The following is a 57,671-nucleotide window of genomic DNA, read 5'->3' as shown; positions in this document are numbered from 1 at the left end:
CCGACTCAGATGCACGCGGCCCAGGCCATCCAATGCATGGACGCGGGAAAGCACGTGCAGGTGGAAATTCCCCTGGCCGACAGTTGGGCGGACGCCCAGGCGGTGGCAGAAAAGCAGCGGGAGACCGGCCTGGTGTGCATGGTGGGCCATACACGGCGCTTCAACCCCTCCCATCAGTGGATCAACAAGCGAATCCGCGCTGGGGAGCTGAACATTCAGCAGATGGACGTGCAAACCTACTTCTTCCGCCGCACCAATACCAATGCCCTCGGCGAGCCCCGCTCCTGGACCGACCATCTGCTGTGGCATCACGCAGCGCACACCGTGGATCTGTTCCAGTACCAGACCGGCGAGCGGGTAACGGTTGCCAACGCCATTCAGGGGCCCATGCACCCGGAGCTGGGGATTGCCATGGATATGTCCATTCAATTGAAAACAGAAACCGGAAAAATCTGCACACTGTCCCTGTCCTTCAACAACGACGGACCCCTCGGCACCTTCTTCCGCTACATCTGCGACAACGGAACCTACATCGCCCGCTATGACGACCTGGTGAATGGCCGGGAAGAATCCGTCGACGTAAGCAAGGTGGATGTGTCCATGAACGGCATCGAGTTGCAGGACAGGGAGTTTTTCGCAGCCATCCAGGAAGGGCGCGAACCGAACTCCAGTGTGGGGCAGGTTCTGGCCTGCTACGAGGTGCTCCACCGTCTGGAGCAAGGCATCCAGTAGCAGGCCAGGCGCAAGTGCCTTCCGACCGTTGCGCCGTGATCACGATAATCGATAAGAAAGAGGTGTTGCCTTATGTCCCGTGACCGAACCCAGGTAGCCATCATTGGTTCCGGCCCCTCGGGCCTCTTGCTCGGCCAGCTACTGCATAATCAGGGCGTCGACAACGTGGTGCTTGAACGGCAGACCCAGGATCACGTACTGGGTCGGATCCGGGCCGGGGTTCTGGAGCAGGGCATGGCGGACCTTCTTCGCCAGGCGCAGGTGGGTGAGCGGATGGACCGTGAGGGGCTGGTCCATACCGGCGTCGAACTGGCGTTTGCTGGTCGCCGGACGCGTATTGACCTGGCGGGCTACACGGGCGGAAAGAGCGTTATCGTTTACGGCCAGACCGAAGTCACAAGAGATCTGATGAATGCCCGGGCCGCTGCCGGGGCCCGGACCGTCTACAGCGCGGCCAACGTGGCCCTGCACGACCTGAACAGCGACAGCCCCCATGTTACCTATGAGCACGAAGGCCGCACCTACCGGCTCGAATGTGATTACGTGGCGGGCTGTGACGGCTTTCATGGTGTCTCCCGCAAGTCCATTCCCGATTCCGTCCTCAAGGAGTACGAACGGGTCTATCCATTCGGCTGGCTGGGGCTGCTGTCCGACACCCCGCCGGTTGCCGATGAGTTGATCTACGCGAACCATGCCCGCGGGTTTGCCCTGTGCAGCATGCGCTCCCACACCCGCAGTCGCTACTACGTACAGGTGGGCCTGGATGAAAAGGTCGAGGACTGGTCCGACGAACGCTTCTGGGATGAGCTCAGGTCCCGGCTGCCCGAGGAGACGGCTGCGGACCTGGTCACCGGGCCGTCGCTGGAAAAAAGCATCGCGCCCTTGCGCAGCTTTGTTGCGGAACCCATGCGCTACGGTCGCCTGTTTCTCGCGGGCGACGCGGCCCACATCGTGCCGCCCACGGGCGCCAAGGGGCTCAACTTGGCAGCCAGCGACATCCACACTCTGTTCACCGTGCTGTCAAAGGTTTACGGGGAGGGGCGTACCGACCTGATCGAACGTTACTCGGAAATCTGCCTGCGCCGGGTCTGGAAGGCCGAGCGCTTCTCCTGGTGGATGACCAGCCTTCTGCACAAGTTTGACGATGACCCGTTCAACCACCGCATGCAACTGGCGGAACTGGATTACTACACCAATTCCGAGGCAGGTCTGACTACCATCGCAGAGAACTACGTGGGGCTGCCCTATGAGTCTGTGCAATGAAGCAGTAAATCAGGGAACGAGGGAACCGGTCTGATCAAACCAAACAGGATCGGCAAACTTTTCACCGCTTTACCTTTCATCGCTTGACCTTCCGTTCAAATCCCATATGGTTTGTCATACAAACTATCTGCGCCCGGAAGGCGCTGATACAGAATAATTGCAACCTGGCCAAGGAGCTTCCTCGTGACTGATATCTCCCGGTGCGTCCCTCACGTACTCAAAGCTGCTCTCCGTACTTCTCTTACCGTGCTGTTCGGCGTCGGTCTCGCGGCCTGCGGATCACCGTCGGGCAGCCCGGAAGAGGGGGCGGTCTCGCCGCTGGCCGTCACCATGGGCGGTGAAAAAGTCTCCCGGCCCAGTGCCTACAGCGGCTATTCCCGGGAACAGTACGACGGCTATGAAATGACCTCCCGCTACATTCCCATGCGCGACGGAACCCGAATAGCCGTGGACATTTTCCGCCCCACTTCGGAGGGGGAGCAGGCTGCGGAGCAGCTCCCGGTGCTGTGGATGCACACCCCTTACAATCGCCGCAATTACGGTCCGGGCCTGACCGCCGAAAACTACCCCGGCAAGGCCCTCAAACTGGCGAAGTACGGCTACATTGTCGCGGTTGCGGATTTTCGCGGACTCTACGCGAGCTTCGGCCGGAACGCCGGCTTTAACAGGGGCGAGTGGCAGGACCACGCACGCTGGGACGCCTACGACATTACCGAATGGCTCGCGGCCCAACCCTGGAGTTCCGGCAAGGTGGGCATGTGGGGCTGCTCCGCCACCGGCGGCAGTCAGATGCAGGCCCTGAGTACAGCACCCCCGAGCCTGAAAGCCGTATTCCCCATGAGTTGCGAATGGGACGTCTATCCCTTCGCCAACTACGGTGGCATGGCACCACCGGAAGGAGTTCCGACCCGGGTCATGCGGGGCGGATCCCGTGAAGCACGGGACCGCCTAGCGGCCCCTGTGGATGGGGACGAGGACCGATCTCTGCTGAACGCGGCCATTGCCGAACACGAAAACAACATCGAAACCGCCGGTTACACTCCCTTCCGGGACAGCACGGCGGAAAACTTTGACAGCCAGTGGTGGCTGCAAAGCAGTCCCCATACCTACAAAGACACCATCGAAGAGTCCGGCATTGCGATCTACACAGCGGCCAACCTGGACGAGGAAGGCCCCGGCTACGGTCCGCCCCTGATCTTCAACAACCTGAGCAACCCATTGAAGTTCGTCCTGGGACCCGCGACTCACTGCGACTGGACCACCGTGGAAGACGAGACCGGTTTTGACATACTGGTTGAGGAGTTGCGCTTCTTTGACCACTGGCTGAAGGGAGTGGAAAACGGGATCATGGAGGAGGCCCCGGTGACCTATTACACCTACAACCTCGACAGCAGCTCGATCGGTATTCCCGGCTGGCACACAGCCGAGACCTGGCCGTTGCCGAATCAGCAGCTCACCGAGTTCAAACTGGGAAAGGCCTCTTTGGTGCGCGACGGAGAGCTTGAAGAAGGCGCAACCAGCGTTACCGTTGACTATGAAGTGGATCATGACAACTTCTGGGAAAACGGTTTGCAGTTCGTTACCGCCCCACTGGAGGAGGATGTACAGATTACCGGGCATCCGGTCCTGAAATTGTGGCTGTCCAGCACGGCGCAGGATGCGGACGTAGTGGCCCGTATCGACGATGTAGCTCCAGACGGAACAACCACGTATCGCACCGTCGAGGGCCGCTTGCGGGCCTCACTGCGGAAAACAACGGAGGCTCCCTACAACAATCTGGGGCTGCCGTACCATCCGTTTACTGAAGCGTCCCGGCAACCCCTGGTTCCGGGCGAAGCGGTGGAACTGGAGTTCGACTTCTACGTGATTTCCAATGTGTTCAAGGCGGGCCACCAGATTCGACTCACGCTCAACTTTGCCGACGCGCGGGCGACACCAAGGTTGGAGCCCGCGCCGGACGTGACCGTTCATTACGGCGGCGAAAAAGGTTCCACATTGATATTGCCGGTGATTCCGCGCGAGTCATAACTTGGGTGAGCGCTGCTTTATCCGTGCTGTGCCTAGCGTGAGCCGAACCCGTGTGAATCGAAGCTACCGATGGTTCCGCCACTCGGATGCAGTTTGCCGACGGGGTGGGGTGTTTTGAAACCCTCGCGGGAGGGACCCCGCGAGGGAGCTCCAGGGATGGATTCATGCGTTTTCAAAACACCCCACCCCAGCGGCAAACGGCCTAGTGGCACTATTCCAGATCAGCTCGAACAGAGCTTTATTTGTTCAGCGTACAAACAATTTCCGCTATCATGGCCGTTTTCGTGTTTCGAAACAGCAAGACGCTCGCGGGTAATTGATGAACAAGCCAGTTATTATCGCCGGGGCCGGGCCGGTGGGCCTCACTCTGGCGCTTCTGCTGCACCGGCAAGGCCGGGCAGTGCGGATCTTCGAGGCCGTAGAGGAACTGCGGCCACTCGGAGTCGGAATCAACCTTCTGCCCCATTCCACCCGGGTCCTGTACGACCTGGGGCTCGGCCCGCAACTGGACGCCATCGGCATCCGCACCAGCGCGCTGCACTACTACAACAAATTCGGCCAACAGATCTGGGCCGAGCCTCGCGGCCTCAACGCCGGCTACCGCTACCCCCAATATTCCGTTCACCGCGGCCGGCTCCAGATGATGCTGCTCGACGCAACGCGCGACCAACTCGGCGGCGACTGCATCGTCACCGGTCACGCGCTGACCGCCTGGGACGATACGGCCAACGGCGTACAGGCCCATTTCATTAACCAAGCCGGTGCCACGATCACCGTGGAGGGCGCTTGTCTCGTGGCCACCGACGGAATCAAATCCACCGCCCGTAAAATACTGTATCCCAACGAGGGCGCCCCCATTTACGGGGGGCGCATCCTCTGGCGGGGTGTCAGTGAGGGAGAAGCCTTCCTGGACGGCAGCACCATGTTCATGGCCGGCCATCAGGACTGCAAATTTGTGGCTTATCCGATCCGCCCCGCACTCGACGGCAAGCCGGCCCTGCTCAACTGGATCGCCGAACTGAGCGAACCGGAGTTCGAGCAGGACGAACAGGACTGGAACCGGGAAGTGTCCATCGACGTGTTCAAGGACCCGTTTCAGTCCTGGGATTTCGGGTGGGTCAATGTTCCTGAAATCATCGAGAGCTGCCAGCACGTGTACGAATTTCCACTGGCTGACCGGGACCCCTTGCCCCGGTGGAGTTTCGGTAACATGACCCTCGCCGGCGATGCGGCCCATCCCATGTACCCGATCGGGTCCAACGGAGCCTCCCAGGGCATTCTGGATGCAGAAAAACTGGCGGCGGAACTGAACACCGCACCAGACCTGCAAAGCGCCTTCGCGGCCTATGAAGACGAGCGTCGACCCGCCACCGGAAAGATTGTGCTCCTCAATCGGCAAAACGGCCCCGAGCAGGTCATGCAGATGGCCGAGGAGCGGGCCCCGGAGGGTTTCGCTCACATCGAGGATGTCATCCCGCGCGAGGAACTGGAGGCGGTTGCCGCCCGCTACAAGCAGACCGCGGGCTTTGACCTCGATGCCGTAAACCGCGAACGGACCGGCGTCAATCCAATTGAAGTGGAAGTGTCCAGTGAATTTTGATCCTGTCGTGCCTTTGTTGGAACCGCTGCTGCGGGTGCGTCTGAGGGTGGCGCCACCCCGGCAACTGGGGCAGACTCCTCTGGGCACAAGGCGCTTCGTGAGAATTCTTGGTGGGGAATTCCAAGGCGAAGGCCTGGAAGGCCAGGTGCTTGAAGGCGGCGGCGACTGGTTGTTGCAGCGCGGGGACGACAGCTTTCAACTGGACGCGCGCTATACCCTGCAAACTGCCGGTGGCGAGTTGATCTACGTGCAGGACAGTGGGCTGCGTCACGGTGCGGCCGAAACAATGCAACGACTTGCAAACGGCGAGGCGGTCGATCCGGCGCACTATTATTTTCGCACCTCAGCACGGCTGGAAACCGGCTCCGCTACTTACGACTGGTTAAACGGCCTGATCGTGGTTGGCTCCGGCGCGCGCGGAGCGGACGGCGTAGTGGTGGACTTTTTTGCGGTACGGTAAACCAAGCAGGGAGTATAAAGATGAGGAAGCTTAAAGCTTTCGTGTGGGTCTGGATGATGGGGGTCACCATGGCAGCGCAAGCCGAAGACTGGGCATCTGGTGTGGAGCCGCTCACCACAGAGTTGGTGATGGAGCTCAAGGTCGCCATCGGTAAGCCCGTGAATATCGGTGCGAGTGACTTGGGCGCGCGCCGTTTCATTCCAATCACCGGCGGGGAGTTCCGGGGCAGAAACGGGAAGGGCGGGGCGATGCGGGGCAAGGTCCTGTCCGGCGGTGCCGACTGGCAGCTCACTCGGCCCGATGGGGTAACCGAAATCAAGGCCATCTATGCCATCGAAACCGAAGACGGTCAGGTCATTGCGGTGAACAACGAGGGCCTGGTGGCTCCGGCGGAAAACAGCCGCCCTTACGTGCGAACCGCGCCTCGCTTCAGCGCCCCGGAGGGTGACTACCAGTGGCTGAACAAGCGCGTGTTTACCGGCACCATCACCCCATCCCCCAAAGGCGATTTTGTAACCATCCGAGTATTTCAGATCAACTAGCAGTTGCTGCAAAAACTCGTTCTCACAGCCATTGTGAGAGGGCAATCCCTGAATCCCTCTCGAATTTGCGGTAGCCTGTAGCGCCCCGCCGTTCCGGTCCACTGGCAGATTGTCCGCCAGTCGACCAGGCATTGTTTGCAGCAACAGTCAGAGAGTTCGTCTTGACGGAAGTCAGCACATCCAGCGAGGCCCCACCCGCCATTCCCCTGCGGACGTGGCAGATCGCCGCAGTCATCGGCATCGGTTCGTTCATGGTGATGCTCGACACCACTGTGGCAAACCTGGCCCTGGAATCCATTCGCGCCGATTTTCAATCCGACCTGGCCACCATCCAGTGGACCATCACCGCCTACCTTATTGCGCTCGCGGTTTCCCTGCCCACTTCCGGCTGGATGTGCAGGCGCTTTGGTTCCGGGCGGGTCTGGGCTGCGGCACTGTTGGTCTTTGTGGGATCGTCCGCCTTCTGTGCTCTGGCTCCCGGCCCTGTGGAGCTGGTGCTGGGGCGGCTGCTCAAGGGCTTGTCCGGGGGGCTGCTGGTCCCGGCTGGGCAGGCCATTATCGGGGCCACCGCCCACCCCCGTCAGTTGGGACGCGTGGTGGGAACCCTGGGATTTGCCATAGCCCTCGGTCCGGCATTAGGCCCGGCGGTGGGTGGCGCCGTGCTGGAGGTGGCTTCCTGGCGCTGGTTGTTCTGGTTCAATGTGCCAGTGGGCATGGTCGCTCTGGTCATTGCCCGCGGCCTGATCCCGCCGGGTCAGCAACAACCGGAGCGTCCGCTCGACTTTCGCGGGCTGTTCCTGCTCGGGCTCGGTCTGCCCCTGCTGCTGTTCGGGGCCGCCGAGACCGGTTCCGCCGGGCTGAGTAAAACCAGCGTTCTCGCCATGATTCTGGGAGCGGTGTTGGTGGCGGCCTTCGCCCTGAGTTCTTCCCGGGTGGCCCATCCGCTGCTGGATCTGGGTTTGCTGCGTCGCGGCGGCTTCCTGGCTGGCACCCTCACGGCCGGGCTTACCGGTGCCAGCATGTACGGCGGCCTGCTGCTCATCCCCCTCTGGTTTCAACTGGTGCTGGATCTTTCTACCACCGCTACCGGGACCATGCTGCTGTTGATGGGGCTGGGTACGGCCGTGGCGCTGCCCCTGGCGGGGGCGCTGACGGACCGCTATGGTCCGGGCAACATCAGCCTGCTGGGGGCTCTGGCGGTGCTGGCCTCCGTCGTTCCCTTCGTGCTTCCCATGGAGCTTTCCTGGGTACTGCTTGCGGGGCTGATGGTGCTGCGGGGCTTCGGGCTTGCCTGGGCGCAAATGCCGGCCATGACCGCGGCCTACAATGCTGTGAATGCCGAACAGATGGGCGACGCGGCCGCTATGGTCAATATCTCTCAGCGAATCGGCGGGGCCCTGGGAGCCGTGCTGGTGGTGATTGTCCTCAATGGCGGTGGAGCCGAGAGCTATGGGCAAGCGTTTCTGTTACTGGTAATTCTGGGTGTTCTGACCGTGGCTTCTTCCGCGTTTCTGCGGCACGTCAGGCGCCGGTAGCCGGAGATTCAGACGGTCGCAAGGTCGGGTTCGCCCGTGGGCTCGCAAACTGCGTCTCTGTGACCCCTGCCAGATTGGCAGTCACCGCGGTGGTAAAAATCCCACAATCTCCTTTAAGGTCCGGCGGCTCACAGGCTAGAATCTCCTGCGCGCCACACCGTTGAATCATTCACCTCAGGGCCCTCATGAGCACACCATTCGTCCACCTCCGACTGCACACGGATTACTCCCTCGTTGACGGTATTGCCCAGATCAAGCCATTGGTAAACCGGCTGGCCGAGCTGGAGATGCCGGCCTGCGCCATTACTGACGAATGCAACTTCTACGGCCTGATCAAGTTCTACAAGGCTGCCCAGAGCAAGGGCATCAAGCCCATTTGCGGCAGCGACTTCCTGCTCGCCGGCCCGGACCGGGAATCCCCGCCCACCCGATTCACCCTGCTGGCCATGGACCAGAAGGGCTATCGCAACATCACCCAGCTGATTTCCCGCGCCTACCAGCACGGCCAGCACATGGGGGTGGCCACCGTGGAACGCTCCTGGGTAACGGAACACTCGGAGGGCGTTATCGCCCTGTCCGGAGCGAAGTTCGGGGACATCGGCATGGCCCTGGTGGGGGGGCGCAAGGGGGAGGCGGCCAGCCTGCTCAAAGGCTGGATGGAGGACTTTCCCGGTCGCTTCTATCTGGAATTGCAGCGCACCGGGCGGCAGCACGACGAGGACTATCTGCATGCAGCCGTGGAGTTGGCCGGTGAAGCCCAGTGCCCGGTGGTGGCGACCAACGATGTGCGCTTCATCGCCTCTGAGGATTTCGAGGTGCACGAAACCCGTGTCTGCATCGCCGAGGGGCGCACCCTCGATGATCCGCGCCGGGAGCGCCGCTACAGTGAGCAGCAATACCTGCGCAGTGGCGAGGAGATGGCCGAGCTGTTCAGCGACATCCCCGAAGCCCTGGCCAACACGGTGGAAATCGCCCGGCGCTGCAACCTTGAAATCACCCTCGGTAAAAACTTCCTGCCGGCCTATCCGATTCCCGAGGGCATGAGCGAAGCCCAGTTCTTCGAAAAACTCTGCTACGAGGGCCTGGACAAGCGGCTCGAGAAGATTCTCGATAAAAGCGATCCCGAGTACGCGGCCAGGCGGAAGGTCTACGAGGAACGCCTGCGTTTCGAGCTGGACATCATCGTGCAGATGGAGTTTCCCGGCTACTTCCTCATCGTTATGGACTTCATCAAGTGGGCCATCGACAACGGCGTGCCGGTGGGGCCCGGGCGAGGTTCTGGTGCCGGGTCCCTGGTTGCCTACTCCCTGAATATCACGGATCTGGACCCGCTCCGGTACGACCTGCTGTTCGAGCGGTTTCTGAATCCGGAACGGGTGTCCATGCCCGATTTCGACATTGACTTCTGCATGGAAAAGCGCGATCAGGTGATCAGCTACGTGGCCGACAATTACGGCCGGGATGCGGTCTCCCAGATCATCACCTTCGGCACCATGGCCGCCAAGGCGGTGGTGCGAGATGTGGCCCGGGTGCTTGGCAAAAGCTACGGCCTCGCGGACAAGCTGTCCAAGATGATTCCGCCGGACGTGGGCATGACCCTGGAAAAAGCCTACGAGCAGGAAGAGATCCTGCGGGACTTTCTCCGCGACGACCCCGACGGCCAGGAAATCTGGGACATGGCCCTGAAGCTGGAGGGCATGACCCGGAACGTGGGCAAGCACGCCGGGGGCGTAGTGATTGCGCCCACCAAACTCACGGACTTCTCGCCCCTGTATTGCGACGAGGCCGGTGGTGGCCTGGTGACCCAGTTCGACAAGAACGATGTGGAGGATGCGGGCCTGGTGAAGTTCGACTTCCTCGGGCTGCGCACGCTGACCATCATCGATTGGGCCAAGGAGATGATCGACCGGGAGCGCAGTACCGCGGGCGAGCCGCCGCTGGATATAACCGCGATTCCCCTCGACGATCCGGATACGTTCAAGCTGCTCAAGGCCGCGGAAACCACTGCGGTCTTCCAACTGGAATCGCGCGGCATGCGCGACCTGATCAAGCGCCTGCAGCCGGACAACCTGGAAGACATGATCGCTCTGGTGGCTCTGTTCCGGCCGGGGCCGCTGCAGTCGGGCATGGTGGATGACTTCATCAACCGGAAGCACGGGCGGGCCAAAGTGGCCTATCCGGACGCGAAGTATCAGCACGAACGGCTCAAGCCCATTTTGGAACCGACTTACGGTGTAATCGTGTACCAGGAGCAGGTGATGCAGATCGCTCAGGCCCTGGCCGGCTACTCTCTCGGTGGGGCGGATTTGCTGCGCCGGGCTATGGGGAAGAAAAAACCCGAAGAGATGGCCAAGCAGCGGGAGAGCTTCCAGAAGGGCGCCCAGGAGCAGGGCATCGATCCCGAGCTGGCGATCAAGATCTTCGATCTGGTGGAAAAGTTTGCGGGCTACGGTTTCAACAAGAGCCACTCGGCCGCTTACGCGCTGGTGTCTTACCAGACTGCATGGTTGAAGGCTCATTATCCCGCGCACTTCATGGCGGCCACGCTTTCGTCGGACATGGACAAAACCGACAAGGTGGTGACCTTCATCGAAGAATGCCGCCACATGAAGCTCAACCTGCTGCCGCCGGACGTGAATCGCGGCGCGTGGCGATTCAGCGTCGACCAGGGGGACATCATCTACGGCCTGGGTGCCATCAAGGGCCTGGGTGAAGGTCCGGTGGAGAGCATCATCGCGGCGCGCAACGAGGGCGGCCCTTTCAAGGATCTTTTCGATTTCTGCTCCCGGGTGGACCCGCGCAAGGTGAACAAGCGCGCGCTGGAAGCTCTGATCCGCAGTGGGGCCCTGGACACCATCGGCCCCGGGGTCGCGCTGGACTTTGATCGGGCGGTGATGTTCGCGGCGATCGGTGACGCGGTCAAAACCGCTGAACAGAATACCGCCAACAGCGCTGCGGGAATCGAGGACATGTTCGGCACTCTGGTTCCGACGGAGGAAGCCGCAACTGATGTTTACGAGCCTTACACCCGGTGCCGCCGCTGGACCATGAAGGAGCGTCTGCAGGGCGAGCATGACACCCTGGGTCTTTACCTGACGAACCATCCCATCGATGAATACGAAGATGAAATAGGTCATCTGGTGTCCGCGCGAATCGCAAACCTGAAGGCGGAAAAGAACAGCCAGAAGGTGGCCGGTCTGCTGGTGGGTATGCGGGTGATGAAAACCAAGCGCGGCGACAATATGGCCATTCTCACTCTGGACGACCGCACCGGGCGGATCGAAGTGGCCATGTTTTCCGATGCGTACGGCGAGCACCGGGAAAAGCTGATCAAGAATACTCTTCTGATGGTGGAGGGGCAGATCAGCAATGACGATTACAGCGGCGGCCTGAAGATGCGCGCGGACGGCGTCCAGACTCTGAACGAGGCGCGAGAAAGTGCGGTGAAGGGCCTCTGCCTTTCCGTGGAGTCCTCCCGTGTGGGCCGCGACTTTGCCGCCCGGCTCTCGGAGATGCTGCGCCCTTACCGAAGCCAGGGTTGTCCCGTGCGGATCGATTACGCCCGCAAGGATGCCAGGGCGCAGTTGTACCTTGGCAGGGAGTGGTCCGTAACACCGAATGACGAGCTGATTCAAAAACTGCGGGATGTCTATGGGCGGGATATGGTGAAGCTGGTTTACTAGCGTTCGGTTTGGCTGGCTTTTGGTTTTAAAGCCGCCGGGCTCCATCGTAGTGGGGCGCACCATTGTAGTAGAGATTGTTTTATGGACCACGAAATCCAACAGCTCATCGAACAGATTGCCGACTACTGCAAGCGGGCGGAGATCAGTGAATCCACCTTTGGTCGGCAAGTGGTCAATGATGGGAAGTTTGTCAGTCGTCTTCGGAGTGGCCGCGGAGTGACGCTGAGGACCCTGGGAAGAATCCGCGAGTACATTCGTAATCACCCCCCGGGCCCGGACTCAATCTCGGAAAAAGACGCCGCACTCAAGCTGGTGGATAACCATTTCAGCCGACCGGTTGCCGCTGCCCCCGCGCAGGGTTCCGAGGCCGAAGCCGCTGGTCCTGGCGTCGAAGGGAGGAAAACCCGCCGGCCGTTTCGTTTTTACGAGAATCGCCAGAAGTACCTGCACTTTGTCCATACCTGCAACGAGAAGTGGGCCATTTCCCAGCGAGCGGGGAAGGAGTTGAAATTGCTGCAACCCAGCTTCCCCGCGCTCAAGATGTTTGATGCGGGGATGGGCGACGGAACCGTTTTGACCTATGTGATGCAAAATCTGCATCGTCGCTTTCCCACCGTTCCGTTCTTCGTCAACGCCAAGGAGATGAGTCTCGAGGATGTTCGTCTGGGGCTCAGCAAACTGCCGGACCGACTGGTAGAGCATCCTGCAACGGTCTTCGTGATCAGTAACATGGCCTATAACGAAGCCCCCTGGTTAAGCCCCCACTCATCGGATCAACCCCTGAACTGGCACGAGATCGCCCTGGAGGGTGGCTGTGCCCACGAGTATGGGGAACAGATCGAAGCCCTGCATGGGCTGCTGGATGAAGGCTGGCAAACCAGACCGAGTCCACGGACTGGAAACCCGCTGTACGCGCTGCCCTCGGTACTGGTGATTTACCGGGCGGACCAGCGCTTCATGCTGGAGAGTGTCATTCCGCCCAAAGGTGCAATCAGCGGCGATTACGACTTCATATTGGCTGCCCAGCCGTGGCAGGCGCGGGTGTCGGCGGAGTTCAAGGTCAAGCGAATTCTGGCTCCCCTGTCACGCAGCCTCGCTCCGGGGGGCCGGTTGCTGGGTGTTCAGTCTTATGGGGATGATCCGGGCTCGGAGATTGTGCAAAGCATCTGGCCGGACGAAAATCCGTTCACGGTTAACCGGCATGTTCTGTTGCGGGTGCTAAAGGATGAGCTGGGGCCGGAAAGCAGAGAATTCCATTTCAACGCCATGTCCGATGCGAAGTCGGTGTTTCGCTACGAAATGCATATTCTTCCTACGGAGATCGGGGACCATATCGGCAGTTCCACTCTTTTTGCGGCCTGGAACGCGGCCATTTACGTCAATCAGATACAGGACGACCAACTGGAAGAAGCAGTGGCTTCCGGGCAGTATCTTCAGGCGACTCGAGAGGTTTTGAAGCGACGTTCCGCGTTGTGGTTCAACGACGAAACCTTTGTCGTATCTCGCAAGCGCTAGCAGCTGTTAACAGCTATATCCTCGCCGGCCTTATCCATTTCTACAATAACGATAATAGAATCGTCGGTTCAGTGCGCGCGCTCACGCGCATCCGAGTTCATCTCCATACTGAAAACCACCGGATTTCCACGTCTTCAGGTGTGTTGCACTTTCATTTCTGGAACCTCAATCCCTTTGGCAAACAAGTTGCACCACCAAGTTGCACAAGTCATCTCGCCAGCGGTGGAAATCGCTGGCAGCGTGAGTCATCGAGCCGGAAGGAAGACGGGCCTGCCGGGTCGGGCGAAGGAAAGCGGAGGATAAGTGATGATCAAGCAGTTGAAGGGGTTTGGAACCGCGTCGCTCACAGCCTGTGCGCTGGGCGCTCTGCTCGCCGCTCAGACGGGTACCGCGGCAGAGGGAGAGATGAAGGACAAAGGCGCGGCGAGCGAAACGATGGGCCAGAGCAGCGCGCCGGCATTCTCCGAAATTGACAGCGACGGCGACGGCAGTCTGGAGTGGCGGGATCTGGAATCCGAGTTCGACGACAAACTGGAGCAGGCGAACTGGGATCGGGAGCAGGTTTTTACCCAGTTTGATATGAATCAGGATCAGAGTTTTGACGAGCAGGAGTACGATAGCTTCCAGACTGCGCTGAATGCCAAAACTTCGGAAGAAGTCCTGGCTCAGCAGGAGCCGCCCCAGGACCAACAGCAGCAGACGGCTCAATCCCAGCAGGGTCAGGACATGGACAGCGGGCTGCTTACCATGCCCGTGGATCAAGTGACTCAATCTGATGTGGTAAACAGTCGCGGCGAGGAAATTGGCAGCGTGAGCCGGATCGTTCGGGACAACCGGAGTGGCAACCTCGCCCTGGTGATTGAGTCCGGTGGCGTTTTGGGTCTGGGCGGCAGCACGGTGCTGGTGAATCTCGCCGAGGTCAGCCAGATGGGTGAGAATCAGTTGTTGTGGGACACCATGCTCAGCAAGGACGAGATCGCGGAGATGCCCGAATTCGACGAGTCTGAGTATACCGAGGTGTCCGAAGCGGAGTTCTCCACGCTTCGCGAAGCGCAGGAACGTGGTTAGATTTTCTTTCGACTCCTAGTGCCAGAAGGTTGGCCCGGTTCCTCTTCGGAGTGCCGGGCATTTTTTTTGCGCGACAGGAGTAACAGGGGCCCATGGAGTTCAAGGACTATTACAAGATTCTTGGAGTGGATGCCGAGGCCGATCCCAAGACGATCAAAACCGCCTACCGGAAGCTGGCGCGCAAGTTCCATCCGGACGTGAGCGAACAGCACGATGCCGAAGACCGCTTCAAAGAAGTGACAGAGGCCTACGAGGTCCTCGGAGATCCCAAAAAACGCGCGGAGTACGACGAGTTGCGGCAATACGGAGCGGCGGCGGGTCAGGATTTCCGTCCCCCTCCCGGATGGCAGTCCAGTGCGGGTTTCGAAGGCGGCTTCAGTCATTTCGAAGGCGACTTTTCGGATTTTTTCGAGTCCATCTTCGGCAGCGCGGGACGCAGATCACGCCCGGGAAGCGACAGAGGCGGTTTCAGTCAGCGAGGCCGGGATGTGGAACTCGACATGCCCGTATTTCTCGAAGAGACTCTTTCCGAAGAACCGAAACAGATCAACTACAGTCTCCCTCACTACGGCCTGGACGGGTCGCGCCTTGAAGACGTGACCAAAACCATCAGAGTCAAAATTCCCAAGGGTGCCGCCGATGGCGAGCGCATTCGCCTCAAGGGCCAGGGGGCACCGGGGATCGGTGAGGGGCCTCCCGGCGACCTCTATCTGCGCATTCGCCTCGTGCCCCACCCCCTGTTCGACGTGGAAGGGCGGAACCTCGTGCTGACTGTTCCTCTGGCTCCCTGGGAAGCGGCGCTGGGCGCAAAGATCACGGTCCCGACACTGCAGGGCAAAATCCAACTGACTATTCCACCCCGGAGTCAATCAGGTCAGCGTTTACGGGTGAAAGGCCGCGGCTTAGCGGGCAAAACCGGGCAGGGTGACCTCCATGCGGTGCTGAAGGTGGTCATGCCGCCGCAGCTCGATGACGAGATCAGGGCAATGTGGCAGCGTTTGGGGGAAAAGGCCCACTTCGATCCACGGGCTGAATGGAACAGGTAAGAAGGTAAACTCATGATCATTCACATCACAACTCATGAGCTTTGTCAGCAGGCGGACGTGAGCCTGGAAAGCCTTCAGGAAATGGTTGCACACGGAATCGCCGAGCCCGAGGGACAGGAGCCGTCCGCTTGGAGCTTTACATTCGAATATGTGTATACCGTCCGACGCGCGGCTCGTCTACATCGGGATCTTGGTATCAATTGGAATGGAGTGGCTTTGGTTCTCCAACTGCTCGAGGAGCGGGACCTCCTGCAAGCGGAAAACCGTTCGCTGAGAAAACGCCTGGAACGCTTCGAAACGGATTAGCCTGATTAAAAAAACAAGGGCGCGGCGAACCTGTGATCGCCGCGCCCGGGCTCAACGCCTTTGGACCCGGGGCACCCTACGGCGTCGCCGCCGGACCTGGAGTTGGTTTGCCTGACGGCGTCTGGCGGTGTTGGGGCTTGTGTTCTGACCCGAGTGCGTCCTCTGCCTCCCGGCGCACAGAGTCGCCCATCTCTCCCGCCTTCTGATAACCTTTTTCAGCCAGGTCCGCCGCCTTGCTCCTGGCCTGCTCGCCGACGTCGCCAAAGGTCCTGTCCTCCATTTGGGTGCGTGGAAGCACAGCCCCGACGAGTGCGCCAAGAGCAATTCCTAACGCTCCCACAGCCATGGGCTGCTCGCGCAGATAGTGCTCGAAGCTCCCTCGCGCGTTGCCCAGGGACCCGCGGGCGCCTTCCATGGAGTGGGACAGCCCCTCCCGGGCTCCACTGACCTTGTCGCGCAGGTTTCGTCCGGTGGCCCCGGCGCGGCTGCGCAGGTCGTGGGCACCCGCGGACATCCTCTCCCGTGCCGCAGAGCCCTTGCCCTTGAGTTGGGCGCCTTTGTCTTTCAATCCTGCCATTTTCGAACTGCTGTGCTCCGAACTATCCGAACTATAGGAAGGCATCCGGGTTGAGGGGCGCTGACCCACCATCATCCACAGTACACCCACCGCCGTCAGAGCGACGGGCAGCGGATTGGCTTTTACGCTGTTGCTCAGGCTCCTCGCAAAATCGCCGCCGTGCTCACGCAGGTAGCCTGAAGCCTGATTGAATACCTCTCGCGAGGAAAACTTCTCCTCCAGCGCGTGGATGGTATCGCCGATCTCGCGGCGCTGCTCATCCACTTCCCTCTCCAGCTGGCTCGGATCTTTCGCCGAATCTCCATCTGATCTCATTGTATGGCTCCTTTGTTCTTGACTGCGTCTCGGTCCTTCTGCATTTCCCGCGCGGTCCGCTCGGGTTTGAAGGAATCCGGTTTCAGCTTGCTCTGCCCGGACTTCAGCATAATGAAGCCGATAATGCTCACAACACCACCGACTATGAGGGCGGAGAGCCACAGAGACAGTACCGTCGCCAGGCCATAAACTGCTGCCATCAGCAGGATGATGACGCCGGCGAGCATTACGACGCCGCCACTGGTCATCGCCATCATGCCTGTCTTCGCTTCGTGGACTGACTCACGCACTTCGGATCGCGCCAGGGAAAGCTCCTTGGTGAAAAGCGAGGTGACCTCCGAAGTGAGCTGTCGAACCAGTCCTGGTACCGAACTCTGCTCTTTGGCGCTGCCGGGTCCCTTGGGACCGCCGGTATGAGGCTCGACTGTTTGCTGATGGGCGGCCGCGTGCTGGGCGGCTGCGTGTTGGGCTGCTGTGGATTTGTTTCCTGCCGAGCCGTCGCCCGGGCGAGGATCACGTGGTTGGGCCATGAGTAGTACCTCCTCTGATTAACGGTTCCGATGTGCACCGGACTAACTGGAAGATCGACCCGGACCGCCGGGGCTTTGGGTGTCCGTTCGCGCACCGCTCGGCGGGTTGATCGGGCTCTGCACGCTTTCACCTTCCTCAGGGAGGTAGCTGGTGCTCGCATGGGTCGGGTTTGAGCTGTCCGAAGAAGCGGACGGGGATGTGCTGGTTCCCTGGGAGGAAGTGGCCCGTTCGAGTTCCGCGGACCCAGAGGAACCGGCGCCGTAGGACCGGCCCTCCTGCTGCCCGTAGTAGTCTTCCCAGTGTTCTTGCCCTTCCCCCCACTGGTTTGCGCTGTCCGGACGATTCGCCTTGGCGATACGCGCCAGCCCGAACCCAACCGCAACGCTGCCCAACAGGAACAGGCCGGAGTTGTTTCTGGCCAGCCGCGATACTTCGCCGATGAGCTCATCGGTATTCTTGTTGCGCAGGTTGCTGGAGAGGCTGCCGATACCATCCGCGATTTCCGAAACGTAGCGCGACAACGTGGTCTCTTCCTTTTCTTCCAATTGCCGTGCGGCGGCCTGGGTCGCCTCGGCCATTTTGTCCATGGTATCGGCTGCGCGTGACTCCTGCGCCTCCAACTGCTCCTTGCCGCGAGACTTCATTTCGCGCGTGGTCTGATCGGCTTTCGCCTTCAAATCGTCGGCAACTTCCCGCTTTTTGTCGCCAGGCTTGTTGGGTTCATTTCGCGTGTTCATAAGCAAGAGCTCCAGTCCAAAGAGTGTCGCCGCATTCGGACGGCCAACGTCGGTATAAATGCATAGGCCCGCTAGGCTTTTAACCGCTAGCAGGAGGGTTAAGCACTTCTCCTGCGACGGATGCTGCAACGTTTACGCCACTTGGAGAGCGGACCAAACGAGGCAAATGGTCTGGTCGGCAACGCAAAGGTCCCGTTTTTCGGTTCCAACGGACGGGTTGCGGCCACTGGGCAAACCCCGCGGGGCGTGCTGTAAGTTGTTCTGAGGAGGTGGGAAACTATTACAAGGTGATCTGAAAGGAGGGGCGCTGCATGAGAGACAGCGCCGAAGAACGGGTCGATGCTGATTCTGGAGTGGACGGCCGAGCCGTTGCGTCAAAAATTCGGGCTAGGGATCTTGTGCAACGTGATCCGCCTGGTAGGCCTCCCGTTCACCCATGGGCCGGTCTTTGCCGACGGTGGTGTCCTCGGCGGTTTGCATTTCGACTTCCGAATTTATTTCCGCTCCCAGTACCACGATAAAACTTGTGAGAAAGAGCCAGAGCATCAGAACCACAACTGCCGCCAATGAGCCGTAGGTCTTGTCGTAACTGGCGAAGTTGGCAACGAAATAGGAAAAAGCCGCTGAGCCCAGGATCCAGATCACGGCGGCCACCAATGACCCCACGGTGACCCATTTCGCGCGTGGATTGCGTCGCACGGGCGCCACCTTGTAGATCAGCCCCAGCCCGATGACCAGCATCAAAAACAGGAGTGGCCACACGGCCAGCTTGATAATAGTGATCAAAAATTCGGGAAGGGGCAGAGCGTCCGCCAGGGCGGGGATCCCTACGAGAAGCGCCAGACAAATCCCACCAAAGATCAGCCCGCCGACGGTGAACAGCAGGGTGATGGCGTTTTTCACGATGAAGTTGCGCGACTCCTGAATGTCGTAGGCGATATTGATTCCCTCGAACATGGCCTTGGTCCCGCGGTTCGCGGCCCAAAGCGTAACCAGCAAGCTCACCAACAGCCCGACACCGAGCGTCTGATCGGAGGTTTGTACAAGGGATTGGAGCCGGCCGGTCATCATTTCCTGGGCGCCGGAGGGCAGTACGCTCGCCATGGTGCTCAAATGCTGCTGCAGCGTATCGGGATCAATGATCAATCCGTAGATCGAAACGGCCGCGATGATGAGCGGGAAAAGGGCCAGAAAAACGTTGAAAGCGACCCCTGCGGCAATAATGGAAATATGATCGACGCCAATCTGCTGGGCCACTCGCTTGACCACGGCGATCCAGCCTTTGAACGAAATTTCACGGGGCGATTGGGCGCGGTAATCGCGGTTCGCCATTCCGTAATCGGGGGCATAGCCTGATGCGCGTGCCATGATCCAGTCCTCGCGGCGGTTGCTTCGTTGCGGCGTGCAGCAAGAAGCAAACCAGCAGCAGGACGTTGCGGCCAGACTTCCGGGGTGGGTCAGTTGAGCTTGTGTGCGAAGTGGCTCAGTGCCGCGAGACCCAATATATCGTGAGCGGCGAGTTCCAGATCCTGGCGTGGTAACTGGGGAAGGGCCTCACCAAGGGTGCCAAGGTGCACTTCTTCCTGCTCACGCCGCCCGGTGATGAATTCACCAGCGGCGCGAGGAAGACGTTTGTTGACGATCAAACCCGCGACGTTGACGCCGGCTCGGTTGAGCTGTTCGTAGAGCTCGATTGTTTCCAGTACCGGCAGGCGTTCAGCGGCCAGAACGATGAGAAAAGCGCTGCGCTGGCGGTCAACCAGTGCGTCGCGCAGCGCGCTGAAGCGCTCGCGACGACGATTGAGAACCTGGCGAATCCGATTATCCCGCTCATCCTCGTCCACCGGCGGAGCATCGCTGCCGCCCAAAACCCTCTTGCCCGTGGATTTGTCGCCGCCGAGCGTTCGCCATATCCTTCGGAAACCCTCGGCCTGGTCCCGCCGCTTGATCAGACCTTCGGTCCAGGCTGACATCATCTCCGGTAGCGCCATCAGCCGGGCCGTATGCCCCGATGGCGCGGTGTCGAAGATGATCAGGTCGTACTCCGATGCGCCGTGCTCAATAACCTCGGCGATGCGTTCCAACATGGCTGCTTCCTGCATTCCCGGTGCATCCCGGGACAGCTCCATGTGCCGGTCGACCTCGCCCCGAAGATGTTCGGGCATCAGTCGCCGCAGTTCGGAGGACACCTCCTGAAGGTGAAGCTCGACGGTTTGTTCCGGGTCCAGCTCCATGGCTGTAAGCCGGTCCGCAAGGCGCACCGGTCGCGGTCCGATGGATTGGCCGAACAGGTGTCCCAAGTTGTGGGCTGGATCGGTGGAAACCAGAAGTACCCGGCGACCGGACTCTGCAGCGCGCAGCGCCGAAGCGGCGGAAACGGTGGTTTTGCCGACTCCGCCTTTTCCGCCGAAGAAGAGAATGTTTCTGTCCCGAATGAGTTCTAGCAGCAATGGACGTGATCCAGTGGTGAGCGCTCCATGCCCATGCGTCGGTGCCATTCGTGAAAGCGTTCGTATAGCACGGGCAGGAGCTCAAGCGTGTAATAGTTGACAGGGTTTGGCAGACCGAGAGATTCGGAGAAGACCAGCAGCATGAACAAATCTTCCTCGTCACGCTGGGCTCGCCCGTAGGCCTGACGGAAAGGTGCGGTGTAGTATTCCTTCAGCCCTGCGTTCAGCCCTTCATACAGCTTCCACAAGGTGTTTTGCTTGTCGGATTCTTCTTCGTTCATGGGGCCTGGATAATCATGTTTTTGAGGTCAGCAGTTCTTCAAGACCGACCTGGTCCTGTACGAAGCAGCGAATCCCCTGGGCGAGCTTTTCGGTCGCCATAGCGTCATCATTCAGTGCGAAACGAAATGCGGGCTCGTCCAGTGCCCTGGCTACCTCTTTAGACACCGCGGTTTCTGGGGAGAGGCGGCGCGGCAGGTCGCCTTCGTCACGGCTCAATTCATCCAGCAGCTGCGGGCTGATGGTCAGCCGGTCGCAGCCGGCCAGCCCCTCAATCTGACCAATATTGCGGAAGCTGGCGCCCATGACGATTGTGTCGTAACCGTGGTGCTTGTAGTACCGATAGATTTGCTGGACCGAGAGTACTCCGGGATCGTCCTCGGGAGTGAAGTTTCGGTCCGGATCGCGTGCCTTGTACCAGTCCAGGATTCGGCCGACAAAAGGGGAGATGAGCGTTACCCCCGCGTCGGCGCAGGCAATCGCCTGTGGGAAGCTGAACAACAGGGTCAGATTGCAGTGGATGTTCTCCTTCTCAAGCTGCTCGGCGGCCCGGATTCCCTCCCAGGTGGAAGCGACCTTGATCAGAATCCTGGAGCGATCCACATCGGCCTGCTCATACAGGTCGATCAGTCGCTTCGCCTTTTCCACTGAGGCGCGCGTGTCGAATGACAGGCGCGCGTCCACCTCGGTGGAAACCCGTCCCGGGATCAGCTTGAGTATTTCCCGTCCGATGGCCACCGCAAGGTGATCTGCGGCTTTGGGAGAAGAGCCCTTGCCCGCAGCGATCGCGTCGCAAACCAGTGGTTCGTATTGAGGGAGCTGCGCGGCTTTCAGAAGAAGCGAGGGGTTGGTGGTGGCATCTACCGGCTGATACCGGCGGATTGCCTCGATGTCGCCTGTGTCAGCGACCACCTCGGTCATTGTCTTCAGTTGCTGGAGTTTGCTGGCCATAGGTCCCCGCGCACTGGCTGGTGGGTTCTGGACCCATTTAATCACGGCTCGGCCCAACTCTCCAACTTCCATGGCGGGTGAGCCACTGGAGCGAGGCGCAGCCGCCAGCCCACAGGGGGCCAGCGGCGCGCTTGGGTCTTTACTGGAGGTCTTTACTGGATCTGAATACGCTTGGCTTCGGGGGCCTGCTCCTTCGCTTTCGGAGCGGTAAGGGTCAGGATGCCGTCACTGAAGTGGGCTTTGATGTCGTTCTCCTTGACACCGCCGCCCAGGTCGAAGCTGCGTGTGTATTTCCCGTAGCGGCGTTCCTGCCGGACGATCCGGCCCTCCTTCTCTTCCTTGTCCTCCTGTCGGGTCTCGGCTGTCAGGGTCAGAATGCCGTTCTCCAGGGTGATGTTGATGTCCTTCTTCTTGACGCCCGGGAGTTCCGCGCTGATCTCAACGTGGTCCTGCTTGTCCTTGACGTCTACCCGCGGCGAGAAGGTCCCCGCAGCGGCGGACGCTCCCTGCATGGGGGCCCAGAAGTTTTCGAAGAAATTGTCGGCGTCGAATACAGATCGACGAGGGATCAGGTTCATTGCACACCTCCTTTTGTGAACACGGTTACGCGCTGTTGATGGCTTCTTTGGACATGAGGTTAGCAGCCTTGTTTTCAAGGGCCTTGCGGTGGGTCAATTATTGGAGCTGCGGCCGTGGGAGAACGGGAGAGCGGTCAGCTGACCAGGTTGCGTCCGCCGTCTACAGCGATGATTTGTCCGGTAACGTATGGCGCTTCCGTGACGAGAAAGAGGACCGTTCGGGCGATGTCCGCCGGGCTGCCGATGCGCTTGAGCGCGATCTTTTGGAGAATGTTCTGCTTATCGGATTCACTCAGCTCGCCATCATTCTCGGGCCAGAGAATTGCTCCCGGTGCGATGCCGTTCACCCGGACGTCCGGGGCAAGTTCCTTGGCAAGTGATTTTGTGAGCATTACGTTGCCGGCCTTCGCTGCACAATAGACGGGATGGCCCGACAAGGGCCGTTCAGCGTGAACGTCAGCAAGGTTGATAATACAACCGCCGGTGCTTTTCAAAGCCGGCGCCAGGGCCTGGCTGAGAAAGAGCGGAGCCTTGAGATTGGTGCCGACCAGGTTGTCCCAGTCTGTCTCGCTGATGTCCCCCACGGGAGTGGGGTAGAAGCTGGAGGCGTTGTTCACCAGAACATCCAGGCGATTCCAGTGGCGTTGGGCCAGATGGGCCAGGTTACGCAGCGCGTTCATATCGCAGAGGTCACCTGCCGCCACCACGGCGGACTCGGAGCGCAGCTGGTTGAGGGATTCGCACAGTGCCGCCGCTTCGCCGGCGGACCGATTGTGGTGAATCACGATTCGATAGCCTGCGCGATGCAGCTGCCGTGCGATCTCTGCGCCGATGCGACGCGCGCCTCCGGTGATCAGCGCGACTTTTTTGTTTTCGTGTTGCGTCATGCTTTTCTTTCCCGAAAATGGTGTTCCGCGGTCTCGGTAGCCTAGCCGTTCTGGGGGCCGGAATGATCCGGGCTTCGGCGCGCCGATAAGGCCTCGTCGCGCAAGGGCTTCAGCGCGGCGCGTCGCAGGCGCTGAAGTTCCTCACCGAAAGCTTTGCCTTTGTAAACGCTCGGGTCGACCTGGGCACTGGTAACGCGCTCGCAGAGCTCCAGAGCCTTGCGGAAGTAATCCACCTGCGAGTAGTCCCGGTTTTCGAACCCGGTCCGGCCCCTGGCATCGGCTTCGCAGCATAGCAGAAACTCCGCAAAGCGATCAGGTCGGCGAAATGCGTCCAGAGCCTCAAGGGTGCGCAGCAGTGTTGAGGCTTTCAGCTCCTTCACCCGGTGGCAATGGGTGTGATATCGGCTGACCATTACCGCCAGCTGACGATGGGCGTTGGGCACGGCGAGCCGGTCGCAAAGGCCGTTGATCAGGGCCACCCCGCGCTCCTCGTGTCCGTAGTGGCTGGGCAGCACGTCCGCGGGCGTTGTGGCCTTTCCGAGGTCATGGACCAGCGTGGCGAACCGTACCGTGGTGGACGGGCTCAGTTTCGCGGCCTGTTGCAGGGCCATCACGGTATGGACACCGCAATCGATTTCCGGGTGATGCCTGGGTGGCTGCGGGACCCCGTAGAGGTTGGCGATCTCCGGAAGCAAGCGCTGCAATGCGCCGCATTGCCGCAGTACTTCGAAGAATACTTCGGGGTTGGCCTCTGCGAGGGCCCGGGACATTTCCTTCCAGACCCGCTCCGGCACCAGGTAGTCCACCTCGCCGCAGTCGACCATTTCCCGCATCAGCTTCAGGGTCGTGTCGGCGATCCGGAAGCCGCGGTTGTGGTAACGGGCCGCGAAACGGGCCACCCTCAGGATTCGCACCGGGTCTTCGCGGAAGTTGTCCGAGACGTGGCGAAGCAGTTTTGCCTGCAGATCCCATTGTCCGCCGTAGGGATCGATGATGTTGCCCTCATCATCCATGGCCAGGGCATTGATGGTGAGGTCGCGGCGGGCAAGGTCCTGTTCCAGTGTCACGTCGGGGGCGGCATGAAACTCGAAGCCCGTATAGCCCCGGCCGGTCTTGCGCTCAGTGCGCGCCAGCGCGTACTCCTCTTTTGTCTCCGGGTGGAGGAAGACCGGAAAGTCTTTGCCCACCGGCAAGTAACCAAGGGATTGAAGTTCCTCGGGTCGCGCGCCCACCACAACCCAGTCCTGCTCGTGGCAGGGGTAGTTCATGAGCCTGTCTCTGACCGCGCCGCCGACTAGATAGACCTGCATTTCATATTCCGTGGCTACCGGCTTCACATACCGGATATTTGAAGAGCTCTGATTATAGAGATCGACCCCTGTCGCGAAAAGTTCATTGCCATGGTTCCGAACATTTGTTTTAATTCCTGGGATTGAGCGCCCGTTTGGAACTTTTCCCAATGTCTATCCACAACTCACCTGCACCGATCTGCCGTTACGCGCCCCTGTGGACCGTGACCATGGCCTGTGCCGGGCGTTTGAGGAGCATTGCGCGCTAGACTCAACCGTAGTATCAACCCGGAAAGGCCGCAGCTTGAAACACTGCGGCCTTTTTCGTTTCTGCCGACTGACCCGGACCTGTTCCGCACCGGGTATTACCAGGATGCCAAAGTGAAAGTCCTCATCGCCTACTGGAGTGTCATACTCATCTGGTCCACCACTCCTCTGGGAATCGCCACCAGTAATAACGGGCTGACCTTCTGGACGGCGGCGGGTCTGCGCATGCTGCTGGCCTTTGCCTTGATCATGACGATTATCGCGGTGCGTCGTGAGCCTTTTCTGCCTAACCGTCGGGTGGCTCTGGCCTATTTCGTGGCGTCTCTGGGGCTGAGCCCGCAGATGTCGCTGGTGTATTGGGCTGCGCAGCACGTGCCCACGGGGGTGATGTCTCTGGTGTTTGCTTTCAACCCCTGCCTGACAGCTTTGGCTTCGCTGTTGATTCTGCGGGACACAAAATTGGTGCTGCGTCAGGTTGTGGCGCTGCTGATGGCGGTCGGCGGGATGGGGATTATCTATATTGATCAGCTTTCGCTTGGCACCGGCTCGGGATGGGGCTTGGCGGCGCTGTTCCTGTCCACCACGATTTTTGCCATCAGTTCGACCTGGCTGAAGCGACTCACCTCGGAGCTGACTCTGGACCCGTTCTGCCAGACCGGGGGCACGTTGCTGTTTGCCATGCCGGTTTATTTCCTGGTGTGGCTCGCTTTTGACGGGCAGCCACCGACGTCCATCAACCTGGACGCGGGTGTGGCGATCTTTTATCTGGCGCTGGTGGGCTCGGTGGGCGGTTTTACCTTGTACTTCTATATTCTGCGGCACATGTCGGTGATGACGGTGTCGCTTACGACGCTGATTACCCCGGTCATCGCGATGACCATTGGTGCGGTATTTCTGGATGAGCCCGTAACGCTTCAGTTGGTGGTCGGAGCGGCGATTGTGTTGGTGTCGTTGTTGTTATTCCAGGGGGTGGGTCTGCGGTATCTGCGCCGGGTGATCGACCGACGGGCGGCCCGGAAGAAGGGGCTTGGAACTGGCATTGATGAAGAGGTGCCCGCGCCGGCGGCACAGGTGGCGGATCGGGGGCTTCGCTAATCGGCGGTTAAGTGTGGGTGCCACTAGGCCGTTTGGCCCTGGGTGCCACCTCGCGAAAACGCATGAATACATCCATGTAGCTCCGTCGCTTCATCCCTGAAGCGACGGTTTCGCGAGGTGGCACCCAGGGCCAAACTCGGTCGTGCCGCTTCGTAGCCCCGGGCGCCAACCCCGAAGTGGACGGTGCCGCGAGGTGGAACCGGGCTAAACGTAATCGTGCCACTCTGAGGCAAGAACCCCTCTGTCAGGACACTTTGAGCAGCCCTTATTCAGCCGTCGTCATCCTCATCATAGCGGGGAGGGCAATGGAAGCTTTCCACGATCCGGTCGTCCTGGACCGAGTGCAGGTGAATGTCGAAGCCCCACAGTTGGTGCAGGTGCTTGAGTACCTCCTGGGTGCTTTCGCCCAGCGGTTTGCGGGAGAACTGGTTGTGATGGAGTGTGAGGGAGCGGTCGCCACGCACGTCGACGCTGTAGACCTGTATGTTGGGTTCCCGGTTGCCCAGGTTGTACTGGCCGGCCAGTTGCTCGCGGACCATTTGATAGCCGCTGTCGTCGTGAATGGCGGCGACTTCGATCTCCTTGTCCCGGTCGTCGTCGACGATGCAGAACAATTTGAGGTCGCGAATCACCTTGGGCGACAGGAACTGAAGGATGAAGCTCTCGTCCTTGAAGTTGCGCATGGCGAAGTCCAGCGTCTTAACCCAGTCGCTGCCGGCGATGTCGGGGAACCAGCGCTTGTCTTCTTCGGTGGGGTTTTCGCAGATGCGGCGGATGTCCGTCATCATGGCGAATCCCAGGGTGTAGGGATTGATGCCGCTGTAGTAGGGGCTGTTATAGGGTGGCTGGTAAATGACGCTGGTGTGCGATTGGAGGAACTCCATCATGAAGCCGTCAGTGACCTTGCCCCGCTCGTACAGGGTGTTCAGCAGCGTGTAGTGCCAGAAGGTGGCCCAGCCTTCATTCATGACCTGGGTCTGGCGCTGGGGATAGAAGTACTGGGCGATCTTGCGGACGATCCGGACGATTTCCCGCTGCCACGGCTCCAGTAAGGGGGCGTTCTTCTCGATGAAATAGAGCAGGTTCTCCTGCGGCTCGGACGGGAAGCGCCGCTTTCGCTCGGGATCTTCATCGTCGTGGTGACCGGGGATGGTGCGCCACAGATCGTTGACCTGACGCTGCAGGTATTCTTCCCGTTCCTTCTGCAGTTCGCGCTCCCGGGCCGGGGAGATGGGCGAGGGGCGCTTGTAGCGGTCCACACCGTAGTTCATGAGTGCGTGGCAGGCGTCGAGTACCGCCTCTACCTCATCGATGCCGTAGCGCTCTTCGCATTGGGTGATGTAGTTCTTGGCAAATACCAGGTAATCGATGACGGAGCCGGCGTCGGTCCAGGTGCGGAACAGGTAGTTTCCCTTGAAGAAGGAATTGTGGCCGTAGCAGGCGTGAGCGATTACCAGGGCCTGCATGGTCATGGTGTTCTCTTCCATGAGATAGGCGATGCAGGGGTCGGAGTTGATGACGATCTCGTAGGCGAGGCCCATCTGCCCGCGCTTGTAGCTCTGCTCGATGTTGAGGAACTGCTTGCCGTAGGACCAGTGGTGATAGCCCAGGGGCATCCCTACGGAGGCGTAGGCGTCCATCATTTGCTCGGAGCTGATCACTTCGATCTGGTTCTGGTAGGTGTCCAGGCGAAATTCATCGGCGAGGCAGGCGATCTCGCGGTCGTACTCACTGATCAGCTCAAAGGTCCACTCCGAGGTGGTGGAAATAGGTTTCCTGTCGGTTGAGCGATTGGTCATCGGGTCATTCACAGCAGAAGTCATAAGGCAGGCGTCACCGGTCAGGGTCATGCGTACTTCTTGTGAAACAGCTCGCGAAACACCGGGTAGATATCTCCGGCATCGACGATGTGCTGCATCGCGAAGGTTTCCGGGAACGCGGCTTTGACGCTCTCGTACTCTTCCCAAAGCGCCTGGTGCTCCCGTGGCGTGATTTCTATATAGGAGTAATACTGCACTTTGGGCAGAATGTCTTTCACCAGCAGGTCATAGCAAATGCTGGAGTCATCGTTCCAGTTGTCACCGTCCGAGGCCTGGGCGCCATAGATGTTCCATTCTGACAGCGGGTAGCGCTTATCCAGAACCTCCTTCATCAACTTGAGCGCGCTGGAGACGATGGTGCCCCCGGTCTCGCGGGAGTAGAAGAACTCCTCTTCATCCACTTCCTTGGCACTGGTGTGGTGGCGAATGAAAACAACCTCGGTGTGTTCGTAGTTGCGCTTCAGGAACAGGTACAGAAGAATGAAGAAGCGTTTGGCCATGTCCTTGGTGGCCTGGTTCATGGAACCGGACACATCCATCAGACAGAACATGACAGCTTTGGAGCTGGGCGCCGGCTCTTTCACATGGAGGTTGTACTTCAAGTCGAAGTCGTCGAGCCAGGGCACCCGGGAGATCATCGCCCGGGTTTTGGCAATGGAGGCCAGTAGTTCCTCGATCCGGCTGTGATCGCGCAGCTCGGGTTCGACTGCTTCCAGTTGGGCCAGCTCCTTTTCCATGGCCGCAAGCTGGCGACGTTTGCTTCCGGTCAGCGCGATGCGACGCGCATTGGCGGCTCGCAGCGAGCGCACGATATTGATGCGGCCCGGGTTGCCTTCGTTGCTGATGCCGGCACGACGCAGCTTGAACTCCTCGCTGCCCGCCAACTGGCGCTTGACCAGGTTGGGAAGTTCCAGGTCCTCGAACATGAAGTCCAGGAACTCTTCCTGGGTGATCTGGAAAACGAAGTCGTCCATCCCCTCGCCCTGATCACTTGCGCCGGAACCGGAGCCCCCACCCCCGCCTCCCGGTGGACGGGGAATGCGATCCCCGGCGACGAACTCCTGATTGCCAGGCAGAACATTGGAGTGTCGGCCCCCACGGCCGTGGTGAAAAATGGGCTCGCTGATGTCCCGGGTGGGAATGCTGATCTGCTCGCCATTTTCCACATCCATAATGGAGCGCTTGGTGACTGCCTCGGCTACGGCCTTCTTGATGTGGGATCGATAGCGGCGCAGGAAGCGCTGCCGATTGACAGCGCTCTTGTTCTTCGCGTTCAGTCGGCGGTCGACTATATAACTCATACTGTACCCATCAGGTCACCAAAAGACGCGTTGCGGGAAGGGCGGTTCGAACCCGCGGCAACCCTGCAAATCCGGGGCCGCAACAAGCTCGCGTGCCTGGTTACGGCCAGCTCCAGCAACGGTCTTTTGCCACCCTGCATTACTGCGATTTTCTCACTCGCAAATACCACTCGGACAAGAGGCGAACCTGCTTCTCGGTGTAGCCCCGCTCCACCATCCGTGCCACAAAGTCCTTGTGTTTCTTCTGGTCGCTCGCGGAGGCCTTGGCGTTGAAAGAGATGACCGGTAGAAGATCCTCGGTGTTGGAGAACATTTTCTTCTCGATCACCGCGCGCAGTTTCTCGTAGCTGTTCCAGGCCGGATTGCGGCCCTGGTTGTTCGCTCTGGCGCGTAGAACGAAGTTCACCACTTCGTTGCGGAAGTCCTTGGGGTTGCTGATGCCCGCCGGCTTCTCGATCTTTTCCAGCTCTTCGTTGAGTGCGGCGCGGTCGAGGATCTCGCCGGTCTCCGGGTCCCGGTATTCCTGATCCTGGATCCAGAAGTCCGCAAAGGTTACATAGCGATCGAAGATGTTCTGACCGTACTCTGCGTAACTTTCCAGATAAGCCGTCTGGATCTCCTTGCCGATGAATTCCACGTATCGGGGCGCAAGGTATTCCTTGAGGAATCCCAGGTACTTGTCCTGCAACTCGGGTTGGAACTGCTCCTGCTCGATTTGCTGTTCGAGTACATAGAGCAGATGCACCGGGTTGGCCGCCACTTCGGTGGGGTCAAAGTTGAACACTTTCGACAGGATCTTGAAGGCGAAGCGCGTCGACAGGCCTGCCATGCCCTCGTCGACTCCGGCGGCATCCCGATATTCCTGAATGGACTTGGCCTTCGGGTCCGTGTCCTTCAGATTTTCGCCATCGTAGATGCGCATCTTGGAGTAGAGGTTGGAGTTCTCCGGCTCCTTGATACGGGACAGAACGGTGAACTGGGCGAGCATCTTCAAGGTATCAGGGGCGCAGGGCGCCTTGCCGAGAGAGCTGTTCTGTAGCAGCTTCTCGTAGATCTTGATCTCTTCGGATACCCGCAGACAATAAGGCACCTTCACGATGTAAACGCGATCAATGAAGGCTTCGTTGTTTTTGTTGTTTTTGAAGGTGCGCCACTCGGACTCGTTGGAGTGGGCGAGAATGACACCCTCGAATGGGATTGCGCCCAGTCCCTCGGTGGAGTTGTAGTTGCCCTCCTGGGTGGCGGTCAGCAGGGGATGCAGCACCTTGATGGGTGCCTTGAACATCTCCACAAACTCCATCAGGCCCTGGTTGGCACGACAGAGGCCACCCGAAAAGCTGTAGGCGTCGGGATCGTTCTGAGGGTATTCCTCCAGCTTGCGAATATCCACCTTGCCCACAAGGGAAGAGATATCCTGGTTGTTCTCGTCACCGGGCTCGGTTTTGGATACCGCAATCTGGTCAAGAATGGATGGATAGACTTTAACAACCTTGAACTGGCTGATGTCGCCGTTGTACTCGTGGAGTCGCTTTACGGCCCAGGGGGACATAATCTGCTTTACGTAGCGGCGCGGTATGCCGTAATCCTCTTCGAGGATGTGGCCGTCCTCAGCGGGATCGAACAGACCGAGGGGGGATTCGTAGACGGGCGAGCCCTTGATGCAGTAGATGGGCTGCTTTTCGATCAGGGACTTGAGCTTCTCGGCCAGGGAAGATTTGCCGCCCCCCACCGGTCCGAGCAGATACAGGATCTGCTTCTTTTCTTCCAGGCCCTGCGCAGCGTGCTTGAAGAAGGAAACAATCTGCTCGATGCATTCTTCCATGCCGAAGAAGTCGGCGAAAGCATCGTAGCGCTTGATAATTTTGTTGGAGAAAATTCGGCTTAGCCGCGGGTCCCGCGAGGTGTCAATCAGCTCCGGTTCGCCGATCGCCATCAGCATTCGTTCGGCGGCGGTTGCATAGGCGCTCCGGTCCGCCTTACACAATTCCAGGTACTCCTGGATTGTGTACTCTTCCTGCTGAGTCGTTTCATAACGCTCGCGGTAGTGGCTAAAAATACTGCTCATAACCTGCCTCCGTACCGGTAAGGTCTCTGAGAGCCCTTAACAGGAATCGCGTGTAGTACCTTATCACCCAATTGCGCTGCTAAAAAGCTGGGGATCTGTTTGGACAAAACGAACCCGTCGTCCAATGCTCTAAGCATAGCTCCAAAATTTGCCGCGAGCACGACCGGTTCGTCAAAAAAATATCGTCTATTCAAGAAACGTTCTAAGCCCGATGTCAGTCAACACTCAAGATCAATCATAAAGGGTCCCGACAACTGGGATCGGGAGCGCCGCTCCGAGGCTGGCACCCAATAGACAACAAAAACCCAGCAGGATTGCAGAGCGAAGCTGAATCGAGGCACAAAATGTTTAATAATGTGCGCGCCCGGAATGGGTATTCTGCATTGGTGCGCACGGGCGGCAGGTGCAACGAAAAGTAACAATCGCACACTTATAAACAGGAAGTAAGGTGGTACTTACGTGATAACTCAAAAGATTCTTGTAACCGGGGGCGCAGGCTACATTGGCAGCCATACCTGCGTGGAACTCCAGGAGGCCGGCTTCGATCTGGTTGTCGTCGACAACCTCAGCAACAGTAAACCCCTGGCGCTGGAACGAATACAATCCATAACCGATCGTCCCGTTCAGTTCTACCAGGCCGATGTCTGCGACCGTGACGCTTTGCGCGCCATTTTCCAAGCGCATGAAATCTCGGCTGTTTTACATTTTGCGGGACTGAAGGCGGTCGGTGAGTCGACTGAGATACCGCTCCATTACTATCACAACAACGTGGAAGGGTCCGTTGCTCTTGCTCAGGTGATGGAAGAGTTTGGCGTAAACCGCCTTATTTTCAGCTCCTCGGCAACTGTTTATGGTGACCCGGCTACGGTGCCGATTACCGAAGATTTTCCCACCTCCGCCACCAATCCCTACGGCCACAGCAAGTTGATGGTGGAAGAAATTCTTCGGGATGTGTGCCGGGTTCCCAACAATGGCTGGCGGGTGTCCCTGTTGCGCTACTTCAACCCCATCGGCGCTCATGTCAGCGGCCGCATCGGGGAAGATCCTCAAGGCATTCCCAATAACCTGCTGCCTTACGTGGCCCAGGTGGCCATCGGAAAGCTTCGGGAGTTGAGCGTATTTGGCAATGATTATCCCACCCGGGATGGCACCGGGGTGCGGGATTACATTCACGTGGTGGACCTGGCGCGCGGGCATGTGAAAGCGCTGCAGCACCTGTTGGGAGCGGACGCGGGGTGCTACACCTTTAATCTGGGAACCGGCACCGGTTACAGCGTCATGGAAGTGGTTGAGGCATTTGAAAAGGCAAGCGGTCGCAAGGTGGCTTATAAAATTGTGCCGCGGCGCTCTGGAGACATTGCCACGTGTTACGCCAACCCCGAGCGCGCTGCTGAGGTACTGGGATGGCAGGCTGAATACGACCTGGCCAGAATGATGGAAGATGCCTGGCGCTGGCAGTCACAGAATCCGCGGGGATACGAGTAGCTCTGGCTGAGCAACGCGACAGGTGAACGCAGCGTTATCGTGGCGGAGTCCCGAAGGGTCGCGGGGGTCGAGGCCGACAGGATCACAGTAGTCAAAAACCGCTCCGATGGGAGTTGGCTGTAGGGGGTGCTGTTTCGAAAGCCTCGCGTCAGGGAAGACGCGAGGCAGCTACAGGGACGTATTTACCGCGGTTTCGAAACAGCACCCCCTGCGGCCAACGGATTTGGTGCTACCCAACTCCGCTTCACGACCAACGGTGGTTCCACCGAATAGTCCATTTGCCTCGCCATCCTCAGCAGTCGCAGCGCAGCAGCTCACCGGTCTCCAGGCACAACATGGTCATCTGACGCCCCCAGACACAGCCGGTGTCCAGGGCGTAAAGTCCCTCCCGGTCGGTCTTCCCCTCCAGGCTCGCCCAATGGCCGAAAACCAGTTTACTCTCGTCCAGAGCGGGGGAGGGATGCCGGAACCAGGGAGCGAAACCCTCGGGGGCCCGGTCCGGCCCCAGCTTGCACTTCAGCTCCAGACGGCCTTCGGCGCTGCAAAAGCGCATGCGGGTAAAATAATTAGTGATTACGCGCCAGCGCTCGGGCCCCTTCAGATCCTCGCTCCAGCAGTCCGGTTCGTTGCCGTACATGTTGGCGAAATAGGTGCGGTACTGCTCGCCCTGCAGGACGGCTTCCACCTCCCGGCTGCGCGCGACCGCCTCGGACAGCGTCCAGATGGGCGGAATCCCTGCGTGAACCATCGCGAATCCCAGCGAGGCATCATGGTGAACCAGCTTGAAGTGGCGCAGCCAGTTCAGGAGCTCTTCGCGGTCCGGTGCTTCGAGAATGCCCGCCAGAGTGTCCTTGGGACGCGGGGCATTGGTGCCCCAGGCGAGCGCCAGCAAATGCAGGTCGTGGTTGCCCAGCACTCCCACCAGAGAACCCCTGATTCCGTATAGAAAACGCAGGGTTTCCAGGGACGCGGGACCGCGGTTGACCAGGTCCCCGCACAGCCACAGGCGGTCCCGGACGGGATCGAAGTTGACTTGGTCGAGAAGACATTTCAGGGGGTCGAGACAACCCTGGAGATCCCCCACAGCGTAAGTACTCATACCTCTCCCTGAATCAGAAATTAAAGGTCAGTGGATCGCGTGAGGCGGCACCAGGGCAAACAGGGGAACGGGCGCTTCGAACGGTTCGCCGGCGTCTGTCTGCATCTGGTAACTTCCCTCCATGGTACCGCTCTGGGTAGCCAGGACCACGCCACTGGTATAGGTAAAGCCCTCTCCCGGGAGCAGTCGTGGCTGCTGACCCACAACTCCTTCTCCTGTCACTTCCTGAACATCGTCGTTGTCGTCGCGGACCAGCCAGTGGCGGCTGACGAGCCGGGCCGGTGTGTCGCCGTGGTTCGTGATCGTAATGGTGTACGAATACACGAAGCGCTTTTCCAGCGGTTTCGAGGGCTTCGGCAGAGGCCGCTTCCACATGGATGCTGATGTGGGGGGTGGTCATGATTGTTCGATGAGGGGCGCCAGCCGGTTGGCGAGCGCCACAAAATCCTCCACTGAGAGATGGTCCGGTCGTATTGTAAGATCCGTGTCCAGGGTTTCAATGATCTCGAGCGGTAGAAGCCCGCGCAGGCTGTTGCGCAAGGTTTTACGCCGATGCTGGAAACAGGTGCTGACCAGGCGCTGCAGAAGCGGGAAATCCTCGACCGGGTGGGGGAGAGCCTCGTGAGGAGTGAGGCGCACGATCGCGGAATCCACCTTGGGCCGGGGCAGGAAGCACTCCGGCGGAACGCCGAAGAGGTTATCCACCCGACAGAAATACTGCACCATCACCGAAAGGCGGCCGTAGGTCTTGCTGCCGGGGGCCGCAGCCATCCGCTCCACCACCTCCTTCTGCAGCATGAAGTGCATGTCGCGGATCAGGCGATCAAACGACAGCAGGTGGAAGATCAGGGGAGTGGAAATGTTGTAGGGCAGATTGCCCACCACGCGCAGCGAGCGCTCGCCCTTTGCGAGCTGTGAGAAATCGAAATTCAGCGCATCGCCCTGGTGAATTTGGAGGCCGGGAAAGTCGTGTCGGAGGGTTTCCAGGCGCGCGACCAGATCCCGGTCCAGTTCCACCACGTTGACGGTGGTGCAGGTTTCCAGAAGCGGCAGGGTCAGGGCGCCCTGGCCCGGGCCGATTTCCACCACGCAGTCGTCCGGGCGGGGAGCGATGCTGCGAATAATGCGGTGTATCACCCCAGGGTCGCTCAGGAAATTCTGGCCGAAGCGTTTGCGGGCCCGGTGACTGGTGTCCACCTTCACGATGCGGGCCGGCTCTTGCTGCGGGCCCCGGCCATATGAATGGCCGTATTCAGCGCCGTTTGCAGGCTGCCGGTGTCCGCCTTGCCGGTGCCGGCCAGATCGAGAGCGGTGCCGTGGTCCACTGAGGTCCGGATGATCGGCAATCCCAGGGTGATGTTGACGGCGCGCCCGAAACCCCGGGATTTGAGAACCGGCAGCCCCTGGTCGTGGTACATGGCCAGCACCGCGTCGGCGCCCGCCAATACCTTCGGCGTAAACAGGGTGTCGGCGGGCAGGGGGCCGATCAGATCCATGTCTTCCTGGCGCAACTCCGCCAGGGCTGGCTCGATGACGTCAATCTCCTCCCGGCCCAGATGACCGCCTTCGCCGGCATGGGGGTTGAGCCCGCAAACCAGAATACGGGGTTTGCGGATCCCAAAGTTCTGCTGCAGGGCGCTGTTCAGCACCCGGGTCGTCGCCAGCAGGTTCTCGCGGGTAATGGCCGCCGGAACCTGGCTGAGGGGCAGGTGAGTGGTCACCAGCGCCACGCGCAGGTCGGCGGTGGCCAGCATCATGACCACCTTGCTTGTATGGGTTTTGTCCGCCAGGTATTCGGTGTGACCACTGAAGGGAACGCCGGCCTCGTTGATGATGCCTTTGTGGACCGGGCCGGTGACCAGCGCGGCGCACTGTTCCGTCCGGCACAGCTCAATGGCGCGGTCCAGCGTCTGGAGAACGTAGCCGGCATTGGCGCTGTCGAGCATTCCCGGTGTGGCGGGCGCGGACAACTGGATGGGGGATACGCAGAGCTCTCCGAACGACAGGGGCCGGGCGGGAGCCGCGGGATCGAACTCCCGGATGCGCAGGGGCAGCCCCAGTGCCTTGGCCCGGCTTTCGAGCAGCGCCGGGTCCGCGATCGCCACCAGCTCGTGGGCGCTGCCGTGCTGGGCCAGAGTGACGATCAGATCGGGCCCGATGCCCGCCGGCTCGCCGGGGGTTATGGCGATGCGCCTTACGGTTTCGGTCATGGGGCTATTCGTTTGCGGTGCGGTCCAGGTCGATATCCGCCAGTTTCACCTCGACGTAGGCTTCGTCGCGGATTTCCTGGAGCCAGATGGGCAGTTCTTCCTCAAAGCGTCGATTGCGAAGCAGGTTGCGGGCCTGGTTGCGTTTCACGCGCTCGCTCATGTCCTGCTGGCGGCGGTCCTCCACCTGGAGAATATGCCAGCCATGCTGGCTACGGAAGGGCTCGCTGATGTCCCCGATGGCGGTTTCGTTCATGGTTTTCTCGAACTCGGGTACGAACTGACCGGGAAGGGACCAGCCCAGGTCACCACCGGCAAGCATGGAGCCGATATCGTCGGAATGTTCCTTGGCAAAGGCGCCAAAATCGCCGCCGGCCAGGACTTTTTCGCGGATGTCCTTCAGCTGATTGCGGGCCTGCTCCTCGGTGAGGATTGCTGAGGGCTTCAGAAGGATATGGCGGACCTTGGTCTGTTCAATCACCGCCTGTTCATTACCGCGCTGATCCTTAACCTTAAGGATATGGAATCCGGCGCCGCTGCGGAAGGGCTCGGTCACATCGCCTACTTTCAGCCCGCTGAGCTTGTCGGCGAACAGTTCGGGCAGTTCGGTGGGCTGCCGCCAGCCCCAATCGCCGCCTTGCAGCGCATACTGCCCTGAGGAGTAAGTGGTGGCGAGCCGCCCGAAGTCCTCGCCCTCCTGCAGCCGCCGGTACACCTCCCGGGCCCGCTCCTGGGCGCTGCGCAGGGTCTCTTCATCGGCATTGCTGGAGGCGGGAATCAGAATGTGGCCCAGGTTGTAGTCGGGCGCGTTCCAGAACTGCCCCTCCTTGGAGGCCAGGAAGCTGTCCACGTCGTGCTCGGTGATCTCGATGCGATTGTTCAGGACGCCGCGCTGGACGCGGTTGATCACCATCTCCCGGCGGATGGTCTCGCGCAGGTCCGCTTCGGTCATTCCCTGCCGGGCCAATTGGGCAGCGAACTGCTCGCGGTTCAGGTTGTTGGCCTGACGCATCTGGTCCAGTGCCTGATCGACTTCCGCTTGTTCGATCTCTACCCCCGCGCGACGGGCCATTTGCAGCTGCAACTGCTGCACGATCAGATGTTCCAGTACCTGGGCCCGCAGAATGTCGACGGGCGGGAGCTGGGCCCCCTGGGCCTGCATGCGTGCGCTGATACTCGCCACCTGCTCGTCGAGCTCGCTTTCCATGACCACGTCGTCGTCGACAATTGCCGCAACCCGGTCGATGGTAATTGTCTCGGCCCGGGCGGGCCCAATATGCAGACCGGCAATGCCGGCGGCAGCGACCAGGATCAGGGACAGGAAACGGCTTCGAAAAAAATAACTGGACAGGTTCATGCTGGGTTCAGTGCTCAAAATGGTCGTGCTCATGTCAATCGATGGGGCGCCCCAGAATGGCTTCTTCGCGGCGGTTAAAATTATAGATTCCTTCCGCCAGGGCATTGCGAATGTTGCTGCTTCCGACACCGCCCAGGCCACGCAGTTGCAGCTCGAAGAAGATGCCCTGGTCGTACTCCAGATCCAGGGTGGGATCGTTGATGCGGTTGATCAGGTCGTTGTCCAGCCAGCGCCGCCAGGCAACTCGCAGGCGATAGCAGCAACTGGTGTATTCGAGGCCGGCAATGGAGTCCAGTTCCCGGTCATTGGTGAAGTCGTAATATTGACGACCAATAAAGCTCCAGCTGTCACTCAGCGGCCAGACGATGGATGCATCGCCCTGGCTGCGGTCCTGGTCCACCTGGCGACCGTCAATGGTGCGCGGCGCCTTGCGATCGTAACGATAGCCCAGGTTGAAAATGCGATGATCCTCGTCCATGTAGCGGAAGCTTGCGTTGCCGCGGTTGACCTTGTTTTCTTCCTGGTCATAAAGGACGTCGCTGCCGAAGCGCAGGGAGTCTGTCAGTTGAGCCGAAAATTGTCCAGCCATCTCCGAGCGGCTATCCAGCAGCGGTTCGCCGTGCAGACTGACCCGTCGATCCCCCTGGTAGAAGATCTGGCCCAGGCTCACGCTCAGCCGCTCCCGGCCGCTGGAGCCCAGAAACCGCGTGGTCAGCCCCACGGATACCCGATTGTCGTCATCGATGCGGTCGCCGCCGGCAAAGCGGGTGGTCCGAAAGAGCTGGCTGTAGCTGAAGGTGAGCTCGGAGGTGTCGAAATCCACGCTGCGACCGTCCGGAGTGACGCCGATCAGGTCCTCGTGGCTTTCGTAGTCGCTGTAGAAGTAGAACACCCGGGGTTCGAAGGTCTGCAGGTAGCTGTTGCCGAACCAGTTCCCGTCGCGCTCAAAGAACAGGCCCATGTCCAGCACGCCCTGTGGCGTAGTAATGCTGGGATCGGTCTCCGCGTCAGGGCGGAGGGCAGCATCGTCCAGGCGATAATTGATGCTCTTGAGCAAGGCTGCCGGACGGAAAAAGCCCCACAGCCACTCTTTCTCCCAGGCCAGTCGGTAATCCAGGCGGGTGCGGTCCCCGGTGATGCGCCGCTGTGCCGGCGAGGGAGCCTCGGGGTCGAGGTAGTCCTCCGCGTGATCGAAACGGGTGAACTGGTTATTGAGCGCCAGGTCCAGGTCGCCCCAGCGGTAACTGCCGTTGGCATTGAACTTGGGCAGCTGTTGATAGGGCTCGGCAACATCCAGGGCGATGGTTTGATACTCCACGAACCGCGCGTTGACGTTCCAGTTGGGGAAGCGGTAGCCCAGCTCACCCTGCTGGCGGAGGTGGGTGGCGCGGTTGACGTCCAGGTTGGTGGTATCCAGGTGGCTGAAATAGGCGTAGTCGCTCACCTTCGTGTAATCGATGTCGCTGTACCACCGGTAGCCCCGGCCGCCTTCCTGCTGAATCGAGGCGAGCCACCGGTCTTGGTCCGCAAACTCCATTGCCTCTGCTTCGGTCATCAGGCCGCGGCTGATGGCGTCTTCCTCATTGTCGCTGATGTCGTCATCCCCGCTCCCCAGCCAGGCGCCGCCGAGGACCGTCTCGAACCAGGGGCTCAGATGGCGAAACTCCGCCTCCACCATGGTCCCCCGGTCTGCCACGTAGCGCGGGGTCACGGTCATGTCGAAATTGGGAGCCAGGTTCAGGTAGTAGGGGACCGCTACATCATCCGAGGTGATGGTTGGGAACAGAAACCCGGATTGGCGTTCACTGCCCACGGGAAAGGGCAGGTAGGGCCAATAGAACACGGGTATGCCGGCCAGTTCGACGCGGGCATTGCGGGCCACCCCGCGCCGGGATTTCGGGTCCACCTCGATGGAACTGCCGCGCAGGGCCCAGCTTTCATTGCCCGGCTCGCACTGGGTGAACAGGCCATCCTCGAGGGTTATCACCTCGTCCTCTGATCGGGCCAGGAGCGCGGCCGAGCCCCGGGTGCGGGATTCATAGAGCACGAACTCGCCCTGTTCGATCCGGGAGGCGCCGGTTTCCCGGTTCAGCTCCGCCTGCTCGCCGACGATGAATACACCGGGCTCGTAAATCCGGATGTCGCCGCTGACGGTGGCGGTGTTGTTTTCTTCGTCGACCGAGGCCCGATCAGCAGTAATGCGGCGGCCACCCTGGCTCATCCGCACATTGCCGCTCAACTCATAGCTGCTCTGGAGGTTTCCCTCCATGCGGTCGTACTCCAGGCGCTCGGCGCCAGACGGCGGCTCGGACTCTTGCTCCTGCCCGGCATTCTCCTCCGGGGACTGGCCCGGCGCGGGCGAGGCTGCCACATGAGCTGGTGGAAGGTAGGCGCCGCAACAGTTCGCCGGAACGAGTTCACGTTGTGCAGGGCTCAACTGGTCCAGCGGAACCCAGCCGAGCGAATTGTCATTCTGATCGGAATCCGACGCGGGCCGCTGAGCCCGTGTCCCCGCGGTGGGCACCTGTCGGCAGGACCAGCCGTTTGCGCCCCCTTCACAGGCCCATTCGTACTGCGCCTCGATCTGGGCGAGGGCGGGGGCGACTGTGAGCGATACCGCCAGGGCCGCCAGCGAGGCCACCGGCGCGCTGCGGAACCCGATCCATGGGGCGCGAGGCGTTAGCGGGTCTCGCCGGAAGCGGGCCTTCCGTTTGCCATTCACGCTGCTTAAGCAATCTGTCACGAAAGGGTGCTACCTTCTTTGCCAGTGGATTTTCTGTTCGCCGTCCGCTTGACTCGGAGCGGGGCCTATTGCTGGGCTCGAGAAAGCTGCCGATTCTACTGGAAAGCGAACCACCATCCCAGCACCGGGGCGACCGCAGCGGGCCGTTGCCGGCTGCCAGAACCCGAAAGCAAGAGGTGCATCAGAGATATCGACAGCTCCCTAGGAAAGCAGAGCGGATCGGTGGTATAAATTTGAACTGCAATTAACTCATCCTGTCCATTTCGGACGGATGGGCAAGCTGGAGCAAGTATGCAAACGAACCTGGTGGCGCCTTTATCAGAGTGGCTGACCGCGGTGATGCCGAGCGTAAAACTGGATGAGCTGGCCCTCAAGCCCCTGTCCGGAGACGCCGGAGCCCGGCGCTATTACCGCATCGAGCCGGACCCGGAGCGGCTTGCGGTGTATGCACCGCCGGAAACAGAGGACAGCAAAACCTTCGTAGCCCTGGCGGACTACCTTCGTCAGCAGGGCATCCATGCACCGAAGGTCCATGCGGCGGATTTTGAGCGCGGCTTCCTCCTCATTGATAATCTCGGCGAGCGGCTCTACCTTGGAGATCTCAGCGCCGGGTCCGTGGACGCTCTGTACGGCGAGGCCTTGATGACGCTGCTGCGGCTCCAGCAGAGCCCGCCTTCGGTGGCCCAGATTCCGCCATATTCCCGGGAAAAACTGCTCCAGGAGTTGCGCCTGTTCCCGGAATGGTTCATGGGGCATCTGCTCGGTTACACGCCGGAACCCTGGGAGCAGGAACAGATGGGCAAGGTTTTCGAGGCCCTGATCGATAGCGCACTGGAACAACCTGCCTGCTTCGTTCACCGGGACTATCATTCGCGTAACCTGATTCACCGGCAGTTTGGTCCGCCGGGGGTGATTGATTTTCAGGACGCGGTCTGGGGTCCTTTCACCTACGACCTGGTCTCGCTGCTGCGCGACTGCTATGTGCGCTGGCCCCGGGAGAGCGTGGAACGGTGGGCACTGGCCTATGCGAACATGGCGCAGGATGTGGGCATTGCGCCGGCCGATATGACAGCCCAACAGTTTCTGGGCTGGTTTGACCTGATGGGCTTGCAGCGCCACCTCAAAGTGCTGGGGATCTTCGCCCGGCTGGCCCTGCGGGATGAAAAGCCCGGTTATCTGAACGACCTCCCTTTGGTGATCCGTTATGTGGTGGAGGTGCTTGACGCCCATCCGCAATTTGCCGCATTTTCCACCTGGTTCAAGGACCGGCTGATTCCTCTGGCGGCAGAGCACAGCTGGTATACGGACTACCGCACCGCCGGTTATACGCCCGCTTGAAGCCACGGTCGCGCAGCGGCAATTCATCGATCGACAGAAGCAACTATGAAGGCAATGATTTTCGCCGCCGGGCGCGGCGAGCGTATGGCTGAGCTGACCCGCGATACCCCCAAGCCCATGCTCCGGGCGGGCGGCCTTCCGCTGATACACTACACGGTCGAGCGCCTCGCCGCGGCCGGGGTGCGGGAAATCGTGGTGAATATCGCCTACCTGGGGGAGCAGATCAGACGTTACCTGGGCGATGGCGACAAATTCGGGGTCCACATCGTGTTTTCGGAGGAGCCATTCCCCCTGGAAACCGGAGGAGCCATTCTTCACGCGCTGCCCCTGCTGGGTGATGCTCCCTTCCTGGTGGTCAATGCCGACGTGTGGTGCGATTACGACTTCGCCAGTCTGCTGAACCACTCCCTCCGACCGGCCGAGTTGGGTCGCTTGCTGATGGTCCCCAACCCCTCCCACGTGCCGGAGGGGGACTTCTTTCTGAACGAGGCCGGTTGGCTGCAGTCGGAACCAGAGAATCCCGACCAACAGCGGCTTACCTACAGCGGCATTTCCCTGCTTCGTCCCTCCCTGGTGTCGGACTACCCCCAACAGCGGCAGGTGTTTCCGTTGGGTGAAGCGTTTCGCGCGGCCATTCGGGACGGTCGCCTGGGTGGCGAGATCTATCGCGGACAGTGGCGCGACATCGGAACCCCGGAGCGACTGACAGAGCTTCAGGCCAGCCTCTGAATCGGAGGCGGCAATCAATCCAATCAAGTGTGTCCTATGACCCTCACCGCCGCCCTTCACTTCGACAACAGCTATGTACGGGAACTGCCCGCAGATCCGGAGCCCGGCAACTTCCGCCGACAGGTGGAAGCTGCCTTTTCCCGGGTCCAGCCGGTACCTGCCAAAAATCCCCGCCTCGTGGCCTGGTCCCAGGATCTGGCAGCGGAACTCGGACTCCCCGAGGGTTGCGCTGAATCCGCTGAATTCCTCCAGGTCTTTTCCGGCAGTCGGCTGCTGCCCGGAATGGACCCGTTCGCCATGTGTTACGGCGGGCACCAGTTCGGCAGCTGGGCGGGCCAGTTGGGAGACGGGCGCGCAATCAATCTGGGCGAGATTCTGGTGGCGGAAAAAAGATGGACCGTGCAGCTCAAGGGCGCCGGGCCGACTCCGTACTCCCGCGGCGCAGACGGGCTTGCCGTCCTGCGTTCGTCCATCCGGGAATTTCTCTGCAGCGAAGCCATGCATCATCTCGGTGTACCCACTACCCGGGCCCTGTCAGTGATCGAGACCGGCGAACAGGTGATGCGGGACATGTTCTACGATGGAAACGCCCGCTTGGAGCCGGGGGCAGTGGTCTGTCGCGCTGCCCCGTCCTTCATTCGTTTCGGAAACTTCGAGATCCTCGCGGCGCGCCAGGACCATCAGGGCTTGCAACAGCTGGCCGACTACACGTTGCGCCATTACTTTCCACACCTCGGTGAGCCTCGGCGGGAGAGCTATGTTGCCTGGTTCGATGAGGTCTGCCGCCGTACGGTGGACATGATTGTGCACTGGATGCGCGTGGGCTTTGTTCACGGAGTGATGAACACGGACAACATGTCTGTTCACGGTTTGACGATTGATTATGGTCCTTACGGCTGGCTGGATAATTACGACCCCAACTGGACCCCGAACACCACCGATGCCCATGGGCGTCGTTACCGCTATGCCAATCAGCCGGGCATTGCCCAGTGGAATCTGATTCAGCTTGGCAACGCCATCTATCCTCTGGTTGGAGATGCCGAACCTCTGAGGGAAATTCTGGAGAACTTCGCCGGCTTGTACACCGATGCCTGGAACTCAATGACGGCGGGTAAGCTGGGCCTCGCAGCCTATCGCTCGAGCGACGGCCAACTCCTGCAATCTCTGGAGGACACTCTGCAGATCGTCGAAACGGACATGACTCTGTTCTACCGTCTGCTGGCGAAACTGGATTGTGAGAGCGGTGAGCAAAACAGTGAAACATTGCTGGCCGTCCTGCGCCCCGCCTTTTATCAGGACCCCGATGAACCGGCCCGGAACCTCATCACCACCTGGCTAAGGGACTACCGCCAACGGGTACAAAAAGACGGGCGAAGCAACCGCGAACGCCGTGAGGCAATGGATGCGGTGAATCCAAAATATGTGCTGCGCAACTACATGGCCCAGCAGGCCATCGACCGGGCGGAGCAGGGCGACTACACCCTCGTGAACACGCTTCTGAAGCTTCTGCGCAATCCGTACGCGGAGCAGCCGGAACATGCGGAATATTTCTCCCGGCGCCCGGACTGGGCCCGGGATCGCGCCGGCTGTTCCATGCTTTCATGCAGCTCATAAAAGTGCTCGAGCTTGAGCTTGCTTTTTTTCATTCCTGGGCTTATTGCACATTACTCCTGTCTGGTATGAGCACAGGTCAAAGACCTCCCTCCGTGTTCAAATGAAGGGAGCTCCTCACCCAATATTTTTTCAGTTCGTTTTTTTGCAAAAATAAAAATTTCGGCTACCCCATTCTCCCCCACTGAAATCGCCCCACAATCTTCTGGTCGCCGCACGACGTCCATGTGAACTGATGCTCACATTGATCAAAGTCGCTGGCGGTATGGCCCGTTCACTTCTATTTATAACCTCGACCTTCGGTTTTGATTGGGTACTCCACGAGGCAAGTCCCCAAGCCTGAGATGTTCAGGCGCTTCCTGCTTATCACGAGTAGACATCGCGCAGTAACAATCAGCAACCATTCAATGAACTGGATATTCCATTTCGAATATTCCACGAGGCAGTGTGCATGACTAAAACATTTTCTTCTTCGCTTGTATTGGCTTCCGTTATTACTTTGACCGCCTGTGGCGGAGGAGGTGGTGGCTCCGCTCCGGGCGCAGATGGGGGTGCCGGCAAGCCTGGCGGTCCTGTCGGCGCCGGTCTGGCTCTTTATGTGGCGGACCAGGATGTGGACGAAAAATATGAGATGTATGGCTATGACGGCAAAAGCGGATCAGTCAGCAAACTGAATGCTTCGTTGGATCATTGTGGCGTACTGACAGCGATTAGCTGGGCACCGGATAAGTCACGTATCGTGTTTTCCGGTGAGCAGGAGGTCAGCGGGGTGAACGAGCTGTTCAGCGTGCGGCCGGACGGCAGCGGCCTGGTGAACATCAGTGGCGGTCTCATCCCCGGTGGAGCGGTTGACCAGTTTACTGTTTCCCCCGACAGCAAGCGTGTGGCCTTCATCGCCGACCGCGACAAGGACGGTGTCGATGAAGCCTTTGTGGTGAACCTGGACGGCACGGGCCTTACAAAAGTAAATGCCCCGCTGGCATCCGGTGGCAACGTCGACTTCATCGCCTGGTCGCCGGACGGATCGCGCCTGGTCTATCGCGCCGATCAGGACACCGACGATGTCTACGAGCTTTACTCAGTTGCGGCAGACGGATCCGGCAGTCAGAAGTTGAACGGCGCTCTGGTTTCGGGGGGCGATGTAACCGGTATTCAGTGGTCTGCCGACGGCAATTACGTGGTTTATCGGGCGGATCAGGCCAGTGATGACAGCTTTCAGCTTTTCAGCGTCAGCGCAGACGGCTCTCGTCGTACCGCGATCACGCCGGACGGAAGCTCGGTTGGCGATCGCTGGGAAGTGGCCCCGACAGGCGGCAAGGTAGCCTACGAAGTGGGTGAGCGCGCGGTCTACACGGTCGCTCTGGATGGAAGCGGTAATATCAAAGTGAACGGCGATCTGCCCGAGGGCGGTAAAGTCGCAAGCTGGCAATGGGCTCCCGATGCCTCACGACTGAGTTATGTAGCTGACCAGTTTACCGCCGGCTCATTCGACCTCTATACCGTTACAGCGGACGGTGGGGATCACCAGGTTGTGAGCGATTCTCTTGCGGACGGCGGCAGCTTCCAGTCGGTCAAATGGGCGCCGGATGCCTCACGGGTCTTTTACACAGCTGAGCAGAACCAGGTGGGAATGAACGAACTGTTCAGCGCGAAGCCCGATGGTTCAGGTCTGGTGCAATTGAGCGGAAGCTTCGTGAAGGGCGGATCCATTGCCAACGCAGATGCCTGGGAAGTGTCCCCCAATGGTCGGCGCGTGGCATATCTTGCTGACCAGGAAATGGATGGAAAGGTTGAACTGTACGTGGCATCAGCCGATGGCTCCAAGCCGGTTACTAAACTCAATGGTGCGCTGGTTGCTGAAGGAAATGTACAGTCCTTCAGTTGGTCCGAGGACAGCAAGAGTGTCCTCTATCAGGCGGATCAGCAACGTAACGACGTTCTGGAACTCTATGGTGTGGCTGTGGACAGCCGGCAGGGCAGCAAAATCAGCCAGAATCTGGTCCCGGGTGGCAGCGTTGTCTCCTTCACCTGGATCACAGCCTCCTGATTATCCGCTTATCCGCGCGAAATGACGAAAAGGCCCTCAGGGGCCTTTTTTTTTGCAAGGCGAAAATCCCGGGCGAATATCACCTTTTCCCCCTCCAGAGCCGTGGCGAACAAGCGCATTTCCCGAACCTGCTCCAGATTCAGGGTTCGAGACGCGGGCCCGCCCCTGATTTCGTCCAGATCAATATTGAATTCATTCCACCCGGGCATGACCTGAACGAGCCGGTTGTAACGATCCTGGTATTGCCAGCGGGCCGGCCCTGATTCATGGCGGGCATCATGAACCCGCACCGTCATGGCAATGGGTCGCGGCTGCGGGTTATACAGCCTGAACCTCAGGGCAGCGTAGCCCGTCCAGTTCCCGGGTAACCGGGTCAGCGCCACCCCCGAGAAGGTGCCTGTATTGAGGCTGATCTTCAGAGCGGGGCCGTCCGTCCCGGCGGGAGGATCGGAGAGCTCCAGATTACTGTTCACGGGCGTCCAGCTTCGCAGGTCGTAGTGCGTGTCCAGGTTCGCCAGAGCCGGCAACAATTGGTTGAGGCGATGCTGGGACAATCCCGCTCCCACGACGAGGAACACCTCAAAGGCCAGTATGGAGCCGACTGCGATGCGTCCCAGCCAGGCCGCACCAGTGCCGCGCTGGAGCCAGCACAGCGTAAGCCAGCAGCCGGTGATATTGCGCAGCACGTCGTGCCCGCTGGCGGATCGGCCCACCTGCGCCTGAATCGCTTCCACGGCGATACTGACCAACAGCGTCACTGCCGTGATTCCGAGCCATCGCGCCGGTCTATCCAGAGGGAAGCGCAAACTGACGGTGAACGTCACAAGCGCGAAGAACGGAATATGACCGAGATTCACCACGGCGCGCCCCAGTTCGGTGGACATCCATTGCGGGCCGCTGATAAAAAACAGGGGCAAAATGGCAATGGCGACACTGACCAGTAGGGCTGTGATAGCCGCGCGAGGCTTGAGGGGCCCCTGAACGACTGTGGGGGTGATTGCTGTCACTGAGAATTCCTTTCGGTGGCGTCAGGCCGCTTCGGACGAGGGCGGTCTGCGACTGCATCGTGTCGGGAGCCCCGGTTGGGCCCCGGTAAACAGATCGGATCCGGCAAGGTCCGGTGTTCTTATGGTCGGTGGTGCTCAGTGCGCCGCGTGGCAGGCAAACCGTTCTGGAGCACAAACAGCACAAACCATTCAGCACAAACCGGTCAGCACAAACCGTTCCAGGTGCTCTGCCTTCTCCAGGGCCGGAAGGTGACGGGCTTTGGGGAGGGTTTCCTGAAAAAATTGCAAATGGGAGGTCGCACAAGACCGGGAGACGAGCGGCAGGAGCAGCAGTGTACGGTGGGACCGGACAGCATATTTCAGTACAATTAAGGTTCATGAAATTGACGGACAATTCCAATGACTGACTTCAAAATCGCCCCTTCCATCCTGGCCGCTGATTTTGCCCGACTGGGTGAGGAGTGCGCGGCAGTTCTGGAGGCCGGCGCGGACATGATCCATTTCGACGTCATGGACAATCACTACGTACCGAACCTGACCATCGGCCCGGTGGTCTGCAAGGCACTGCGCAACTATGGGATCTCGGCCGAGATCGACGTGCACTTGATGGTGGACCCGGTGGATGACCTGATCGGCAGCTTCGCCGAAGCGGGAGCCGATTACATCACCTTCCATCCCGATGCCTCGCGGCATGTAGATCGCTCTCTGCAGCTGATTCGAGCGGCCGGTTGCAAGGCGGGGCTGGTTTTAAATCCGGCGGTCGGCCTGGAGACTATCAAACACGTGCTGCCGGAGCTGGACATGCTGCTGCTAATGTCGGTAAATCCAGGGTTTGGAGGGCAAAGCTTCATTCCCTACACTCTGGACAAACTCCGCGAAGCCCGTGAGCTGATCGATAAAACGGGCAAGAATATACGCCTGGAGATCGATGGCGGAATCAAGGCCGAGAACATTCGCAGTGTGGCGGAAGCAGGGGCCGACACTTTTGTCGCCGGCACGGCGATCTTCGCGGCTGATGATTACGCCCAATCCGTCGGCGCGCTCCGCGCAGAGCTGAACAAGGTAAAATAGCGGCGAGAGTTCCCCGGGCGCCAGTCACGTGTCCCGGCGCAAAAATGTTAACCACGCCTGATCGTCTGGTTGGCAGGAATTGCGGGCGGCTGCTCAATTTCAATTTCTCCTATCCCTCCGGCGCCACATCGCGGCGCCGTTGTCTTTTCTTCACGGAACACAAACACAGCAATTCAGTCTGCACTGTTGCACTGGCCGCTTCGTTGTGAGCTTTGAGAGCCCGGACACAATGCCGGACGCTAAGCCTGGCTCAGGCTGTGGGATCCTCGACCCGATCGATGGACAAGGCAGAGGCGGCTTCGATACACAAAAATCAAGGAGCGAAAGTATGTGCATTGAATCCACTGTGCGTCAGATCGGTATGATTTCAACTGTTGTATTGATGGGCCTGCTGGTTGGTTGCGGCGGCGGTTCCGGTAGTGATCGGGCGCCCGCTAACTCGGGCGACCAACAACCGTCCACAGGTGACGATGGCGGATCCGGCGGCGCAGGTGGAGACGGAGGTTCCGGCGACTCGAACGATGTGATCGACGGCACCCCGGTGAGCCTGTATTTCTCCGATGCGCCAGTAAACGACGCCGCCAAGGTTGTTATTTCCGTGGACCGAATTACCTTCGAGTCACAGGACGGCCGGAACATTGTGGTCGATACTTTCACCAGCCCGGAGCTGGGAATTGAGGATGCGGAAATATTCCAGCTGGATCTGTTGGAAGTGCAGGGTACTGCCAAGCGGATGGTCATCGACCAGGTTAATCTCCCGCCGGGTAGTTACACGGGGATGCGCATTCTCGTTCGCGATGGCGATGTCAACGAGTCGTATGTGGAACAACTGAGCACCGGTGAGATGGTTTGGGTGGAAGTCACGGCACACGAACTCGTGTTGCCGGCCTTCACCATTCCGGATACGGACCAGCACGATCTGGTGGTTGAGTTCAGCCTCCGCCAATCGCTCGACTTCAATTCCGCCGGCGATCACTACATTCTGAAATCGGTGGGCCTCAGGGTGGTGCCGGACAACGCGGCTGCGACCCTGCGTGGTCAGGTGGACCTGAACGCAATCCGTGAGTTTGAGGCCTGTGCGGAGCAGACTGACCCCGCCGCCAGCACTGCCGCCTATCTTTACCAGGGACATGGCCACGATCCGGCGGATCTGGGTGATGTGTTCATCCGCGAGGGGGAGCCCGGCGCTCATTCAGCCTACGATCCCAACGTGCCTGAGCGGATAATCGCTCCCCACGCAGTAGCCGGTGTGGATGAGGAAGGCAACTATGTCTTGCCTTACCTGCGCGGCGGCGACTACACCCTCGCGATCGCCTGTCAGGTGAATTACGACGACCCAGTGATTTACGAGGGCTTCGGCGTGCCTCTGGCGGCCTCGGAGCGCGTGGAGCTCAGCTTGTCAGACGCGGAGGAGGCCCGGTGTGATTTTCCGCTGAACGACGGCGCTTGTGCCGACAGCGCCACAGAGTGAACCTCCCACCTGATCGTTCCCACTGCGGTCCCGGGTCGAGGAGTCGATCCGGGCCGTACTTGAGGCATCTGCCTTCCCTTTCCTGAACTCAATCACAGCAATCCCTTCTGCAAGGCTCTACATTGGCGCTTTGAGGGCAGCGCCGACTGCCGAAGATTTCCATTAGAAGGAGTACACGGTATGGGCAATCCATTTTCGTCCAGACAGCTCGCCTTGTGCACGGTATTGGCTGCTGGCGGCGTGCTTGTTGGGTGCGGCAGTGATTCGGGCAGCGACGAGCCCCCCATGACGGAGGTCAGTATCGGATTTTCGGATGCACCGGTGGAGGATGCCGCCAAGGTGGTGATTTCCGTCGATAAAATGGTCTTCCAGCCAGAGAGTGGCGACGACATCGTGGTCGATCGTTTTACCAGCCAGGAACTGGGCATTGAAGACGCGGAAACCTTTCAGATCGATCTGCTTCAGTTTCAGGGGACCGACAGTCGCCTGGTGGTTGATTCGGTTACTCTGCCCGTCGGTGAATACCGGAACTTGCGTATCCATGTGTTGGACGAGGATGTGAATGAGTCTTTTGTGGAGGAAGTCAGCACTGGCGAGATGAAGCCCATCAAGGTTCCCAGCGATCAACTGAAGCTGGGCTCGTTTACGGTGGCGTCCACGGACACGCAGAGCTTTGTTGTCGAGTTCGGTCTGCGCCAGTCGCTGGTTCATAACCCCACCCCGGAGAGGTACATTCTCAAGCCCCGCGGGATTCGCATCGTGGAGAAGGATACTGCTTCGACCTTGTCGGGCGCTGTGGACCTGGCCGCACTCCATGGTCCTGGCAGCTGTGCAGACAAGCTGGACCCGAGCAAGGGCAACGTTGCCTATCTATACGAGGGTCACGATCTGGACCCCGCAACCCTGGGAGACGTGTTCATCCGCAGGGACGACCAAAGCGGCACGAACCCCGGAGACTTCGATCCGGACGTCCCGAACGATGTGCTTGCGCCTCATGCGGTGGCTGCCGTGGACGAGGACGGTGAGTACCTGTTCTCCTACCTGTTCAGCGGTGACTACACCCTGGCATTGTCCTGCCTGGCGGACAACGATGATCCGGTGATATTTGATGGCATTCGGATACCGGCTCCGGAGACCGAGTTGATTGAGATTACTCTCGGCCTGGAAGAAGACCTGAACTGTGACTTTCCGCTGGCAGAGGGGGGCTGCTCAACCGCGGCTGACTGACGCCCCGTGGCCCGGATCGCTGCGCGGCATCCGGGCCAGCAGTTCAGCGAGCAACCCTCGCAGGCCCAGCGGGTGTTGATGCTGTCTGAACGCTCAATTATCTTGCGTGAAGCACGCATTTCGCCCCTCCGGGCCGCCTTGGCAACGTTTTTCCGTCGTCCGCTGGCCAAAACCGCTCCCCGCGTTTAAACTGTCTTGCGATGACTGGAACGGCCAGCGGCTGCGGTACTCCTCCGGGGAGGCCATTGCCCACCGTCCCGGGGACGTTCTGCGACAAGGCGTCCACAAAAAAGATACCAAGGGTAAGGTAAAACCCCCGTGATCGCGACGAACTCCTACATTCTCCCCCCTTCCTCTGCGTGGCGCTGGCGACGCTAAGTCCCCCGTGGGAACCCCCTGCGGAGCTTCCCCACAGCGTGAACGCATCCCCCGATGCGCTTCGAACAAACAAGCAAAGATTCGCATAATGCAGGACATTGCTCCTCGCAATTGATCCCGAGGAAGGGCCATGAACAACAATCATTTCAATCAGCTTGCAAGTCAGGGTTACAACCGTATTCCGCTGGTGCGCGAAGTGCTCGCCGACCTGGAAACTCCGGTTTCCAGCTATCTGAAACTGGCTCGCGGACCTTACTCCTACCTCTTTGAATCCGTGCAGGGGGGCGAAAAATGGGGCCGTTACTCCATGATCGGCCTGCCTGCGCGCACGGTGCTCAAGGCCTTCGGTGAGCAAGTGATCATCGAGGAGGACGGCAAGGTCGTGGAAGAGCATCAACTCAGCGACCCGCTCAGCTTCGTCTCCGAGTATCAGGCTCGATACAGGGTGGCGGAAGTTGCCAATCTGCCCATGTTCAACGGTGGATTGGTGGGGTACTTCGGTTACGACTGCGTTCGCTACGTTGAACCACGGCTCAAGGCAAGCCAGCCCAAGGATGTCATCGGAACGCCGGATATTCTGCTCATGGTGTCGGACGAGGTGCTGGTGTTCGACAATTTCGCAGGCAAGCTGAGCATCGTGGTCCATGTGGACCCGGCGCAGAACGAGGCCCTGGCCCGGGGCGAAGCCCGTCTGGACGCTCTGGAAGCGCGCCTGCGCACGGCGGAGCCGGCAACCCGCCCCATGAAACTGGCACCTGATTCGGAGGCCGCGTCGGAACAGAATTTCCGCTCTCATTATGGCCAGGAACGCTACGAAGCCGCGGTGGAAAAGATCAAGTCCTACGCCCTCGCGGGTGACATCATGCAGGTGGTGCCCTCCCAGCGGCTGTCGATTCCCTTCACCGCCGACCCCCTCAATCTCTATCGCGCCCTGCGTTGCCTCAATCCCTCTCCGTACATGTATTTTCTGGATCTTGGGGACCACCATGTGGTGGGTTCAAGTCCGGAGATTCTCGCCCGGCTGGAGAACGGTGAGGTAACCGTGCGGCCCATCGCCGGCACCCGCCGTCGGGGTCGCACGCCGGAAGAAGACCTGGCCATGGAGCGGGAACTGGTGGCGGACCCGAAGGAAATCGCCGAACACCTGATGCTGATCGATCTGGGCCGCAACGACGTGGGACGGGTGGCGGAAATCGGCAGCGTGGAAGTGACGGAAAAGATGGTGGTGGAGCGTTACTCCCATGTGATGCACATTACCTCCAATGTGACCGGGCGCATCAAGCCGGGGACGGGCCCAATGGACGTGCTGCGGGCGACCTTGCCGGCAGGTACTCTTTCAGGTGCCCCCAAGATACGGGCAATGGAAATCATCGACGAGCTGGAGTCCGAAAAGCGCGGCGTCTACGGCGGCGCCGTGGGATACCTCTCCTGGAACGGCAACATGGACACCGCCATAGCCATACGCACCGCCGTGATCAAGGACCAGGTGCTGTACGCACAGGCGGGCGGTGGCGTGGTTGCCGATTCCGTTCCTGCCCTGGAATGGAAGGAAACCATGAACAAGGCCCGCGCGCTGTTTCGCGCGGTCGACATGGTGCAATGAGGGGACCGACATGCTTTTGATGATCGACAATTACGATTCCTTTACCTACAACGTCGTGCAATACCTCGGAGAGCTGAAGGCCGAGGTGAAAGTGATCCGCAATGATCAGTTGAGCCTGGAAGAAATTATTGCTCTGGATCCCGCACGTCTGGTGATTTCTCCCGGTCCGTGCACCCCTAATGAAGCGGGCGTGTCCGTTGAGGCGATCAAGACATTCGCCGGCAGGATTCCGATCCTGGGGATCTGTTTGGGCCACCAGAGCATCGGGCAGGCCTTCGGCGGCAAGGTGGTGCGTGCCCGTGAAGTGATGCACGGAAAAACCTCGCCGATTCACCACGAGGGCGCAGGTGTATTTCACGGCCTGGACAATCCTTTTGAAGCGACCCGGTATCACTCGCTGATACTGGAAAAGGAAACCTTGCCGGAGTGCCTGGAAGTCACCGCCTGGACCGAGAAAAACGGCGAGGTCGATGAGATCATGGGAGTGCGGCATCGGGACCTCCAGATCGAGGGGGTACAGTTTCACCCTGAGTCGATCCTTACCCAGCACGGCCACCAGTTGTTGCAGAACTTTCTGAAATCCTGACCTGGAAGGGAAGGACGGGAAAAAGACGCTCCAGCAAGCGATTCCAACACAGACCATTGTGAGGCGAATGTGAACATCCAACAGGCTATTACCCGCGTTGTGAACCGGGAGCACCTGAGCACCGAAGAAATGATCTCGGTGACGCGGCAGATCATGACAGGCGAAGCAAGCCCCGCGCAGATCGGCGGCTTTCTGGTTGCGCTGCGCATGAAAAGTGAAACCGTGGACGAAATCACCGGGGCCGCAATGGTCATGCGGGAACTGGCAACGAAGGTGGTCATCGACGCGCCGAATATGGTGGACACCTGTGGAACGGGTGGCGATGAAGCGCGCCTGTTCAACGTCTCTACGGCCTCCGCCTTTGTGGTGGCCGCTGCGGGCGGACACGTCGCCAAACACGGCAATCGTTCGGTGACCAGTTCCACCGGTAGTGCCGACCTCCTGGAGGCCGCCGGCATCAATCTGGAAATCAGTCCGGAGCAGGTGGCGCGCTGTATCCGTGAAGTGGGCGTTGGTTTCATGTTCGCAGTATCCCATCATGGCGCGATGAAGCACGCGATTGGACCCCGCAAGGAGCTGGGGCTGCGCACCGTATTCAACATCCTCGGGCCGATCACCAATCCGGCGGACGTGAAGCGTCAGGTCATCGGAGTTTTCAACAAGAACCTCTGCGCCCCGATGGCGGAAGTGTTGGAGCGCCTGGGCAGCGATCATGTCATGGTGGTCTGTTCGCGGGAGGGGCTCGACGAATTCTCCCTGGCGGGCCCCACTCACGTGGCCGAACTCAAGGGAGGCGAGATTCGCGAGTATGAGATTTCGCCGGAGGAGCTGGATCTCGAGGTGCAGACTCTGAAGGGTCTTGCAGTGGAAGGGCCGGAGCAGTCCCTCGAGCTCATTGAAGATGCCCTTGGCAAGCGCCGCGGCCCGTTTGGACAGAAAGCCGCGGACATGATCGCCCTGAACGCCGGCGCGGCCATTTATGTCAGCGGTATCGCCGCCAGTTTTGCCGATGGCGTCGCCATGGCCCAGGATGCCATTGGCAGCGGCCTGGCCCTTGGCAAGCTCGCCGAATTGCGCGAGTTTACCGCCTGTTTTGCCTGAGTGGGCCATCGGCAGCCGGGGTTTGCTGCCCATGTCCGCAAACCCTCCACTTCGAATCAAGAACTTAGGCGGGATTCGCGAGCTTAATCTTCACGTCGGGCCTGTCGGTCCGTTGAAAAAACAGCCAGCGGGTTTTACGCCTTCCACCAGATGAGTGACCCAGTGACAAAAGCACCCACAATCCTGACCAAAATTCTGAACCGCAAAGCGGAGGAGGTGGCTGAGCGCCAGGCGCAGACCCCTGTTCAGCAACTCAAGGATCTGATTGCCGATCAGCCCGAACCTCGCGGATTCATTCGGAGCATCGAAACCAAGCTGGCGAACGATCAGGCTGCGGTCATTGCGGAAATCAAGAAGGCCTCGCCGAGCAAGGGCGTCATCCGCGAAGATTTCTTTCCGGCGGAAATCGCCCGCAGCTACGAAAAAGGGAATGCCGCCTGTCTGTCGGTGCTGACTGATGTGGATTTTTTCCAGGGATCCGACAGCTTCATCCGGGAGGTGAAAACGGCAAGCAAGCTCCCGGTCCTGCGCAAGGACTTCATCATCGATGACTATCAGGTCTACGAATCACTGGCAATCGGGGCAGACTGCATCCTTCTCATCGTTGCGGCCCTGGAGCAGGAGAAAATGCGGGACCTGAACGCGCTTGCTCTGGCCTTGGGGCTGGACGTTCTGGTCGAAGTTCACGACGCGGAAGAACTTGAGAGGGCCCTGGATCTGCCCAACCGGCTGATTGGCATCAACAACCGAAGCCTCAAGACTTTTGTTACCTCCCTGGAAACGACGTTCAGCCTGCTGGACAAGGTGCCCAATGACCGTATAGTGGTCACCGAGAGCGGCATTCACACCACCGACCATGTGGCAGCCATGCGTGGCCACAATGTGCACACCTTCCTGGTGGGTGAAGCCTTGATGAAGGCGGAAGATCCGGGGCTGCGGCTGGTCGAGCTATTCGGCTGAAGGCCGGTGGGCCGGCAGGCTGCATGTCTCCCGGGCACGCCATCGTTCGACAAACAAAGTGGACTATAACGATGAAGAAACCCATTTCTGCAGTATTGTTGATATCAGCCCTGGGGCTCGCCGCGTGCGGGCCGGCACCGCAGGGAGCGGAGGCGGCGGACGCTTCCGGGCCAACAGAGGATGAGGCCCGAGAGTTTCTGAAGGACGCCGAGGAGCAGTTGGCCCGTCTGGGTGAAGAGCTGTCTCACGCCTCGTGGGTTGCCAGTACCTATATCAATTACGACAGCCTCTGGCTCGAATCCCTCGCCAGCCAGAGATTCACTGAACTGTCCGTAGAGCTGGCCAACGAAGCGGCGCGCTTCAACGACCTGGATCTGGACCCGGCCGACCGCCGTAAGATGAGCGCCCTCAAGCAGGTGCTGGTGATTCCGGCGCCCCAGGATTCCGCCAAGGCTCAGGAGCTGGCGGAGATCGGCTCCCAGATGAATGCCATGTACGGTGCCGGGGAGTATTGCCGGCAGACGGATCAGGGCGAGGAATGCCTCACCGGTGACAAGCTCGAAAACATTATGAGCACCAGCCGCGATCCGGACGAGTTGAAGGAAGTCTGGGTGGGCTGGCGCGAGGTCTCCCCGCCCATGAAGCCCCTCTACGAGCGCCAGGTGGAAATCGGCAACGAAGGGGCGCAGGCACTTGGCTACGACAATCTGAGCGTGTTCTGGCGCTCCAAGTACGATATGGACCCGGATGAGTTTGCCGCCGACGCCGACCGCCAGTGGCAGGAGGTGAAACCCTTCTACGACGCACTGCACTGCCATGTCCGGGCAGAGCTGAACGAGCACTATGGCGATGAGGTGGTGCCGGCCACCGGGCCCATTCCCGCTCACGTTCTGGGTAACCAGTGGGCGCAGCAGTGGGGCAACATCTACGACCTTGTGAAGCCCGAGAACACGGATCTCGGCTATGACCTGGATGCGCTGGTGAAGGAAAAGATCACCGACGAGGTCCACATGGTGAAGGTGGCGGAAAACTTCTTCACCTCACTCGGCTTCGAGCCCCTCCCGGAGACCTTTTTCGAGCGCTCCATGTTCGTGGAACCGACGGACCACAAAGCCGTGTGCCATGCCAGCGCCTGGAATATGGACGGCAAGGACGATCTGCGTATCAAGATGTGCATCGACAAGACCGCAGAAGACTTCGAGACCGTTCACCATGAGCTGGGCCACAATTTCTATCAGCGTGCCTATAACCACCAGCCCGTTCTGTTTCAGGGCAGCGCCAATGACGGCTTCCACGAAGCGACCGGCGATACCATCTCGCTTTCCGTGACTCCCAAGTATCTGGTGGACCTCGGATGGCTCGAAGAAGAACCGGGCGAAGAGGGCGACCTGGGCTATCTGATGAAAATGGCCCTGGACAAGATCGCCTTTCTGCCGTGGGGGCTGATGGTCGATAAGTGGCGCTGGCAGGTTTTCAACGGCGAAGTGACGCCCGAGCAATACAACCAGGCCTGGTGGGAACTCCGTCGCGATTACCAAGGCCTTGTGCCACCTGTGGAGCGCAGCGAAGCGGACTTCGATCCCGGCGCCAAGTACCACATTCCGGGCAACACGCCCTACATGCGCTACTTCCTGGCGTTCATCCAGCAGTTCCAGTTCCACCGCGCCCTCTGCGAAACGGCAGGACACGATGGCCCTCTGCATCGCTGTTCGATCTATGGCAATGAGGAGGCGGGCGCCAAACTCCAGGCCATGCTGGAAATGGGTGCGAGCCGACCCTGGCAGGACGCCATGGAAGCCATCACCGGCCAGCGGGAGCTGGACTCTTCCGCCATCATCGATTACTTCGCGCCGCTGAAAACGTGGCTGGATGAGCAAAACCAGGGCCGTCAATGCGGCTGGTAAGTCCAGCCACGCCTTGAGTACAAGGCTGTACCGATGGGCCGAACTGGAAGGTTCGGCCCATCGGTCCCCGAACGGCCGTATTTCCCAGGCGTTCCGAGTCTTCCCGGATCCTATCGCCGCCAGGGTTTCAGGGGCGGAAGAGGTCCTGAATCCGTTTGCGATGACGGGGAGGGGTTTCGAGAACGCGTGAATCCATCCCTGGAGCTCCCTCACGGCTTCCCTGCCGTGAGGGTCTCGAAACCCCTCCCCGCCACCGCAAACTCCCTTCGCAGTGCGGCTTACCACCCCAATGGAAGTGAAACTCAACTAAACAATCCGAACGTGGCCTGGGCCCTCACTCAAGGCTCGACAATCTCCGGCGAGCACGATGTGAGTTCGGGGTCGGGTCGGACCTTTCGAAACCCTGGCGGCATGGATGCCGCGAGGGAGCTACATGGATGTATTAACCGCGATTTCGAAAGGTCCGACCCGATCTCGAACGGGTTCAGAACCCCAGGGCTTCGAAATCCAGGCTTCAAGCGTGAGTTCTTAACCCGTTTGCGATGGCGGGGAGGGGTTTCGAGAACGCGTGAATCCATCCCTGGAGCTCCCTCACGGCATCCCTGCCGTGAGGGTCTCTTAAACCCCTCCCCGCCACCGCAAACTCCCTTCGCAGTGCGGCTTACCACCCGGTGAGAATGAAACCTCGGCAAGAGCTCTGAACGCCCCTCCGGCAAGGGCCCTCACTTGTGGCTCAACAATCTTTCGGCGGGCACGATGTGAGTTCGGGGTCGGGTCGGACCTTTCGAAACCCTGGCGGCATGGATGCCGCGAGGGAGCTACATGGA

Annotated in this window: 46 protein-coding genes (1 of these 46 running past the window's edge); 26 read left to right on the top strand and 20 right to left on the bottom strand. The window is 59.9% G+C overall.

Annotation, left to right across the window (positions count from 1 at the left end; genetic code table 11):
* The 12 genes from ACURWW_RS13435 to ACURWW_RS13380 all read left to right on the top strand — a co-directional run.
* A protein-coding gene (locus tag ACURWW_RS13435) for a Gfo/Idh/MocA family oxidoreductase (protein ID WP_445618031.1) crosses the window boundary here: on the top strand, positions 1–732 show its 3' portion. Its footprint begins 210 nt before the window's first position; only the last 732 of its 942 coding nucleotides appear in the window; the start codon falls outside the window, past its left edge; it ends in the stop codon at positions 730–732.
* Positions 733–804: 72 nt separating this feature from the next.
* Positions 805–1,995, top strand: coding sequence for a 4-hydroxybenzoate 3-monooxygenase (gene pobA, locus ACURWW_RS13430; protein WP_445618030.1), 1,191 nt, complete (start codon positions 805–807; stop codon positions 1,993–1,995).
* A gap of 183 nt (positions 1,996–2,178) precedes the next feature.
* Positions 2,179–4,023 carry a CocE/NonD family hydrolase gene (locus tag ACURWW_RS13425; protein ID WP_445618029.1) on the top strand — a complete coding sequence of 615 codons (1,845 nt, stop codon included), beginning with the start codon at positions 2,179–2,181 and terminating at the stop codon, positions 4,021–4,023.
* A 319-nt stretch (positions 4,024–4,342) separates the two neighbouring features.
* Positions 4,343–5,623, top strand: a complete 1,281-nt coding sequence (locus ACURWW_RS13420; RefSeq protein WP_445616962.1) for a flavin-dependent oxidoreductase — start codon at positions 4,343–4,345, stop codon at positions 5,621–5,623.
* Positions 5,613–6,083, top strand: coding sequence for a DUF3237 domain-containing protein (locus tag ACURWW_RS13415; protein ID WP_445616961.1), 471 nt, complete (start codon positions 5,613–5,615; stop codon positions 6,081–6,083). Before ACURWW_RS13420 ends, ACURWW_RS13415 begins: the two co-directional genes overlap by 11 nt.
* 20 nt (positions 6,084–6,103) lie before the next feature.
* The gene (locus ACURWW_RS13410) at positions 6,104–6,625 is read left to right on the top strand and encodes a DUF3237 family protein (RefSeq protein WP_445616960.1); all 522 of its coding nucleotides are present in this window, start codon (positions 6,104–6,106) and stop codon (positions 6,623–6,625) included.
* A 161-nt stretch (positions 6,626–6,786) separates the two neighbouring features.
* The gene (locus ACURWW_RS13405; RefSeq protein ID WP_445616959.1) at positions 6,787–8,160 is read left to right on the top strand and encodes a DHA2 family efflux MFS transporter permease subunit; all 1,374 of its coding nucleotides are present in this window, start codon (positions 6,787–6,789) and stop codon (positions 8,158–8,160) included.
* Positions 8,161–8,345: 185 nt separating this feature from the next.
* Positions 8,346–11,843, top strand: a complete 3,498-nt coding sequence (gene dnaE / locus ACURWW_RS13400) for a DNA polymerase III subunit alpha (protein ID WP_445616958.1) — start codon at positions 8,346–8,348, stop codon at positions 11,841–11,843.
* Between the two features lie 81 nt (positions 11,844–11,924).
* Positions 11,925–13,358 (top strand): hypothetical protein, encoded by a 1,434-nt coding sequence (locus ACURWW_RS13395; RefSeq protein WP_445616957.1) that lies wholly within the window; start codon positions 11,925–11,927, stop codon positions 13,356–13,358.
* A gap of 306 nt (positions 13,359–13,664) precedes the next feature.
* Positions 13,665–14,426, top strand: coding sequence for an EF-hand domain-containing protein (locus ACURWW_RS13390; RefSeq protein WP_445616956.1), 762 nt, complete (start codon positions 13,665–13,667; stop codon positions 14,424–14,426).
* A 92-nt stretch (positions 14,427–14,518) separates the two neighbouring features.
* Positions 14,519–15,472, top strand: a complete 954-nt coding sequence (gene cbpA, locus ACURWW_RS13385) for a curved DNA-binding protein (RefSeq protein ID WP_445616955.1) — start codon at positions 14,519–14,521, stop codon at positions 15,470–15,472.
* 12 nt (positions 15,473–15,484) lie between these two features.
* Entirely contained in the window at positions 15,485–15,778 is a 294-nt protein-coding gene (locus tag ACURWW_RS13380; protein WP_445616954.1) for a chaperone modulator CbpM, read from the top strand.
* 76 nt (positions 15,779–15,854) lie between these two features.
* On the opposite strand, the gene ACURWW_RS13375 is transcribed toward ACURWW_RS13380, so the two are convergent.
* The 10 genes from ACURWW_RS13375 to ACURWW_RS13330 all read right to left on the bottom strand — a co-directional run bounded on the left by ACURWW_RS13375 (position 15,855) and on the right by ACURWW_RS13330 (position 24,393).
* The gene (locus tag ACURWW_RS13375) at positions 15,855–16,670 is read right to left on the bottom strand and encodes a DUF3618 domain-containing protein (protein ID WP_445616953.1); all 816 of its coding nucleotides are present in this window, start codon (positions 16,668–16,670) and stop codon (positions 15,855–15,857) included.
* Positions 16,667–17,200 (bottom strand): phage holin family protein, encoded by a 534-nt coding sequence (locus ACURWW_RS13370; RefSeq protein ID WP_445616952.1) that lies wholly within the window; start codon positions 17,198–17,200, stop codon positions 16,667–16,669. Before ACURWW_RS13370 ends, ACURWW_RS13375 begins: the two co-directional genes overlap by 4 nt.
* Positions 17,201–17,242: 42 nt before the next feature.
* The gene (locus ACURWW_RS13365; protein WP_445616951.1) at positions 17,243–17,938 is read right to left on the bottom strand and encodes a hypothetical protein; all 696 of its coding nucleotides are present in this window, start codon (positions 17,936–17,938) and stop codon (positions 17,243–17,245) included.
* Positions 17,939–18,325: 387 nt separating this feature from the next.
* Complete coding sequence (locus ACURWW_RS13360; protein ID WP_445616950.1) at positions 18,326–19,306, bottom strand: YihY/virulence factor BrkB family protein; 981 nt, start codon at positions 19,304–19,306, stop codon at positions 18,326–18,328.
* A gap of 89 nt (positions 19,307–19,395) precedes the next feature.
* Entirely contained in the window at positions 19,396–20,388 is a 993-nt protein-coding gene (locus ACURWW_RS13355; protein WP_445616949.1) for an ArsA family ATPase, read from the bottom strand.
* Complete coding sequence (locus tag ACURWW_RS13350) at positions 20,379–20,669, bottom strand: cory-CC-star protein (protein WP_445616948.1); 291 nt, start codon at positions 20,667–20,669, stop codon at positions 20,379–20,381. Before ACURWW_RS13350 ends, ACURWW_RS13355 begins: the two co-directional genes overlap by 10 nt.
* A gap of 13 nt (positions 20,670–20,682) precedes the next feature.
* Positions 20,683–21,618, bottom strand: a complete 936-nt coding sequence (gene tal / locus ACURWW_RS13345) for a transaldolase (protein WP_445616947.1) — start codon at positions 21,616–21,618, stop codon at positions 20,683–20,685.
* Positions 21,619–21,770: 152 nt separating this feature from the next.
* Positions 21,771–22,196: an Hsp20/alpha crystallin family protein gene (locus ACURWW_RS13340; RefSeq protein WP_445616946.1), complete on the bottom strand. Its 426-nt coding sequence runs from the start codon at positions 22,194–22,196 to the stop codon at positions 21,771–21,773.
* A 134-nt stretch (positions 22,197–22,330) separates the two neighbouring features.
* Positions 22,331–23,083, bottom strand: coding sequence for a pteridine reductase (locus ACURWW_RS13335; RefSeq protein ID WP_445616945.1), 753 nt, complete (start codon positions 23,081–23,083; stop codon positions 22,331–22,333).
* 41 nt (positions 23,084–23,124) lie between these two features.
* The gene (locus ACURWW_RS13330; protein WP_445616944.1) at positions 23,125–24,393 is read right to left on the bottom strand and encodes a multifunctional CCA addition/repair protein; all 1,269 of its coding nucleotides are present in this window, start codon (positions 24,391–24,393) and stop codon (positions 23,125–23,127) included.
* Between the two features lie 360 nt (positions 24,394–24,753).
* Between ACURWW_RS13330 and ACURWW_RS13325 the strand changes: the two genes are divergently transcribed.
* Positions 24,754–25,734, top strand: coding sequence for a DMT family transporter (locus ACURWW_RS13325; RefSeq protein ID WP_445616943.1), 981 nt, complete (start codon positions 24,754–24,756; stop codon positions 25,732–25,734).
* Positions 25,735–26,003: 269 nt separating this feature from the next.
* On the opposite strand, the gene ACURWW_RS13320 is transcribed toward ACURWW_RS13325, so the two are convergent.
* From ACURWW_RS13320 to ACURWW_RS13310, 3 genes are all read right to left on the bottom strand, one after another.
* Positions 26,004–27,533 carry a SpoVR family protein gene (locus ACURWW_RS13320; protein ID WP_445616970.1) on the bottom strand — a complete coding sequence of 510 codons (1,530 nt, stop codon included), beginning with the start codon at positions 27,531–27,533 and terminating at the stop codon, positions 26,004–26,006.
* A gap of 47 nt (positions 27,534–27,580) precedes the next feature.
* Positions 27,581–28,855, bottom strand: coding sequence for a YeaH/YhbH family protein (locus tag ACURWW_RS13315; RefSeq protein WP_445616942.1), 1,275 nt, complete (start codon positions 28,853–28,855; stop codon positions 27,581–27,583).
* A gap of 139 nt (positions 28,856–28,994) precedes the next feature.
* Positions 28,995–30,920, bottom strand: a complete 1,926-nt coding sequence (locus ACURWW_RS13310; protein ID WP_445616941.1) for a PrkA family serine protein kinase — start codon at positions 30,918–30,920, stop codon at positions 28,995–28,997.
* A 462-nt stretch (positions 30,921–31,382) separates the two neighbouring features.
* Here ACURWW_RS13310 and galE point away from each other — a divergent pair, with 462 nt between their 5' ends.
* A complete protein-coding gene (gene galE, locus ACURWW_RS13305) occupies positions 31,383–32,405 on the top strand; it encodes a UDP-glucose 4-epimerase GalE (RefSeq protein WP_445616969.1) in 1,023 nt (340 codons plus the stop codon).
* Between the two features lie 292 nt (positions 32,406–32,697).
* On the opposite strand, the gene ACURWW_RS13300 is transcribed toward galE, so the two are convergent.
* From ACURWW_RS13300 to ACURWW_RS13275, 6 genes are read right to left on the bottom strand one after another with little or no spacing between them, the layout of a single operon-like run.
* Positions 32,698–33,504 carry a symmetrical bis(5'-nucleosyl)-tetraphosphatase gene (locus tag ACURWW_RS13300; RefSeq protein WP_445616940.1) on the bottom strand — a complete coding sequence of 269 codons (807 nt, stop codon included), beginning with the start codon at positions 33,502–33,504 and terminating at the stop codon, positions 32,698–32,700.
* 27 nt (positions 33,505–33,531) lie between these two features.
* Positions 33,532–33,879, bottom strand: coding sequence for a Co2+/Mg2+ efflux protein ApaG (gene apaG / locus ACURWW_RS13295; protein ID WP_445616939.1), 348 nt, complete (start codon positions 33,877–33,879; stop codon positions 33,532–33,534).
* A gap of 21 nt (positions 33,880–33,900) precedes the next feature.
* Positions 33,901–34,707, bottom strand: a complete 807-nt coding sequence (rsmA, locus tag ACURWW_RS13290; RefSeq protein ID WP_445616938.1) for a 16S rRNA (adenine(1518)-N(6)/adenine(1519)-N(6))-dimethyltransferase RsmA — start codon at positions 34,705–34,707, stop codon at positions 33,901–33,903.
* Positions 34,704–35,714: a 4-hydroxythreonine-4-phosphate dehydrogenase PdxA gene (pdxA, locus tag ACURWW_RS13285; RefSeq protein ID WP_445616937.1), complete on the bottom strand. Its 1,011-nt coding sequence runs from the start codon at positions 35,712–35,714 to the stop codon at positions 34,704–34,706. The genes rsmA and pdxA overlap by 4 nt, the downstream gene beginning before the upstream one ends.
* A 4-nt stretch (positions 35,715–35,718) precedes the next feature.
* Positions 35,719–37,101: a peptidylprolyl isomerase gene (locus ACURWW_RS13280; RefSeq protein ID WP_445616936.1), complete on the bottom strand. Its 1,383-nt coding sequence runs from the start codon at positions 37,099–37,101 to the stop codon at positions 35,719–35,721.
* A 1-nt stretch (position 37,102) separates the two neighbouring features.
* Entirely contained in the window at positions 37,103–39,811 is a 2,709-nt protein-coding gene (locus tag ACURWW_RS13275) for an LPS-assembly protein LptD (RefSeq protein WP_445616935.1), read from the bottom strand.
* A 291-nt stretch (positions 39,812–40,102) separates the two neighbouring features.
* On the opposite strand from ACURWW_RS13275, the gene ACURWW_RS13270 reads away from it, so the two are divergent.
* The 4 genes from ACURWW_RS13270 (at position 40,103) to ACURWW_RS13255 (ending at position 45,536) form a co-directional block, all read left to right on the top strand.
* Positions 40,103–41,149: an aminoglycoside phosphotransferase family protein gene (locus ACURWW_RS13270; RefSeq protein ID WP_445616934.1), complete on the top strand. Its 1,047-nt coding sequence runs from the start codon at positions 40,103–40,105 to the stop codon at positions 41,147–41,149.
* A 45-nt stretch (positions 41,150–41,194) separates the two neighbouring features.
* Positions 41,195–41,878: an N-acetylmuramate alpha-1-phosphate uridylyltransferase MurU gene (murU, locus tag ACURWW_RS13265; protein WP_445616933.1), complete on the top strand. Its 684-nt coding sequence runs from the start codon at positions 41,195–41,197 to the stop codon at positions 41,876–41,878.
* Between the two features lie 36 nt (positions 41,879–41,914).
* On the top strand, positions 41,915–43,492 hold the full coding sequence (locus ACURWW_RS13260) for a protein adenylyltransferase SelO (protein WP_445616932.1): 1,578 nt from the start codon (positions 41,915–41,917) through the stop codon (positions 43,490–43,492).
* A 448-nt stretch (positions 43,493–43,940) separates the two neighbouring features.
* The gene (locus ACURWW_RS13255) at positions 43,941–45,536 is read left to right on the top strand and encodes a hypothetical protein (RefSeq protein ID WP_445616931.1); all 1,596 of its coding nucleotides are present in this window, start codon (positions 43,941–43,943) and stop codon (positions 45,534–45,536) included.
* An 8-nt stretch (positions 45,537–45,544) separates the two neighbouring features.
* On the opposite strand, the gene ACURWW_RS13250 is transcribed toward ACURWW_RS13255, so the two are convergent.
* Positions 45,545–46,543 carry a hypothetical protein gene (locus ACURWW_RS13250; RefSeq protein ID WP_445616930.1) on the bottom strand — a complete coding sequence of 333 codons (999 nt, stop codon included), beginning with the start codon at positions 46,541–46,543 and terminating at the stop codon, positions 45,545–45,547.
* 399 nt (positions 46,544–46,942) lie between these two features.
* Here ACURWW_RS13250 and rpe point away from each other — a divergent pair, with 399 nt between their 5' ends.
* The 8 genes from rpe to ACURWW_RS13210 all read left to right on the top strand — a co-directional run bounded on the left by rpe (position 46,943) and on the right by ACURWW_RS13210 (position 56,844).
* Positions 46,943–47,614: a ribulose-phosphate 3-epimerase gene (gene rpe, locus ACURWW_RS13245; RefSeq protein WP_445616929.1), complete on the top strand. Its 672-nt coding sequence runs from the start codon at positions 46,943–46,945 to the stop codon at positions 47,612–47,614.
* A gap of 328 nt (positions 47,615–47,942) precedes the next feature.
* A complete protein-coding gene (locus ACURWW_RS13240) occupies positions 47,943–49,085 on the top strand; it encodes a DUF4382 domain-containing protein (RefSeq protein ID WP_445616928.1) in 1,143 nt (380 codons plus the stop codon).
* Between the two features lie 180 nt (positions 49,086–49,265).
* A complete protein-coding gene (locus ACURWW_RS13235; RefSeq protein ID WP_445616927.1) occupies positions 49,266–50,312 on the top strand; it encodes a DUF4382 domain-containing protein in 1,047 nt (348 codons plus the stop codon).
* A gap of 508 nt (positions 50,313–50,820) precedes the next feature.
* Positions 50,821–52,293: an anthranilate synthase component I gene (gene trpE / locus ACURWW_RS13230; protein ID WP_445616926.1), complete on the top strand. Its 1,473-nt coding sequence runs from the start codon at positions 50,821–50,823 to the stop codon at positions 52,291–52,293.
* A gap of 10 nt (positions 52,294–52,303) precedes the next feature.
* A complete protein-coding gene (locus ACURWW_RS13225) occupies positions 52,304–52,879 on the top strand; it encodes an anthranilate synthase component II (RefSeq protein ID WP_445616925.1) in 576 nt (191 codons plus the stop codon).
* 69 nt (positions 52,880–52,948) lie between these two features.
* Positions 52,949–53,980 (top strand): anthranilate phosphoribosyltransferase, encoded by a 1,032-nt coding sequence (gene trpD / locus ACURWW_RS13220; RefSeq protein WP_445616924.1) that lies wholly within the window; start codon positions 52,949–52,951, stop codon positions 53,978–53,980.
* A gap of 150 nt (positions 53,981–54,130) precedes the next feature.
* Positions 54,131–54,940: an indole-3-glycerol phosphate synthase TrpC gene (gene trpC, locus ACURWW_RS13215; protein ID WP_445616923.1), complete on the top strand. Its 810-nt coding sequence runs from the start codon at positions 54,131–54,133 to the stop codon at positions 54,938–54,940.
* A gap of 71 nt (positions 54,941–55,011) precedes the next feature.
* Positions 55,012–56,844, top strand: coding sequence for a M2 family metallopeptidase (locus ACURWW_RS13210; RefSeq protein ID WP_445616922.1), 1,833 nt, complete (start codon positions 55,012–55,014; stop codon positions 56,842–56,844).
* Positions 56,845–57,671 lie beyond the last annotated feature (827 nt).

The sequence above is a fragment of the Gilvimarinus sp. F26214L genome, from assembly GCF_054401055.1.
Note: the sequence above shows the minus strand (reverse complement) of the source record. Positions and strands in the feature narration are given on the sequence as shown.

Excerpts from the sequence above, each read along its gene's own strand:
- ACURWW_RS13315 (WP_445616942.1), bottom strand. The coding sequence starts at position 28,855 with ATGAGTTATATAGTCGACCGCCGACTGAACGCGAAGAACAAGAGCGCT.
- ACURWW_RS13210 (WP_445616922.1), top strand. The coding sequence starts at position 55,012 with ATGAAGAAACCCATTTCTGCAGTATTGTTGATATCAGCCCTGGGGCTC.
- ACURWW_RS13360 (WP_445616950.1), bottom strand. The coding sequence starts at position 19,306 with ATGGCACGCGCATCAGGCTATGCCCCCGATTACGGAATGGCGAACCGC.
- ACURWW_RS13375 (WP_445616953.1), bottom strand. The coding sequence starts at position 16,670 with ATGAGATCAGATGGAGATTCGGCGAAAGATCCGAGCCAGCTGGAGAGG.
- cbpA (WP_445616955.1), top strand. The coding sequence starts at position 14,519 with ATGGAGTTCAAGGACTATTACAAGATTCTTGGAGTGGATGCCGAGGCC.
- ACURWW_RS13340 (WP_445616946.1), bottom strand. The coding sequence starts at position 22,196 with ATGAACCTGATCCCTCGTCGATCTGTATTCGACGCCGACAATTTCTTC.
- ACURWW_RS13300 (WP_445616940.1), bottom strand. The coding sequence starts at position 33,504 with ATGAGTACTTACGCTGTGGGGGATCTCCAGGGTTGTCTCGACCCCCTG.
- ACURWW_RS13350 (WP_445616948.1), bottom strand. The coding sequence starts at position 20,669 with ATGAACGAAGAAGAATCCGACAAGCAAAACACCTTGTGGAAGCTGTAT.
- ACURWW_RS13280 (WP_445616936.1), bottom strand. The coding sequence starts at position 37,101 with ATGAGCACGACCATTTTGAGCACTGAACCCAGCATGAACCTGTCCAGT.
- ACURWW_RS13390 (WP_445616956.1), top strand. The coding sequence starts at position 13,665 with ATGATCAAGCAGTTGAAGGGGTTTGGAACCGCGTCGCTCACAGCCTGT.
- ACURWW_RS13395 (WP_445616957.1), top strand. The coding sequence starts at position 11,925 with ATGGACCACGAAATCCAACAGCTCATCGAACAGATTGCCGACTACTGC.
- rpe (WP_445616929.1), top strand. The coding sequence starts at position 46,943 with ATGACTGACTTCAAAATCGCCCCTTCCATCCTGGCCGCTGATTTTGCC.
- pdxA (WP_445616937.1), bottom strand. The coding sequence starts at position 35,714 with ATGACCGAAACCGTAAGGCGCATCGCCATAACCCCCGGCGAGCCGGCG.
- trpE (WP_445616926.1), top strand. The coding sequence starts at position 50,821 with ATGAACAACAATCATTTCAATCAGCTTGCAAGTCAGGGTTACAACCGT.
- pobA (WP_445618030.1), top strand. The coding sequence starts at position 805 with ATGTCCCGTGACCGAACCCAGGTAGCCATCATTGGTTCCGGCCCCTCG.
- ACURWW_RS13335 (WP_445616945.1), bottom strand. The coding sequence starts at position 23,083 with ATGACGCAACACGAAAACAAAAAAGTCGCGCTGATCACCGGAGGCGCG.
- murU (WP_445616933.1), top strand. The coding sequence starts at position 41,195 with ATGAAGGCAATGATTTTCGCCGCCGGGCGCGGCGAGCGTATGGCTGAG.
- ACURWW_RS13380 (WP_445616954.1), top strand. The coding sequence starts at position 15,485 with ATGATCATTCACATCACAACTCATGAGCTTTGTCAGCAGGCGGACGTG.
- ACURWW_RS13240 (WP_445616928.1), top strand. The coding sequence starts at position 47,943 with ATGTGCATTGAATCCACTGTGCGTCAGATCGGTATGATTTCAACTGTT.
- trpC (WP_445616923.1), top strand. The coding sequence starts at position 54,131 with ATGAGTGACCCAGTGACAAAAGCACCCACAATCCTGACCAAAATTCTG.
- ACURWW_RS13225 (WP_445616925.1), top strand. The coding sequence starts at position 52,304 with ATGCTTTTGATGATCGACAATTACGATTCCTTTACCTACAACGTCGTG.
- ACURWW_RS13365 (WP_445616951.1), bottom strand. The coding sequence starts at position 17,938 with ATGAACACGCGAAATGAACCCAACAAGCCTGGCGACAAAAAGCGGGAA.
- ACURWW_RS13420 (WP_445616962.1), top strand. The coding sequence starts at position 4,343 with ATGAACAAGCCAGTTATTATCGCCGGGGCCGGGCCGGTGGGCCTCACT.
- ACURWW_RS13260 (WP_445616932.1), top strand. The coding sequence starts at position 41,915 with ATGACCCTCACCGCCGCCCTTCACTTCGACAACAGCTATGTACGGGAA.
- ACURWW_RS13310 (WP_445616941.1), bottom strand. The coding sequence starts at position 30,920 with ATGAGCAGTATTTTTAGCCACTACCGCGAGCGTTATGAAACGACTCAG.
- ACURWW_RS13370 (WP_445616952.1), bottom strand. The coding sequence starts at position 17,200 with ATGGCCCAACCACGTGATCCTCGCCCGGGCGACGGCTCGGCAGGAAAC.
- ACURWW_RS13320 (WP_445616970.1), bottom strand. The coding sequence starts at position 27,533 with ATGACCAATCGCTCAACCGACAGGAAACCTATTTCCACCACCTCGGAG.
- ACURWW_RS13255 (WP_445616931.1), top strand. The coding sequence starts at position 43,941 with ATGACTAAAACATTTTCTTCTTCGCTTGTATTGGCTTCCGTTATTACT.
- ACURWW_RS13410 (WP_445616960.1), top strand. The coding sequence starts at position 6,104 with ATGAGGAAGCTTAAAGCTTTCGTGTGGGTCTGGATGATGGGGGTCACC.
- dnaE (WP_445616958.1), top strand. The coding sequence starts at position 8,346 with ATGAGCACACCATTCGTCCACCTCCGACTGCACACGGATTACTCCCTC.
- ACURWW_RS13330 (WP_445616944.1), bottom strand. The coding sequence starts at position 24,393 with ATGCAGGTCTATCTAGTCGGCGGCGCGGTCAGAGACAGGCTCATGAAC.
- ACURWW_RS13235 (WP_445616927.1), top strand. The coding sequence starts at position 49,266 with ATGGGCAATCCATTTTCGTCCAGACAGCTCGCCTTGTGCACGGTATTG.
- apaG (WP_445616939.1), bottom strand. The coding sequence starts at position 33,879 with ATGTGGAAGCGGCCTCTGCCGAAGCCCTCGAAACCGCTGGAAAAGCGC.
- ACURWW_RS13270 (WP_445616934.1), top strand. The coding sequence starts at position 40,103 with ATGCAAACGAACCTGGTGGCGCCTTTATCAGAGTGGCTGACCGCGGTG.
- tal (WP_445616947.1), bottom strand. The coding sequence starts at position 21,618 with ATGGCCAGCAAACTCCAGCAACTGAAGACAATGACCGAGGTGGTCGCT.